We start from the raw sequence: 57671 nt of genomic DNA, 5'->3' as shown, positions 1-57671 counted from the left end.
CCCCCTCTCTAAGGGGGACCGGCACAACGCCGACGGGCAGTTCTGCCGCTTGGGAAGCCGGCCCACGTAGAACGCGCGGCCGTCGGCCACGACGCTTCCCACCTTTGTCGAGCGCGACGCCCAACTCCTTCCAAGCGATGTGAAGCGGATGAGAATCCCACGACGGCACCACTACGCCGTCGCCAGCCTGAGCTTCGGCAAGTAGGTGCAAGGGGCGAAGGAGCGCCTCGTTTGGCTGAACCTTCACCCTTCCTCCGATCCAGCGAGACATCGTGCTGGCACTGCACACAGCCCACTGCGGTCGGGCTCCCTCGATGTCCCGCGCGTTGTCGAACAACTCGTGAAGCCGACGCTCGATTTGAGCCAAAGAACCCCCGAGGGACCGCAGGATATTGCGAACCTCCGTCGCGAACCTTCGATTCGCAGGCTTCAGACCGGCGTCCAGCTCTGCGTAAGACCCCGGTTTGAATTGACCGCCATTCATGAAAATTGTGACTCCTCAGAACATTTGACGCACACACCACCGCCGATCCTCGACTCACGCTCGGCATTCGTCAACGCAAGCGCCTGACCCGATTTTTCGCCCATCCCGTACAAGTTCGACGCCGAACGCTCGAGACGGCGAAAGTCGGGACAGGCGAAAATCGGGACGGGCGACCCCCTTTCAGAAGACGTAAGGTGGGTTGCCGGGTAGCAACTCGCCAGTTGTTACGGCCGACGAGCTGGCCGTGCGCCCGGATACCCGTTGGAGGCAAACGTTATGGCTGTACCGAATTGGAACGATCCCTCGCTCGGCTCGATGAAACGCGTCGGCCTCTGGTTAGTTCAGGAGATCGGTGAGGGCGAACTGTTCAGCAAGCAGGACCTTCGCGACGCCTTCCCCTCAGTGTCCCAAGTCGATAGACGTCTTCGGGATCTTCGCGACTTCGGCTGGCGCATCGATACCAACCGGGAAGACCCGGCTCTCCAAGCCCACGAGCAACGTTTCGTCACCCAGGGGGAACCCGTCTGGGAGCCAGGGAAGGCGACTCGCAAGGCCGGCTCGACGGTTACAGCCGCCGAACGGCACCAGGCGATGTCACGTGACGGGCATATGTGCCGATCTTGTGGTATAGGCCCGGGCGAAACGTATCCCGGGACCTACATCGCGTCGCAGCTCGACGTGGCCCGGCGGCCAGTCAAACTCCCAACAGGCCAAGTTGATACGCAGTTGGTGATCGAGTGCACCCGATGCCGCGTTGGCCGACGTGAGCTGGTAGCTGACCTAGAGGACATCTTGACACGTATCGCGTCGCTCCCACGATACGAACAACAGATGCTGGCTCACTGGGTGAAGCAAGACAGCCGCACCTTCAGCGAGGCCGAGTCGCTGTGGGCTGCATACAGAACGCTGCCGGCCAACTCTCGGGAGAAAGTTCGTGAGGCACTTGGCTAGCACGCCCGCGTGACAGACGGCCACACTGCCGACGGCCGCCAGATCGGCAGGATAGATCACAAATCTCGTGAGGAGACCCATTGTGTTTACTGATTTCGGTACACCTCCCCAAGCATCGAATACCCGCCGTCTTGTCGAACAACGGCTCGGCGATATTCGGCAGACCAACGGTGTGGCAGAGACGCTGACGGTCGAGTGGCGAGGCATGCCGATTCACGTCGAGGTGATCGACATGCCCTTGAACACACTCTGCTACAACCCCAGTACTCACCGCATTCGTGCGCAGCGCAGTCTTGACCCCGGTCGTGATGCCGCTCTCGCCAATAATCCTTGGAAACCGGAGAGCCAGGATTACCTCCGGCACTTGCTGACAATTCGCCCGTCCGAGCCCGATAAGCGAGATCCTGATTACGAAGCCCTGAAAGCTAGTCTCCGCGAACACAAACAAAACGAGCCAGGCCTGATCACACGTGAGGGTGTAATCGTCAATGGCAATACTCGTTGCGCAGCACTTTTCGAGTTGGATCCGAACGCGAATATGCGCGTCGGAGTTCTGCCGGCGTCTTGCACCTGGCAGGATATCAATGACATCGAAATCTCGCTTCAGCTGCGGCCGGATCAACGCCGGGACTACTCTTATATCAACCGACTGCTGGCGATCGAAGAGCAGCGGATAAATCTCAATCGCGAACTTCCGGTGATCGCTGCAACCTTCCATACCGATGTGCGCTCTTGCGAACGCGACCTCTGGGTGCTCGCGCAGCTCCGTGACCTGATCGAGCGAAGTTCAAACACCGACGGTCCCGCGCTCCGACTGATGGATCTCGAGCGATCCCAGGAGAAGCTGGCGGAACTATACCGTGCGTACACCAAGGAAGCCGAGAAAAACAAGGTGAGCGCTGACCTACTCAAGGAAGCCCGGCTTGCTGCCATCGTCCTGGACTTTTCAAAAACTGATGTCAGGTATATCTCCCACGATTTCCAAGATCGATACCTCAAAAAGGAATTATCGGACGAGCTCATGGAGACCGATACACCCACGCCGGCAACAGTCACGATCCCGGGATTGAATCGCAGTGTAGCCGCTCCAGGTGCAGACATTGCCGCCGCGCGGGCAATCACCGACAAACTTGTTCAAGCGAAGGCAATTGAATCGGTGACTACCGCGACCGACATTGAAAAGCAGACAAAAGCATCCAAAGTGATACGAGCATACCGTCAAGCTTTCAACGACGCCATCGAGGCCGCGGGCCGCGATTACCGCCTGAAAAAGAAACGCCTCGCAGCGCCAGATCGGATCGCGGATGCGTGTAAGGACTTGGAGCAATCCGTGACTGATATCGTGACATCGCGTGGAAGCGCCAGCCTCGACGAAGGTGCGTTCGATGATGCGTTGTCCCAACTCCATGATGTGCTGAAAAAAGTTGTGTTCGAGGCCAATCGGAGCATCGAATTGCCCGGCCCAGGCCTTCAGTGGTTGACCGCCGCAGTGGACGCGAAGTAGCCGACCGTATGACAAGCCCCCAGCAGACCGTGTCCCTTCAGTTGAGCTTCGACGTCACCCGTACACGTGTGGAACTACGCACGGCGACCCGGTTTCAAGCCGACTTTGCCAGACTCTCTGGACGACTTTCCGGTGTGGGAAGAAGAGGAGTTCTCTCAGTCGAGATCGGGCTCGATGACTTTTTGGTGAACTTGAGTGAGCTGAGCACCTGGACTCACCCCGGCGTCGAATGGGATGGGGACCTTGCCACTCTCGTCACTGGCGTACTCGACGACTCAGATGCGATCGAGCGCAGCCTGGTCGGCAAATCGGGGCCCGCCACCGAAGCCAACATTGCACCGGAAGAAGTCATCAGTCGGCTTGGTGCCAGCTGGATTGGCGACCTGACGTCGTTTCAAAAGCGCGACGTTGCTCGACTACTATCGCTACGTCACGGCGCAAACTTCAGCGTGCCTGGAGCTGGTAAGACACGCGTTGCGCTAGCGGTGTATGCCGCGGTTCGGGAGCAGGGTGAGGCGAAGCGGCTCCTGGTCGTGTGCCCCAAGTCGGCCTATGATTCTTGGATACAGGAGTCAGGTGCGTGTTTCGATCAGCCCTTGCAGATTGCGCTGACCGGTTCGACCGACGATAGAGGCGCGGAACTTCGTATCGTCAACTACGAGCGGCTCGACCGTGCTTCTGGTGACCTTGCAGACTGGCTCAGGTGCGCGCCGTCCATGATCGTTCTGGACGAGGCACATCGAATGAAGTTGGGCGCCAGCGGCATTTACGGTTCGTCTTGCCTGGCACTCGGGCCGCTGGCCAGTCGACGCCTGATCCTCACCGGAACCCCCGCGCCCAACGGAGCTCGGGATTTGGAAAGCCTCTTCTCATTCGTATGGCCTGGCCATGGAAAGCGGGTGGTGAGCAACGCGGTAGGCGGCGGTGACCTCGCACATGCCAGCGCGGTGCTGCGGCCACTCTTTACTAGGACGACCAAACAAGAGCTCGGCCTCCCTCCTTACGAGCCCAAGATCCGCTATCTCGATATGGCGCCCGACACCAAGGAGATATATGAGGCGCTGAAGGGGAACTTCGCGAACGATGCTGACGGAGCACGCGGCAGTATCGAAGCGCTTGGCCGGTCTATGCTCCGGCTTCTCATGGCAGCGATCACCCCGGCGCTGCTGTTAGAGGGTTCCAGTCGTTACGAGCCGGTCGAGTACCAAATTCCTGCCCTGCGACCGGTACCTGGCGACACCCTGTACGAACGCTTGAAAAACCTTCCATCCGAGGGAGTTCCACCGAAGTACGAGGAAACCGTTCGGATCGTCGCGGAGAACGCCGCGCGGGGTCGGAAGACCCTCGTGTGGACCACATTTGTCCGCAGTCTTACCACTCTGGAGAAGCTGCTCGACCCATATCGCCCTGCCACCGTCTTCGGAGGCACTGTCGATCGCAACGAACAGCTTCGACGTTTCCGCGAAGACCCAGAATGCCACGTACTGATCTCGAACCCGGCGACCCTCGGTGAGGGGATCAGTCTTCATCATGTTTGCCACGATGCGGTCTACGTGGATCGTGACTTCATGGCCGGGAGGTTTCTCCAAAGTCTCGACCGCATTCATCGACTCGGGCTCCGCCCCGACACGGAAACCAGAGTGACAATTTTGGCGACCCGAGGCACTGTCGACGAGATCGTCAACCTTAGGTTGGAAAAGAAGCTGAACTTTATGGGCAGGATCCTCGACGACCCCAGCGTGCAACAGCTTGCGGATCTACAGGAGGAGCCAGCGATCAGCGCCGGCATGGATGCCGCGGATATGCGTGCCCTTCTTCAGCATCTCGGCGGCGTCTCGTAGCTAAGGCGAAACGAAGGCCGTGCGGACTCTGTAGTTTCACCGTCACCACGTTGCGATCGAAACCGCGAGCTTCGCATAGTCGAGCAATCGCCCCTGCCCCGTAACCTCCGCCCACGCATCCTTTTGTTCGATGCTGCCTGCAGCCTCTACGGCATTCGCCATCGCTGAGTACGCCAGATGATATGTGGCGTCGACTTCACCTGTGCCACGAGCAATCGATGCGAGTCTCGTGGGCAGCGGCTCCGCAGTAATCGTCACGAGGTGTGGCAGCCTCCCCCGCCGATGCCGAATCATGTTGCCATTCTCGTGACGGATGTTCTGCACGCGGTCAGACCTGATGGTCCATTTGCATGCGAGCGCGGCATGCAACCAGGGATGCGCCGAAGTCGTCGGTGTATCGAGAAGGCCCACAAGAACATCCGGCTTGATCAAGTAGTCTGTGCCGAGAGTCACACGCAGATTCGGATCGGCGGCGATAGCCAGGTCAACCGCCGCCAAATGCTGATACTGCGCGTAGTTGACTATGCTTCGGCCCTTGCGGACATCCCATCTCCGATGAGGATCCAGCCGTGGCAGCTCGGTAGCCAGGTCGGCAGCGACCTGTGTTTCGAGCAGGCCCCCAGGATTGCTCGGGGGTTCCACAGGGTCGGGCGCACCGTGATTCGGATTCGGGTCTCCAAGGTACTCGAGCACGAGTGCGGCCAGCCGCAGACTTGACGCGTTATCGGTGTCGGCGGTGTTCGGTACCCACTGCCAATTCAGCTTGTTTTTGCTGCTCCGCTTCCACCCGAGCAGATCTGTCCGAAAAGGCATACCCATAGCCGTCAATGTGTCCTCACGGGTGCGTCGTCGATGCAGTCCAGCATCCGATCCCATACTATCGCTCATATGTTCGGATGCCGATCGAGCTCTGTGACCACAGAGGCCACCGCTGTTGAGACCGGCTCATGCTCCCAGATCCGGATCACCGACCACCCAGCCGAAGTGAGCGCGATGTCCGCCTGGCGGTCTCTCTCGACATTTCGCTGCAGTTTGGGCGTCCAGTACCACTCGTTCGTGGTAGGCATCCTGCCGTGGTCCGGGCATGCGTGCCAGAAGCAACCATCTACGAAGACCGCGACTCTGCGCGCGGTGAAGACAACGTCGGGCCTGACCGGCCGACGGCCGGGGACCGCGATCGGGAAATCCTTCCTGAAGCGGTACCCGAGGCGGTGGAGTAGGCTCCTCAGTTCGACCTCAGGCTTGGTACCTGAACGCTTGATGGCCCGCATATTCCGCCCCCTGCCGGGCGACGAAGCTGCCGGCACGGACGCTCGCCTACCCTGTTTCGACGGTAGAGGACTCTCTTGCTCCATCCTGCACCCAGCTTCTGGTGGACAACTGCCTGCTCGGCATGATAGTCCCCTACTCCCGTCCGGCCCCTGGCTGGAGTCACTAGATAGAGAGGCCACCGCGTGACTGAGCTCAGTGTCATCGAAGTTTGCGCAGGAGCGGGCGGTCAGGCGCTCGGCCTCGAACTTGCTGGATTCGAACACAAACTAGCGATCGAGCTGGACCCCACGGCGGCGGCGACAATCAGGCGCAACCGGCCAGAGTGGAAGGTCGAGGTTGGTGATGTCGCAGATCCTGCGGTGTTCGATCCCAAGTCCTTCGCGCCCGATGCTGAAAGCCGCAACGGACAATCAATCGACCTCTTTGCTGGGGGCGTACCCTGCCCGCCGTTTTCCATCGCTGGTAAGCAGCTCGGCGCGAACGATGAGCGTGATCTCTTCGCCTGGGCGGTCGAGCAAGTCGATGTACTTCGCCCTCGCGCACTCCTCCTCGAGAACGTGCGCGGGCTGAGCATGCCCCGCTTTGCCGGCTATCGGCAACATGTGCTCGACCGGCTGAGTAAGTTTGGTTACTCAGCAGAGTGGCGGCTTATTCATGCATCTGACTACGGCGTTCCGCAGCTTCGGCCACGCTTTGTCCTTGTCGCGATGGCACCGCACGACTTTGCATACTTCCAATGGCCTGAACCAGTCGGCAGTGTCAAGTCAGTCGGTGAGACGCTGCTTCCGCTGATGAGCGCACGCGGTTGGTCGGGCGCAAAAGATTGGGCGAAAAAAGCCAGTGGTATCGCTCCGACAATCGTCGGAGGTTCCAAGAAGCATGGTGGCGCCGACCTAGGACCGACTCGCGCGAAACGGGCATGGGCGGAACTGGGCGTGGATGCCTACGGCGTCCACGACACCGCACCCCCCTATGACAAGCGGCCGATGACCGAGTTCGGCCCTAAACTCACAGTCGAGATGGTGGCCCGCATTCAGGGCTGGGTTTGGGCGAGAGACGAAACGCACCGAGATGAGCTCGCGAAGCAGGGCCCAGAGTATCGCGACTATGCGTGGATCTTCACTGGCGGCAAGACCTCTCAGTACCGCCAGATCGGGAACGCATTCCCCCCTCCAGTCGCGAAAGCATTGGGATCTTCTATCGCGGCAGCGCTCCGTCATGAAGGTAGTCCGGAAGCACGGAACGACGATCCATTGGCCGACCCGATCTACAAGGTGCTCCGTGCACAGGCCCACGACAACCCAGACGTTTTCCTCACAGCGGCGCAGATTGCCCAACGTGCAGGCCTTCAGCTCGATGAGCTCGAAGTCCGCCGCCGAATCGAACTGCTCGACAAAGACTTTGAGATCATCTCGGCATCCTCAGGTCCGGCCTTTCGCATCGGCGAATTCAGAGCATTCACGGGTCAGAACGACCATGCCCGGCATGAGTACATCCGCAACCACATGTCACGCGTCAGCTAGGACTGCACGGGTAACGTTCAGCGAGTTCGGCCGTCGATGGGGTACCGAGGTCGGCGTTGGCGCGACGGATACCTTTCCGTCGCGCCTGTCGGTCGGCCGTCTTCCAGAGCACGAGCGTGATCGGGGATGATCGCGTGTGTTGATGGTGAACTCCCGCCCAAAAGTCAGCCCGAACCAGCGGACAACAACTGACACATCGGGTCACATGTAGTTCGGCGTTCGTTTTCGTTGCCATACACAGTTATTCGAGAAATCGGCGCGGCGGGCGACGGTTAGCGGCACGCTCAGGGTCGAGAACCGTGTACATGGGGGCCCCGCATGACCGTCCGAACAGACCGCGAACATAGTGCCGCTACTGAGCTTCCTGCGCTGCAGCGGCTGCCTGTGCGCGAGGCCAGGGATTTGTTCGAGCTGGTGAGGGCGGCGGGGGCGTTCGAGGCGGCGACTATGGACAGGTCGATCGACTCGTTGGTGGGGGCATTGCCTCGGCCCTTGCGGCGGGTGGCGAAAAAGATCATGTTCGGGGCGCGATGACGGATCTGACTACGCGGGCGCAGTTGATTCTGTTGGCGCGGACGTTGCATGTGCATCCGCAGCGGGTGCATCATCTGCGGTATCTGGGGGCGGCGCGGTTGCACGAGTTGCAGGCGCAGGTGTCGGCGGTGTTGTTCGATCAGCACGCGACGACGTTTCGGCGGATCAGTGCGCTGGTGCCGTATATTCCGCTGACGATTTCGATTCCGTTGGTGCAGAAGCTGGTTCCGCCGATGATGACCGGGCGGGCGGCGGGGGCTGTGGGGGTCGAGCATCCGCAGAAGGCTGTGGAGACGTTGGCGATGCTCGATACGAGTTATGCGGCCGATTGCGCACCGTATCTGGATCCTCGGGCGATCGCGCAGCTGGCCGATCAGGCGCCCGCGCGGCCGGTGGTGCGGATCGTCAACGAGTTGTTGCGGCGGCGCGATTATGTGACGGCGGGACCATTCCTGTCCTGTGCGACACCGGAATTGATCGCGGCGGTCGAGGCCGGTGTGGGTGACGATGCGGGGCTGATCTACTCGGCGGCGTACTCGTTCGATGCCGAAGTGCTGAGTGCTGTTGTGCGCCAACTACTCGACGGGCCGCATCACCGGATCCCGCGCATGCTGCAGACGGTGCTCAACGGGCCGCCGGGGTTGCAACATGCGGCGCTGTCGGTGTTTTCGCGTTGCGAGGACGACGTGGTGCGCCGGGTGGGCGACGTGCTGTTCGGTAATGCCCAGCCTGCCGACGTCACCAAACTGGTGCGGAACGCGCTGACCGTCGGTGCCGTACCCGAATTTCTCACGCTGGTAGGGCATCTGACACCGCTGGGGTTGTGGTCGCTGGTCGGCAACCGGGTGTTCGACGAGCCGGGTGTCGGTGCGCGGGTGGTGTCGACGCTGGAACATCGTGACGATGTCGAGAGCTGGCGCGGGTTGTTCACGCTGGCCTCGCGCATGGACGAGCGGGCCAGGAACGAGGTCGGAGACACGCTGGCGTCACTGTCGGACACGGCGGTCGAGGAGCTGCCCGCGCGGGCAACCGAAACCGGTTGCTGGCCCGCACTACTCGATCTCGTCGCCGCGTCGGGACCCGAGGCACAGAATCGTTTCGGAAAGGTGTGGGGCGGGCTGGGACCGGAGCGGCGCGCCCGGCTGCACCGGTGCATCACCGAACATCGGTACGACAGCAGGCTCGCGGAGATCACGGCGATGGTGGAACCGGTGGAAGTGGATCAGTTGTTCTTCGAACGGCGGCGGACGCAGCGGCATCGGGGGTGAGCTCGATGCGTGGCGCGACAGCGCGACGGGTATGAGTCAGAGCGGTGGCAGCCGACTCGAGGAGGACCCTGATGTATCCCGCGCCAGTCCAACGACCGCCCAGCGGGGGGACGGCGATCGTTGCCGGGCTGTCGGCGCTGGTCGGCGGGATCCTCGGGGTCGTGGGGATGATCGCCGCCATGGTGCGGATGGTGACGTCGGACTATCCGATGTTCGCGTGGGGGTACGCGCCCGCGTGGGTTTCCATCGTCTCGGCGGTGCTGCTGGTGGTCGACATCGTCGCGGCGGTGCTGCTGTTCATCGGTGCGATCATGCTGTTCCGGCGCGGGAAGTCCGGGCCGACGATGGTGGCATTGGGCTGTGCGGGGGTCATCGGCGCCTACGTGGCCGGTGTGATCACCTCCGTCGCGCAGTTCGGGCACTTCGATATGGGCAGCCGCCTCTTCCGTGAGGTGGTGTTCGGGCAGTCGGCCGTGAACTCGCTTCTCGGATCGCACATCGATCTGCCGTGGTTCCTGCCGATTCTGCTGCTCGTGTTCCCCGCGGTGACGTTCCTGCTCGCACTGCTGCCTTCGACGCGAAAGTGGTGCGGACGAGGAGATCAGCGGCCGGCTTGGGCACCGGCCGCGCCCCGGATGCCGTATCAGCACCCCGGCACGCCGCAGGCGCCCGGATACGCGGCACCACAGGCACAGTGGGCTCCACCGGGACACCACCCCCCAGTGCCGCGTCCGCAAGACGGGTATCGATAGCGAGCACCCCCGGGTCCACCCCACTGAACATCACGCGACAACGGCGACGAACTAGGCGAGAGTGGGGTCCGAAGATTTCACCCGAGAGGATCTGCCCATGTTCGCTCGTTCTCCGCACCGCACCGCGATCAGGGTCGCCGTGATCGGTGCCCTCGTCGCCACTCCCCTGGTCAGCGTGACCGCCCAGGCTTCGGCTGCCCCCGAGACACCCTCGCAGTCCATCGAATTCGTCGATCGGAACGGTCATCACGACAACGGCCTGCACCTCGGCCACTACCCGCTGCGAAAGCTGCTGCACCACCTGCTGCCGCACGGTGCTTTCGGCAGCGTGGACTGACCCACAGGGATCGGCCGTCGAGGGGCGGCCATCCTGAGCCGTGGGACAGGACCTGCGATCCTTATGCCGTCCCAGCCCGGTCCGAATCTGTCGCGCGGACGAAGCGGGATCCCCAACCACTGACGGCTGCGATGAGTTCCGGCGGTTCGATGATGGTGAACTCTGCCTCCACCCGGCCGAGGAGATAGGTGGGCCAGTCGAGGGAGTCGACGGTCTGCTCGACGCGGGTGCGGTTGCCCGGCAGAGGTGTGATGGCGCACCAGCGGCCCACCCGTGAACGGACGTGCTCGGAAGACGCCTCTATCTCGGCGACCACCCTGTAACCCGTTCGCGCACCGCCTATCCCGTTGCGAACGAAAGTGGCCGCATCGGAAGCGGGCAACTCGCGTGGGCGGAAGTGGATTCCGGTGGCATGGGAGTCGGTGAGGCGGTCCACGCGGAACGAGCGCCAATCGTGGCGGGTGAGGTCGTAGGCGACGAGATACCAGCGGCGGCCGAGGGAGACCAGGCGGTGTGGTTCCACTTCGCGGGTGCTAGTCCGACCGTCGGCGGCGGTGTAGGTGAAGGTGAGGCGTTCCTCGCGGCGACAGGTGAGCGCCAGGTCGGTGAGGACCGAGGGGTCGACGTCGGAGAGCGGGACGGCGTGCCAGCCGGCGGAAACTGTCATGGCGCGCAGGGCATCGACGCGGCGGCGCAGCCGGGCGGGCAAAACGGTGCCGAGCTTGCCGAGAGCGCGCACGGAAGGTTCGGCGAGGCCGTCACCAGCGCCTTCGGAACCGGCCTGTAGACAGACGGTGATCGCGACGGCCTCGTCGTCGTCGAGCACCAGCGGGGGCATGGCCGCGCCCGCGGCCAGCTGATAGCCGCCCTCGATGCCGGGGCGAGCGTCCACGGGGTAGCCCAGGTCGCGCAGGCGGTCGATATCGCGGCGCAGGGTGCGCGGTGACACCTTCAGCCGCGCCGCGAGTTCGGTGCCCGGCCAGTAGCGGTGGGTCTGCAGCAACGACAGCAGCCGCAGGGTGCGTGCACTGGTATCAGCCATATTCCCAGTATCCGTTCATTGCGGACAGAAACTGACCGCAATACCTTCTACCTTGGGATTCATGACCGAAACAGTGCTCGACACCGAACGCGCCGACCTCCTCGAGATGCTGGCCAAGCACCGCTACTTCCTGCGCAACACCACGCGCGACCTCACCGACGAACAGGCCGCGCTGCGCACCACCGTGAGCGAACTGTGCCTGGGCGGGCTCATCAAACACGTGGCCGCGGTGGAAGCGAACTGGGCGAAGTTCATCGTCGAGGGCCCTGCGGCGGGCCCGAGTTTCGACTCGATGACCGAGGAGCAGCTCGCGGAATGGAGCAATGCCTTCCGCATGCTGCCGGGCGAGACGCTCGCCGGACTGCTGGCCGAATACGACCAGGTCGCGGCCCGCACCGACGAACTGGTGCGCACGCTGCCCGACCTGAACGCGACCCAGCCGCTGCCCGAGGCGCCCTGGTTCGAACCCGGCGGCCGGTGGAGCGCGCGACGCACCTTCATGCACATTTTGACCGAGACCGCGCAGCACTCGGGCCACGCCGACATCATCCGGGAGGCCCTCGACGGGGCTAAGTCGATGGGCTGAGTTCGCTCAGCAACTCCTCGGCCGCCGCGCGATGCTGTTGCGCGGCAGCCGGATCGGTGTCGTCGAGGACGTCGGCGATGCCCTGGTTAGCCCTGGCCTGCTCGAACCGGTACCCGAGTCGTGGTGCGAGGTCGAGGGTTTCGTTGTACAGGCGCAGAGCTTCGTCGGACAGCCCTGCCAGTCGGCATGTTTCGGCGTATCCGTTGAGGAAGTGGATCTTCCAGTGCGGTTCGAACAGGTCGTCGAGCAGGGCGAAGGCCTCGCGGTGGCTGTCGAGGGCCTCGTCGTAGCGGCCCATTTCCCGCAGGGCGACACCGCGACAGTTCAGGCACCACGCCTCGTTGTGCTTGTGACCGTCGGCGCGGGCGGCGGCCAGCGCGCTGTCCAGATGCCGCAGGGCCACATCGGGGTCGTCGGGGGCGATCGAGACGCCGAAGGCGATCTGGGCCTGCAGCGACGGCGGCTGGTCCGGGTCGTCGGCGGAGATGTCGAGTGCGCGTCTGGCCAACTCGGCCGCCTCGTCGCGTTTGCCGAGTTGCAGCATCGCCCAGGCCTCGCCGGCGAGCGCGTCGGCGGCGCTCAGCGGACAGCCGCTGCGCGTGTACAGGTCGTGGGCTTGGCGGAACAGTTCGAGCGGTTCGGTGACATCGCCCTCGTCCCAGCGCAATTGGGCGCAGCGCATGGTGAGTTCGGCGCGGGGCAGCGGGTCGCCCGCCTCGGCGACCAGTGAAGCGGCGGCGGCATAGGCGGCGGCCGCCTCGGCCATGCGGCCGGCGTTGTAGCGGGCGAAACCCAGATCGCTGTGGGCCTCGGCCAGCTGACGCGGATCACCGAGTCGCTGGGCGGCGCTGAGGGATTGCTCGAAAAGGGCATTGAGGTGGGTGGTGCCGCAGCGCCGTGCGAAGAAGGTGCGCAGGAAGCGGGGCAGTTCGCAGACGTGCTCGTTGGCGCCGATCTCCACGGCGGCGTAGAACACCGCCATCAGATTGGTGTACTCGCTGACGAACCAGAAGAAGGCGACGTCGCGATTCGGGAAATGCGGCAAAGCTTTCGGTGCGGGACCGGCCGACACGGGACGGGTCGGTGACAGGAACGGCATGGCGGCGTCGGCGGCGGCCGCGGTGTGCACGTAGTAGTCGAGGATGCGGCGCAACGCCCGCTCGCGGTCGGCGTCGGTGTCGTGTTCGGCGCTTGCCTGACGGGCGTGCCTGCGCACCAGGTCGTGCAGCCGGTAGCGCCCTTCGGCGGGTTGCTGCACGAGGTGGGCGTCGAGCAGGTCCTCGAGCATGTCGCGTGCGGCGCGCAGCGGCACATCGGCCACCGCCGCGGCGACGTAGTCGGTGAAGGTGGAGCCGGGCACCAGGCCGAGCAACCGGAACAGGCGACGCTGGTCGCGATTGAGCTGACGCACCGACATCCCGAACGCGGTATCGAATTCCGTCGCGCCCTCGGCCATTCGCTCGACCAGGATGCCCACCGACCAGCCGGGCCGATGCCGCAGCCGGGCCGCCGCGAGCCGCAGGGCCAGGGGCAGATTGCCGCACAGCCGCAACACTTCCGCCGCCTGCTCGGGTTCTCTGGCGAGCCTCCCGTCGGGACCCCGCGAATCGCCGCTGGCGCGGGCGAGCAGCTCGGCGCTCTCCTCGGGGGTGAGCACGTCGAGGGTCACCGGCGGCACCTCGTCGAGTTCGAGCAGGCGGTTGCGGCTGGTGATGATGGCGACCGATTCGCCTGCGCCGGGGAGCAATTGGCTCACCTGAGCGGCGTCGACGGCGTTGTCGAGCACGATCACCGCCCGCAATCCGGCCAGTTCCGAACGCCAGCACGCCGCGCGCAGTTCGACTCCGCCGTCCTGCGGCACCTTTTCCGACGGGACGCGCAGCGCCGAGAGCAGGGCGCGTACGGCGGCGTCGGGGTCGAGGGGCTGACGGCCGTCGGTGAAGCCGTGCAGGTCGAGATACAGCTGGGCGTCGGGGTATTCGGCGGTCAGCTGGTGTGCGGCGTGTACGGCCAGCGACGACTTGCCGACACCGGCCATGCCGTCGATGGCCACCACCCGGTTCGTTCGCACGGCGGCGAGCACCTCGGCCAGTGCCTCTTCGCGACCGGTGAAGTCGGGGACGTCGCGGGGTAGGTCGTTGCGCGGGGGGACGGCTTCGGCGGGCAGGTTGGGCGGGGCCACCTGGCGGCTCGTCTTGGGCGGGGCGGGCAGCGGGTTGTTGGCGCGCTCCCACAGCGGGCGAAGCGGGCGCGGGTCGCGCTTCACCAGACGACACAGTTCCAGCACCGCAGGCCAGGGCGGCACCGTCTGCCCGTTGAGGTAGCGCGACAGCGACGACGAACTCAGCCCCGTGTCGCGCGCCAGCGCCCGCACCCCGCGCCCGGACAGCTCCTGAAGCATGCGCAGCCGCGCCGCCAGCTCGTCCTGCGGGTACGCCCGCTGTTGCACCACCACTGTTCCGCACTCCGTGTCCCGGTATGAAACGACTATTTTCCCGCCGACAAGCCAGAGGTCAGAGCCGTTTTCCACTGTCCCAGAGTGTCCCACAGACCTCGTTTCGGAGCACGCGGCGGGCTGTTATCGAGACACACCGCGAGCAGCGGAGAACAAGCGAAACCGAGGAGAACATCATGCAGTCCCGTATGCAGAACCCGGCGATGATCCTGACCGGCGCGATGGGCCCCATCCAGGAGATCTTCGGCGCCATCAAGACCGGCGGCGTGGAAGGCGAGATCCTGGAGCTGGTGCACCTGCGGGTCAGCCAGATCAACGGATGCAGCTCCTGCGTCGACGCGGGCACCAAGACCGCACGCAAGGCCGGTGTCAGCGAGGAGCGCCTGGCCACCGTCGTCGCCTGGCGGGAAACGCCCTACTTCAGCGACGAGGAACGCGCCGCGCTGGAACTGGCCGAGGCCGCCACCCGGATGGCCGATCGGGCCGATGCCGTCACCGACGAGGTCTGGGACCACGCGGCCAGCTACTTCGACGAGCGCCAGCTCGCCGCCATCGTGCTGATGATCGGCATCACCAACATGTTCAACCGGCTCAACGCCACCACCCGCCAGATCGCCGGAGCCTGGGGCTGAGCCCCTCCCACCACCCGAAAGGACCTTTGCGATGAGCACGAAGCAGCAGACCCACACCGGCTTCTCCCGCTGGATGCAGCACAAGATGAACGCCAGGATGAACCGCAAGATCCGCCGCGGCGACGGCAGCTTCATGGGCATGGACGTGCTCATCCTGCACACCGTCGGCCGCCGCAGCGGTGAGCCGCGCCAGACACCGATCTCCTGGTTCTCCGACGGTGGCCACGGCTGGCTGCTGGTCGCCTCCGGCGGCAAGAACGGCGACCCCGACTGGTTCCGCAACCTGATGGCCCACCCCGAACAGGCCACCATCGAATTGCCCGGCGACCAGCCGGTTCCGGTCACCCCGCACGTGCTCACCGGCGCCGAACGGGCGAGCGCCTGGGCCGCGATCACCACCGCCCAGCCCCGCTACGGCAAGTACCAGGCCAAGGCAGGCCGCGAGTACGCGGTCGTCCGTCTCACCGCATGATGATGCGTGCGGACGCCCGGTGGCCCATCGAGCAGTTCCGAACTGATCGATGGGCCGGGCGTCAGGCGGGCAGAAGTCTGCCGATCACCTCGGTGAGCTGGCGGACATTGCGGCACTCGTGCATGGTGACGATGTCGGTGTAGGTGTCGGCGGCGGAATCACCGGTCGACCATGAGCTCGACGGTTCCGGGTTGAGCCAGTACACCGCTTTCGCACGCTCCGACATCACTTCCAGCGCAGCGAGATTCGGGTCGGTGCGGTTGGTACGGGCGTCACCGAGGATCAGCACGCAGGTGCGGGGGCCTAGGGCGTCGAGATAGTGGTCGACGAAACCCTGGAAGGCCTCGCCGTAGTTGCTCGACCCGAAACGAGCCACCCCGCCCTCACGCACAATGCTCTGCGCGAAGCCGGGCGGTGGGGGTTCACCCGGTGTGAAGAAGTGCGTGATCTCGGCGCACGTGTCGACGAAACCGAAGCTGCGGACCTTGCTGAACTGGTCCTGCAGCGCCTGCACCAATTGCAGGGTAAACTCGGAGAATCCGGTCACCGACCCCGAAACATCGGCCAGCACAACCAGATCGGGACGACCGTGTCTGCGGGCGCGCAGCACCGGGTCGACGGGCACGCCACCGGTGGCCATAGAACGGCGCAGGGTGCGGCGCAGATCGATCTGACCGCGCACCGCCTTCTTACGGCGCACCGCCAAACGGGTCGCGAGTTTGCGCGCCAGCGGGTGCACCAGCCGACGCATCTCGGCGAGGTCCTGCTCACGGGCGCCGAGGAAATCCGTTCGGTCCGCGGAGTTCTCGACACCACGGCGGGCGATGTAATCGGTGCCGCGCAGTTCGGCCGAGCGCAGGCGGGCCTCGTTCTGCACCGCCGTCCGGAACTGGTCGACGCGGCGTCGCGCTTCGATGGTGTGCACGGCGGCATCGAATTGCCCGGTGCCGCCCATGGTTTGGGCGACCTGTTCGGAGATCTCGTCGGGACGAAGGGATTTCATCGTCAGATACGACGACCAGCCCGCACCCGAGGCCTGCGTGACCCGGCCCGCGCTCTCCCCCGCCCCGCCGTAGGCGCCGAAAGTGTCGAGCGCCTCCCTGGCCAGTTCCGCCGTGTCGGCGCCCTGGACGAGGGACGCGATCAGGCGGTCACGCAGGGAGTCCGGGTCGTCACTCGGGCTCGGCACCGGCAGTTGTGTGCCGAGGAAATACAGGTCGAAGAGCTGGTCGAAGACCGAACGCTGACCGTTGCGGCGCAGCAGGCAGGCGGCCAGACCGGAGCGCAGGCGGTCGGTGTCGTCCATGCCGAGGGCGACGATCGCCGACGCGGCATCGATGGTTTCGCTGGGACCGGCGAAGATGCCGTGCTCACGCAGGAGACCGACGAAGTCCACCAGGCGATCGGTGGGCGCGGTCATGGCCGGGGGCTCTCCCCGTCGAGTGCCAGACGTTCGACGGCGACCCGATGGTCGGACTGGTACTTCAGGAGCACGCCGAGGGTCGACCGCACCACCGACGAGGTGATCTCGCGGGTACGCAAGGCCACCAAGGTCTTCGCCCAGTCGACCGTCTCGGCGATCGACGGTGCTTTGCGCAACGGCAGCTGACGCAACGCGGCCACCGTGCGAACCACAGGCTCGGCCAACGTCTCGTCCAATTCCGGGACCTTCAAGCGGACGATCGAACGCTCCAGCTCGGCGGTCGGGTAATCGATATGCAGGTACAGGCAGCGCCGTTTCAGCGCCTCGGACAGGTCGCGGTTGGCGTTCGACGTCAGCACGACGAACGGGCGGCGCACGGCCTTGACCGTGCCCAGTTCGGGGATCGAGATCTGGAAATCACCGAGCACCTCGAGCAGCAGCCCCTCCAGCTCCACATCGGCCTTGTCGAGTTCGTCGATGAGCAGGACGGTGGGGTCCGGATTGCGGATGGCTGCCAGGAGCGGCCGGGCCAGCAGAAACTCCTCGGAGAACACATGATCGCGAGTGCTGTTCCACCCCTCACCCGAGGTGGCGGTGATGCGCAACAACTGCTTGGCGTGATTCCACTCGTACAGCGCGCGGGCCTCGTCGATGCCCTCGTAGCACTGCAGCCGCAGCAGATCCGCGCCCGCCGCGGCGGCGACAGCCTTGGCCAGCTCGGTCTTGCCGACACCGGCGGGACCCTCGATCAGCAGGGGCTTGCCGAGGTGGCCGGCGAGGAAGACCGCCGTCGCGATGTCGAGGGACGGCAGGTACCCGACCGCTGCCAGCCGGTCGGTCACCTGATCCACCGAGGGAAAGAAGTTACTCATCAGTAATGAGTATATCGAGAAGGTTTCCGACGCCTGCGGTAGCGGCCCGGAGTCACGCCGACCTGGCGATGGCGGTGGCGATCCCGTCGAGGATCAGCTCGAGACCGAAGGCGAAATCGTCGTCCGCCGATTCGTCGTCCGGCGGGACATCGGCGAAGGCCCGAGCGGCGAACAGGGCCGCGATCTCCGGGAAACCGGAGAGGTCGACGGCCGTCACATCACGCTGATACGCGGCGAGGTCCTGCGCCTCGGTGCGCTGGTCGGCGCCGCGCCGTTGCGCCATCTGCCGATCGGTGACGAACGCCTGCCGGACATAGCCGCCGACGACGGTGATCGCACCGATCTTGGCGCGCCAGTCCAGGCCGGTGTTGCGTAGCGCGGCAAGGCCCGCGTCCATCCAGGCGAGCGCATTGATGCCGCGCGGGGGGCCGGCGACGGGTATCTGGGTGACCCAAGGATGACGGGCGAACGCGGCACGCTGACCGTTCGCCCAATCCCGCAGGGCCGCACGCCAGTCGGACCCGACGGCAGGCGGTGGGCCGAAGGCGGCGTCGGCCATCAGGTCGGTGAGGCCGTCTCTGGAACCGATATGACGGTAGAGCGACATCGCGGTGACATCGAGTGCAGCGGCGACTTTCGTCAGCGAGGCGCCACGTAGACCGTCGCGATCGGCGAGTGCGATGGCGGTCGCGACGATGCGTTGCGCGTCCAACTCGGCCGGACGGCCGACGCGCGGCCGTGGCTTGCCGGTCACCGTCTCCTCATTCGTCGGGGTATCGCCAACTTAACATAAGCCCTATAGTTTAAGGCTTATACTAATTCGAAGCCGGGGACGCCGGCCCGGCAGTGAGGTCCGATAGCGATGGGTATCAACAGAATTCAACGAATCACCGGGGCGGCCGCGTTCATCGGCGCAAGCTGCACACTGATCGAATTGCCGCTGTACTTCGTGTACCCGGGCGCACCGCCGGACGCGAACGTGCTCACCCGCTGTTTGCTCGGACTGGTCGCAGCGACGCTGTTTGTGGTGTTCATGAGCGGATTCGCCTACCTGGTCCGCCGGCGTGACCCGGAACGCGAATGGTTCGGGTCGCTGGCCGCCGCAGCCGGAACTGCTTGGCTCACAGTGGTTTTCGTATCGACAGGACTCGAGGTGGGCGCGGTGATCGCGGCACCCGAACCGATCGACCCCACCATCACCGTCACCGGAACCTACATCCTGTACGGCACCGTCGCGCGACTGCTCGAGGGACTGTTCCTGGTGGCTTTCGCGACCGCGGCCCCACGGCTACTCCCCCGCTGGTGCATCGTGATCAGCTGGGCGCTGGCAGCGGTGAATTTCGCATTCGTGCCGTCGTTGTTCTTCGGGAACGTTCCGGCCGAGTTCTACGCGGCCAACGGGTGGGGTACCACCGCGACCGTCGGTGGGCTCACCCTGCTGTGGTTGTTCGCGATCGGCAGCGCGCTGTTCTTGTCGAGTCGGGACGCTGCCGACCGGCCTGCGGTGTCAGTACGGGTGGTCGGCGGCCTGCACCCGGCCGGAATCGATCGCGGCGAGTAGGGCGTCGCGGTCTACGACGGTCTGGTCGGCGTAGGCGAGGGCGAACTCGCTCATCGCGCTGTCGAACTTGTCGCTGTCGCCCAGGTAGGAGTTGATCGCCGATCGGTCACCGGAGCGGGCATGGGCGCGGGCGAGTACGCCGCCGCACAGGCCCGCGTATCCGGCCAGTTCGTGGTGGCTGAGGGCGCCGATGTCGACCGAGCCCTTCATGTCCTTGAGCTGACGCCAGTAGAAGTAATTGCCCGCCGGGCCCGTCGCCCAGCCGAGGAAGATGTCGCTGGCAGCCTGCATCAGGCGCTGGCCCGCCACCACGCGGTGCCCCTGATGGTGGTACTTGCTCGGCTTCGTGTGCGCCGCGAGAACCGACACCTCCGCCTGCTTGACCTGCAGGAACAGCGGGGCACCCGATTCGGAGTCCATGAACAGCACGATGAAACAGCGGGTGCCGACGCTGCCGACGCCCACCACCTTCATCGCCATGTCCACGACGGTGTAGCGGTCGAGTAGTGTGCGCAGCTCGTCGGGCAGGCTGCGGCGGTAGTCGTTGAGGACCGCCTTGATGTCCTTCTCCGTCAGGGACTCGATCGGTACCAGCAGCGGCGGCTGGTTCTTGATCCGTGGAACGCCGTCGGCATCGGGTTCGGTGAGTTTCTCCAGCGCGTCGAGGCTGGTACGGGTCCGCGCCGATTCGATCGTCTTCTCCGCGAGCTTGCGCCGCTTCTCCTTCGGGATCGTCGCCGTCACGACGTCGGCGTCGACGCGTTCGTACCAGATGGCGAGCGAATCGAGCTCGGCCATCGCGGCCATCGCCTCCCGGTAACCGCGCGCGGCGGCCTCGGCCGCTCGTCCGGCCCGCTGGTCGGAACAACCGTTGTCGCGGGCGGCGACGGCGACGCTGGCGGCCAGGCGTTTCACGTCCCACTCGAACGGGCCGGGCAGGGTCTCGTCGAAGTCGTTGACGTCGAAGACGAGGTTGCGTTCCGGGGAGGCGTACAGCCCGAAATTCGACAGATGCGCGTCACCGCAGAGCTGCACGGTCAGCCCGGTGTCGGGACCGCTCGCCAGATCGGCCGCCATGATCGCGGGCGCCCCACGCAGAAAGGTGAACGGCGAGATGGCCATTCGCGCATACCGGATGGGCAGCAGGCTCTGGACCCGCGACTCCCCCTGCCGCTCCAGAACCGTCACGGGATCCTCCCGCTTCGGCCCCGCCCGCCACTCCCCCAACCCCGAACGCGAAACCATCTTCCGCGCGGCACGCCCCAACTCCACCGCATCACGATCGAATTCCTCGACGGTTGTCATCGGGCAAGTCTTCCGCTACACGGCCCGAACGGCAAGAACCCGCCCCTCGACGCGGCTGATCGAACCGCCGCAAACAGCATGCAAACCGAAAGGGCCCGTCCGCATTTCGGCGGACGGGCCCTTCGCGAAACGAATTACGCGGTTTCGGTGATGGGGCGGTCGACCCAGCTCATCAGGCCGCGCAGCTTGGCGCCGGTGACCTCGATGGGGTGTTCGGCGTTGGCCTTGCGCAGGCCCTCGAGCTCGGTGTTGCCGTTCTCGACGTTGGCGACCAGGCGCTTGACGAAGGTGCCGTCCTGGATGTCGGACAGGATCGCCTTCATGCGCTCCTTGGTGCCCGCGTCGATGACGCGCGGGCCCGAGAGGTAGCCACCGAACTCGGCGGTGTCGGACACCGAGTAGTTCATGCGCGCGATGCCGCCCTCGTACATGAGGTCGACGATCAGCTTCAGCTCGTGCAGCACCTCGAAGTAGGCCATCTCGGGGGCGTAGCCCGCCTCGACCATGACCTCGAAACCGGTCTTGACCAGTTCCTCGGTGCCACCGCAGAGCACGGCCTGCTCACCGAACAGGTCGGTCTCGGTCTCTTCCTTGAAGGTGGTCTTGATGACGCCGGCGCGGGTGCCGCCGATGCCCTTGGCGTAGGACAGCGCCAGGGCCTGGCCCTCGCCCTTCGGGTCCTGGTCGACGGCGATCAGGGCCGGAACGCCCTTGCCGTCGGCGAACTGACGACGCACCAGGTGGCCGGGGCCCTTCGGGGCGACCATGGCGACGGTGACGCCGGCCGGGGGCTTGATCAGACCGAAGTGGATGTTCAGGCCGTGGCCGAAGAACAGCGCGTCGCCGTCCTTCAGGTTGGGCTCGATGTCGTTGGTGAAGATCGACGCCTGGGCGGTGTCGGGCGCCAGGACCATGATCACGTCGGCCCAGGCCGAAACCTCGGCGGGGGTGCCGACGGTGAGGCCGGCCTCTTCGGCCTTCGGGCGCGACTTCGAACCCTCGGCCAGGCCGACGCGCACGTCGACACCGGAGTCGCGCAGGCTCAGCGAGTGCGCGTGACCCTGGCTGCCGTAGCCGATCACGGCGACCTTGCGGCCCTGGATGATCGACAGGTCAGCGTCGTCGTCGTAGAACATCTCGACTGCCACTTGATTGGTCCCTTCTGATGATGGTTAAGAAAAGTTATCGCGGAGGTCGCTGAGGTCGGCTCAGCGGGTCGCGGTGATGGACTTGGGACCGCGGCCGACGGCCACGACACCGGACTGAACGATCTCGCGAATCCCGTACGGCTCGACCATGCGCAGCAGCGCGTCGAGCTTGGAACGGGTGCCGGTCGCCTCGATGGTGAGCGCGTCGGGCGACACGTCGATCACCTTGGCGCGGAACAACTGCACGGCCTCGATCACCTGCGTGCGCACCGAGGCGTCGGCGCGCACCTTCACCAGGATCAGCTCGCGGGCCACCGACGCGTCGGCGTCCTGCTCCACGATCTTGATGACGTTGACCAGCTTGTTGAGTTGCTTGGTGACCTGCTCGAGCGGCAGATCGTCGACGGTGACGACGATCGTCATGCGCGAGATCTCGGGAATCTCGGTGCCGCCCACGGCCAGAGACTCGATGTTGAAGCCGCGGCGCGAGAACAGGCTCGCGACACGCGCCAGCACGCCCGGCTTGTCCTCGACGAGAACGCTCAGCGTGTGGGTCGTACTCATGCTTCGGTGCCCTTCTCGAATGCGCCCTGCTCACGTTCCATCGCCTCGTGGATGACGGCGGGTTCGGAGACCTGCTCGTCGTCGTCGAACAGCGGGCGGATACCGCGGGCGAACATGATCTCGTCGTTGCTGGTACCCGCGGCGACCATCGGCCACACCTGGGCGTCCTTGCCGACGATGAAGTCGATCACGACCGGCCGGTCGGTGATGGCCTGCGCCTGGCGGATGGCGTCCTCGACCTCGTCTTCCTTTTCCACGCGGATGCCGACGCAACCCAGCGCCTCGGCCAGCTTGACGAAGTCGGGGATGCGCAGGGTGTGCGTGCCGAGATCGGTGTTGGAGTAGCGCTGTTCGTAGAACAGCGTCTGCCACTGGCGGACCATGCCGAGGTTGCCGTTGTTGATGAGCGCGACCTTGATCGGCACACCCTCCACCGCGCAGGTGGCCAGCTCCTGGTTGGTCATCTGGAAGCAGCCGTCACCGTCGACCGCCCAGACCTCCTTCTCCGGAGCACCCATCTTGGCGCCCATGGCGGCGGGCACCGCGTAACCCATGGTGCCAAGGCCACCGGAGTTGAGCCAGGTGCGCGGCTTCTCGTACTTGACGAACTGCGCGGCCCACATCTGGTGCTGGCCGACACCGGCGCAGTACACCGCGTCGGGTCCGGCCAGGCGACCGAGGGTCTCGATGACGTATTCCGGCGACAGCGAACCGTCGCTCGGGGTCTTCCAGCCCAGCGGGTAGTTGTCGCGGATGTCGCTGAGGTAGGCCCACCACTCGGTGAGGTTCAGCAGCGGCGCCGCACCGGACTGCGGGTCGGCCTTGAGGGTCTCGATGAGCTCGATGACGACCTCGCGCGCGTCACCGACGATCGGGACGTCGGCGTGGCGGTTCTTGCCGATCTCGGCCGGGTCGATGTCGGCGTGGATGACCTTCGCGTCGGGCGCGAAGGAGTCCAGCTGACCGGTGACGCGGTCGTCGAAGCGGGCGCCGAGGGTGATCAGCAGGTCCGACTTCTGCAGCGCGGCAACAGCACCGACGGTGCCGTGCATGCCGGGCATGCCCATGTTCAGCGTGTGGCTGTCGGGGAACGCGCCACGCGCCATCAGGGTGGTGACCACCGGGATGCCGGTCAGTTCGGCGAGTTCGAGCAGTTCGGCCGAGGCGTCGGACTTGATGACACCGCCGCCCACATACAGCACGGGCTGCTTGGACTCGAGGATCATCCGGGCCGCTTCGCGCACCTGCTTGCCGTGCGGCTTGGTGACCGGACGGTAGCCGGGCAGACGCATCTCCGGCGGCCACGAGAACGTGGTCTGGGCCTGCAGGGCGTCCTTGGTGATGTCGACGAGCACCGCGCCCGGACGGCCGGAGGAGGCCAGGTAGAACGCCTCGGCCAGGATGCGCGGGATGTCGGCGGGATCCTTCACCAGGAAGTTGTGCTTGGTGATCGGCATGGTGATGCCGGAGATGTCGGCTTCCTGGAAGGCGTCGGTGCCGACCAGGCTCGACGGCACCTGGCCGGTGATCGCCACGATCGGGACCGAGTCCATCTGGGCGTCGGCCAGCGGGGTCACCAGGTTGGTCGCGCCGGGGCCGGATGTGGCCATACACACACCGACCTTGCCGGAGGCCTGCGCGTAACCGGTCGCCGCGTGACCGGCGCCCTGCTCGTGGCGCACCAGCACGTGGCGGACCTTCTTGGAGTCGAAGAGCGGGTCGTAGACGGGAAGGACCGCACCGCCCGGAATGCCGAATACGGTGTCGACGTCGAGCTCTTCGAGGGACCGGACCACCGACTGCGCGCCGGTGACGCGCTCGGGCGCGACCTGGCGACGGGCGGGGGTGGTCGCCGGGTTAGCGGCTCCCGTTGAAGGCGCTGACCTGCGGGCCGATGGCCCGGGTCGTGCGGTAGGTGCACTCACCGTCTTCGTTCCTAACTGTGTTGTTCTGACTCCGGACTGGCGCGGAATTCGCCGGAACACAAAAAAGCCCCCGATCAGCGCATGGCTGTTCGAGGGTGGCGCGTCGCAACGCGAGCTGACGTATTCGACTCAGGCAGTCAGGCTCAACGCTGGACGCGCCGGCCGAGTACGAGCTCGCTTCGATTCACGGCTACGACGTTATTCGTGTGTGAACCGATGAGTCAAACAGGCTACCTTTCGTGTCCCATTATGTGGGACGCGAGTGGTTGCGTGGGTCCGTATACCGAGATGCGAGGATGGTGGGGTGTCATCACCGCATCAGTCCGTGCCACCGGCTAAATCGTCCCACACCGCCGACGAGACGACCGCGACGGGTCGGCCCGCGCGACCCGGTGGCCTGCGCGCCGCCGGTCCCGGCAGGCTCGCGGCCATCGCCGCGGTGGTACTGGCGTACCTGATCTTCGTCGTCGTCGGCACCGCGCAGGACTGGTCGCTCGGGCTGCGGATCGGGCTGATCGTGCCCACCGCGGTCGTCGTGTGGTTGCTGATTCCACGCAGAGAGAGCGGGCCGACGCCGGGCGTGCACGTGATCGGCGTGCCGAGGCTCGCCTACATCGGCGTGCTCGTGCTGGCGTTCTGCGTGTTCTTCGCGTTCGTCGGCTGGCCGATCGCCCTGTGGTGGCTGCTGCTGGCGCCGGTGATCGCGGTGTGGTGGGTGACGCGCACGCACACAACGGTTTCCGACGCGGGGCTCGACCTCTCCACGATGGTCTCCTCGAAGCACCTCGACTGGGCACAGGTCAAGGGCATCAGCATCCCGAAGCGTGGTTACATCCGGGCCCGGCTCGCCGACGACTCCGAGGTGAAGCTGCCCGCCGTCGGTTACGACCGGCTGCGTGAGCTGATCGAGGCATCCGAGGGCCGGTTGCCCGATGTCTTCGCGGCGGCCGAGGCGGCCGAGGCCGAGCGTCTCGCCGCTGAGCGCGCGCAGGCCGACGCGTCGACCGACGCCGATGCCGACGCGCCGGAAGCACCCACCGGCGAGACCGACACGCACTCCGGCGAGAACGGGGAACCCGGCACCACACGGTGACCACCTCGACCCCGGCCCGACGCCCTGACCCGGGCGCCGCGGAATGCCGAGCCACTCGGCACATCAGCGCCGAGGGCTACGCACCGCCGAGCGCACTGTGGGAATCCACACGATGCCGCACAGAGTGGCACCGGTAAGCTGACGGCACCGGGCACCCTCGCGCCGACGGCACCACCGCGGCGACACCCTCCGGAGCGACACTCCCGCCTCGAGCCCGGTTCCCCACCCCTGCACCGACGACCGGCGCGACGCGACCACCGCCCGCCGGAGTAACGTGCAGGGTTGCCGGACGCACCGCGCCCGCGCTCTGTGCCGCGCAGGTCAGCCCCCTGCGCGCCCGCCGCGAGCGCACCCAGCGACATTTGACGAGGACTTCCATGCCACCGCTTCGCTCACGCACCACCACCATCGGCCGCAATGCCGCGGGCGCTCGTTCGCTCTGGCGCGCGACCGGCATGACCGACTCCGATTTCGGCAAGCCGATCATCGCGATCGCGAATTCCTACACCCAGTTCGTGCCCGGCCACGTGCACCTGAAGAACATGGGCGACATCGTGGCCGAGGCGGTCCGCGCCGCCGGTGGTGTGCCGCGCGAATTCCACACCATCGCCGTCGACGACGGTATCGCCATGGGCCACGGCGGCATGCTCTACTCGCTGCCCTCGCGTGAGATCATCGCCGACTCGGTCGAGTACATGGCCAATGCGCACACCGCCGACGCGCTGGTGTGTATCTCCAACTGCGACAAGATCACTCCCGGCATGCTCAACGCCGCGATGCGCCTCAACATCCCCGCCGTGTTCGTCTCCGGTGGACCGATGGAGGCCGGTAAGGCCGTGGTCGTCGACGGCGTGGCGCACGCACCGCTCGACCTGGTGAGCGCGATCTCGGCGAGCGCGAGCCAGGCGGTGTCCGACGAAGGCCTCGACGAGGTCGAGCGGTCCGCTTGCCCCACCTGTGGTTCGTGTTCGGGCATGTTCACCGCGAACTCGATGAACTGCCTCACCGAGGCGCTCGGCCTCGCACTGCCCGGCAACGGTTCCACTCTCGCGACGCACGCGGCGCGCCGGGCGCTGTTCGAGCGGGCGGGCACCGTCATCGTCGATATCGCCAAGCGCTGGTACCAGGACGACGACGCCTCGGTGCTGCCCCGAAACGTCGCCAACGCCAAGGCCTTCCGCAACGCGATGGCCCTGGACGTGGCGATGGGCGGTTCCACCAACACGGTGCTGCACACTCTCGCCGCCGCTCAGGAAGGCGAGATCGACTTCGATCTGCAGACCATCGACGAGATCAGCCGCCGGGTGCCGTGTCTGTCGAAGGTGTCGCCCAACTCCGACTACCACATGGAAGATGTGCACCGCGCCGGCGGCATCCCCGCCATCCTCGGTGAGCTGCGCCGCGGCGGCCTGCTCGAACTCGACGTCACCACCGTGCACACCGCGAGCTACGAGGAATTCCTCGACACTTGGGACATCCGCTCCGGCAAGGCTTCCGAGGAGGCCCTCGAGCTGTTCCACGCCGCCCCCGGCGGGGTGCGCACGGTGGAACCGTTCTCCACCAGCAACCGCTGGTCCTCGCTCGACACCGATGCCGCCGGTGGCTGCATCCGCGACATCGAGCACGCCTACACGGTCGAAGGCGGGCTGTGCGTGCTGCGCGGCAACATCGCTCCCGACGGTGCCATCCTCAAGACCGCGGGCATCGACGAGGAACTGTTCACCTTCGAGGGCCCGGCCGTCGTGGTCGAGTCGCAGGAGGAGGCGGTATCGATGATCCTCGGCAAGAAGATCCAGCCCGGCGACGTGGTCGTGGTGCGCTACGAGGGCCCGGCCGGTGGTCCCGGCATGCAGGAAATGCTGCACCCCACCTCGTTCCTCAAGGGCCTCGGCTTGGGCAAGGTGTGCGCGCTGATCACCGACGGCCGCTTCTCCGGCGGCACCTCGGGCCTGTCGATCGGTCACGTCTCCCCCGAGGCCGCCTCCGGCGGTGTCATCGGCCTGATCGAGAACGGCGACCGCATCCGCATCGACGTCCACACCCGTGCCCTCGAGGTGCTGGTGTCCGACGAGGTGCTCGCCGAACGCCGCGCGAAGATGGAAGCCTCGGAGCGCCCGTGGCAGCCGGTGAACCGCGACCGCCCGGTCACCACCGCCCTGCGCGCGTACGCGGCGTTGGCCACCTCCGCCGACAAGGGCGCCGTCCGCCAGCTGCCGTAGTCGAAACAAGGTCCGGCCCCTCACAAACTCTGTGAGGGGCCGGACTCGTTTCTGCCCTAGGCGAGGGCGGGTTGTTTCGGTTCCGTCGACGACTCCTCGTCACGGCCGGTTCGAGCTGGGATCAGAGCGGTCGCGATCAGACCGAGCAGGACGAAGCCTGCCGCGAGATAGGCACCGATGTTGACACCGGCGGTCATTCCCGCGCGGCCCGCCTCGGCCACCGGTTGCGTATCGGGTTGGGCGGCAAAGCCTTCGATCGCCGCGCCCGCGCTGCCGGAGATGGCGTGGGCGTACTGCTCGGACTGGGCGGCTGGCATGCCCGTGGCGGTGAGGTCGTTGTCGACCTCGGTGGTCAGCGTGGTGAAGAAGACCGTGGTCAGCAGGGCGATGCCGAGGGCGGAACCGAGTTGGCGGAAGGCGCTCTGGATCCCGGAGGCCTGGCCGTTGTCGGCTTCGGGGATGTCGGCCAGCACGACATTGGTCACCTGGGCGGTGGCGAAACCGACGCCCACGCCGTACAGGCACAGCACCAGCGCCATCGACCACCACGAACTGTCGGTGGCGGCGAAGAAGCCGAGTGCGGCCAGGCCGACCACCTCGAGGGCCAGGCCGAGCCGGACCAGGTTCAGCGGGGAGGCCGATCCGGCCATTCCGAAGCTGGCACCGCTGGCGATGAAGCTGCCGATGGCGATCGGCACCAGGGCAAGACCGGCCTGCACCGCGCTGTAACCGAGGGTGAACTGCATCCACAGCGGCAGCACGGCGACGACGCCGAACTCACCGAGGCCGATGATCAGCGTGGCGATATTGCCGTTGCGGAACGAGGCGAGCGAGAACAGGCTCAGGTCCATCAGCGCCTTGTCGGCATTACCGCCGCGGCGCAACAGCACCTGCCTGGCGACGAACGCACCCAGCGCACACACACTCAGCACAAGCGCGACCAGCACGGGCGACGGCCCACTCGCCCAGGTGAATCCGCCGATCCCCATCGGGTGCACGGTGGTGATCCAGCCGTAGGTGCGGCCTTCGACGAGGCCGAAGGCGAGCAATCCGAGCCCGAGCACCGACAGGATCGAGCCGAGCACATCGAGGCGACCGACCACCTTCGGCGATGGTGCGATGCACGTCAGCACGCCGACCACGATCACCACCGCGAGCGGCACATTGATGCCGAAAGCCCAGCGCCACGACACATGTTCGGCCAGCCAGCCACCGAGCAGCGGTCCGAGCGCGGCCGCCGCGCCGATCGTCGAACCCCAGACCGCGAACGCCTGACCACGCGCTTTCCCGGTGAAAGTCGCGTTCAGCAGGGCCAGTGAGGTCGGCAGGATCATCGCTGCGCCCGCACCCTGCAGGAATCGGGCGATCACGAGCAGTCCACCGTCCGGTGCGAGCCCGGCCATGATGCTCGTCGCACCGAACACCACGACACCGGCGACGAACACCCGGCGCGCGCCGACCATGTCGGCGACGCGACCGACCACGAGCAGCAGCGCCGCGAACACGATCGCGTAGGACTCCTGAATCCATTGCGCCTCGGTCGAACCCGTGTCCAGGTCACCGATGATCGACGGGATGATCACGTTCACGATCGTGGTGTCGACCACGATCAGCGCTACGCCGAGGGCAATGGCGATCAAGCCGAGCCATCGGCGAAGAGACGACTCTTGACTCATCGCACACTCCTATTTCCATCATGGAATAATTCCATTGTCAAAGTAGATTGTGGGCAATAGGATGTCAAACCGATGCGAAAGGAACCTATGAGCCAGTCGGACGCTCGGGCGCAGTACGAACGAATCCACGAGGGTATGCGGGCCTACGGCGCGAGTTACCGCGAGCTCGCTCGCCGGTTCGCCACCTGGCTGGGCCTGCACTCGACCGACGCCGAGGCACTCATCGAGATCCTCACCGCCGAGGAACGCGGGACCACGCTGTCACCGGCGCGGCTCAGCGAACGAATCGCCTTGTCCAACAGCGCGACCACCGCACTACTGAACCGCCTGGAACAGACCGGTCATATCGTGCGCAGCCGCGAACACGACGACCGCCGCGTCATCACCCTGCGCAGCACCCCGCGCATCCACGCCCTCGCCAACGACTTCTTCGGCCCACTCGGCACGAAGGTCGAGGAATCGGTCATGGGTAAGTACTCCCCCGAGGAACTCCGCCGATTCGAGGCATTCCTGGCCGACATCCACGCCACGATGACCAACCACCTGTCCGAACCCGCACCCCCGCAACCACTGACTCGGCAAGAACATGGGTAACTCACCGGGTACCGGCTAACTCCCCAGAGCACCTACCCGCCAGCCGCGTCGAAACCAGACACCCACCCGAGTCCGGCCAGAATTCGCGGGGAGGCGGTTCAGAAGGGGCCTATGCCCTTCAGGGGGTTGCCGCCGTGGAGGAACCAGTAGGTGCCGATGGCGGCGGCGATCGCCAGCAGGACCACCACGAAGGAGCCGTAGGCGGGGCGGGTGGCCCAGCCTCGGGTGCGGTCGAGCGACCAGCGGCCCGGGCCGGTGAGGATGATCGCCAGCGCGGCGCCGGCGAGGATGGTGTCGATCTCCACGCCGGACTTGGTCGCCGCGTTGTACTGGAAGCCCGGGATCATGCCCTGCTTCCACATCCAGGCGTTCGAGATGGTCGCGAGGATGGCGCCCGCGGCGAGCGGGGTGGCCAGGCCGAGAACGAGCAGCACGCCGCCACCGAGTTCACCGGCGATCACCAGGGCGGTGGCCAGCGACGGGTGATCCCAGCCGCCACCGGCCATCATGTCCTTGGTTCCGTCGATGCCGGGGCCGTGGAACCAGCCGGTCAGCTTCTGCAGACCGTGGTAGATGAAGGTGCCGCCGACCACCAGGCGCAGCACGAACAGGCCGAAGTCGAGGGTGCCGCGCCGGGCCTCGCGGTTGCGGCGCTGCAGGCGGACCGAGTCCGCCGACGCGGCCGTCGCGGGCGGAATCGTCGCGTAGCCATAGTCGGTGTCGCCGGACTTGGCGCTGCTCGCCGTGGGAACCTCGTCGCCGGGATCCAGGCCGAGGTCCTCGTCGGTGCGCGGCACGTCCTTGGGGTCGGGCTTGCGCATCTGCGTGGTCGGCGAATCGAAGGGGCTGGTCACCGGCTGCCCCGCCGCGGAGGCGGACTCTCCGGCCCGCGCCGTCGCGTCGTCGGGGGAAGTGTCGTTCGACTTGTCGGTCACGGTCTCACCTTAGGACGTGGGATCGCGGTGCGCCGCCCTTCGCCGCATCAGGCGTGTCAGCCCCGCTCGACTGCCGGTAACGTCTGCACCATGAGTTCGGTATTCGCGGGCCGCGTGGCAGTCGGATTGGCGCTCGGCACGATTCTGGTCGCCGGGTGTGCCCGATTCGACGAGTCGGCGTCGAGCCCGTTCACCACCGAGCCGTCGATCGGCGGTGCCAACGCGGAACCGAAGCCGCCGCAGGACTCGCCCTCGCAGGCGCCGCGCCCGACCGGGCCGTGTATCGACCCCGATCCCAATGTCATCGGCACCTGCCTCGATTCGGCCGCCGGGCTGATCGCGGTGGGTGACGGCGCGCTGGTCGCCGAGCGCCGCACCGGTCGCATCCTGTCGGTGACCCCGGTCGACGCGAGCACTCCGCAGCCGCCGCCGGAGGAGGTCGCGGTGCTGCCCGTCGACGGGTCGGGCGACGGTGGCATCTCCGATATCACCTTGTCCCCGACCTTCTCCGAGGACGGGCTGATGTACGCCTACATCACCACCGGCAGCGACAACCGGGTGGTCCGCCTGTCCCGCGACGGCGCGCCGAAGGAGATCCTCACCGGAATCCCCAAGGGCGCCACCGGGAATCGCGGTGCGCTGGAATGGGCGACACCGAACCAGCTGCTGGTACTCACCGGCGACGCGGGCAACCCCGCCGCCGCGGCCGATCCCGGCTCGCTCGGGGGAAAACTGTTGCGGCTGGACTCACCGTCGTCGGGCGCGAACACTCCGCAGGTGGTCGCCTCGGGCATCGGCACCGCCGGTGACCTGTGCCGTGACGGCAAGGACGGCATGTGGGTCACCGACCGCACCGCCGCCGAGGACCGACTGCAGCATCTCGGCACCGACGGCACCCTCACCGTGTCGTGGACCTGGCCCGACCGCCCCGGCGTCGGCGGGTGCGCGGCGACCACCGATGGTGTGGCCGTCGCCCTCACCGAAGGAAAGGCGCTCGCCGCCGTCACCGCCGACATGACCACCTTCGCGGTCACCACGGCGCCCACCCTGATCGCCCAGGACAAGTACGGCAAGCTGCTCGGCGCCACGGGTGGCGCCGACGGCAGCGTGTGGGTGAGCACGGTCAACAAGACCGACGGCGCCCCAGGCGAATTCGACGACCGCGTCGTGCGCATCCCACCGCCCCAGGGCGGCGCGGGCGGCCCCGACTAGAGCTTCGGCGGTCGAAAGCCTGCCCAACCGTTCTCCCCGAACGGGCGAGAACAGTTGGGCTGCTTCGTTTCTCAGCTACAGGCCGCGATGACCAGGTCGCGGACGCGCGCGGCGTCGGCCTGGCCACGGGTGGCCTTCATGACATCACCGACGATCTTGCCCGCCGCCTGAACCTTGCCCGAACGGATCTTGTCGGCGATATCAGGGTTGGCGGCGAGGGCCTTTTCGACCTCGGCCTGCAGGGCGGTGTCGTCGCTGACCATGCCGAGACCCTTGGCCTCGACGATCTGGGCGGGTTCGCCCTCGCCGGCCAGCACGAAGTCGACGACCTGCTTGGCCACCTTGTTGTTCACCGTCTTCGCCTCGACCAGGGCGATGACCGCCGCCACCTGCGCGGGGGTGATCGGCAGGTCGACCAGGGCGACCTCGCGTTCCTTGGCCTTCTCGGTGAGGTAGGCGACCCACCAGGAGCGGGCCTCGTTGGCGGGGGCACCCGCCTCGACGGTGGCGATGATGAGGTCGAGGGCGCCCGCGTTCACCAGGTCGCGCATCACCTCGTCGGACAGGCCCCAATCGGCCTGGATGCGCGCGCGGACCAGCCACGGGTACTCGGGGATGGTGGCGCGCAGTTCCTCGATCCACTCGGCGGCCGGGGCGACGGGCTCGAGGTCGGGTTCGGGGAAGTAGCGGTAGTCCTCGGCCGTCTCCTTGCGGCGACCCGCCGAGGTCGACCCATCGGCCTCGTTGAAGTGACGGGTCTCCTGCACGATCTCCCCGCCCGCGGTGAGCACGGCGGCCTGACGGCGCATCTCGTAGCGCACCGCCACCTCGACGCTCTTGAGCGAGTTCACGTTCTTGGTCTCGGTGCGGGTACCGAATTCCTTCGCGCCGATCGCCATCAGCGACACGTTGGCGTCGCAGCGCAGCGAGCCCTGTTCCATCTTCACGTCGGAGACGTTGAGCGAGCGCAGCACTTCGCGCAGCGCGGTGACATAGGCGCGGGCCACCTCGGGCGCGCGTTCGCCCGCACCGGTGATCGGCTTGGTGACGATCTCGATCAGCGGCACACCCGCCCGGTTGAAGTCGAGCAGCGAGTGGCTCGCGCCGTGGATGCGGCCGGTGGCACCGCCCACGTGCAGCGACTTGCCGGTGTCTTCTTCCATGTGGGCGCGCTCGATGTCGACGCGGAAGGTGCTGCCGTCGTCGAGCACCACGTCGAGGAAGCCGTCGGTGGCGATGGGCTCGTCGTACTGGCTGATCTGGTAGTTCTTCGGCTGGTCCGGGTAGAAGTAGTTCTTGCGCGCGAACCGGCCCCACGGGGTGATCGAACAGTTCAGCGCCAGGCCGATGCGGATGGCCGACTCGACGGCCTTCTCGTTCACGACCGGCAGCGAGCCGGGGAGCCCGAGGCACACCGGGCACACCTGGGTATTGGGTTCGGCGCCGAACTCGGTGGGGCAACCGCAGAACATCTTGGTCGCCGTGGACAACTCGACGTGGACCTCCATGCCGAGCACCGGCTCGTACCGGGAGATGACATCGGCGTAATCCATCAACTCGACCGTGGGTGCGCTCATGCCTAGCAGTCTATGTAAGCCGCTCACGGCGGCGGCCGGTGGTCCTAGCGCGGCGGGACACGGCGGGTGAGCCAGTCGGTGACGTAGGTGAGAACGGCCGGATCGATGGTGATTTCGATGCTCGAGTATTCGCTGGGGTTGCCGGTTTCGGTGGGCTGCATCAGGTGGTTGAGGCCGGGGAAGGTGTGCACCGTCGGGTCGGGCGCGCCCGCCAGCGCCTCGCGCATTGGCCCCTCGCTCTGGGCGGCGGGAACCTGCAGGTCCTTGCCGCCGAAGAAGGCGAGCACCGGCACGCGCAGCGCGCGCAGCGACGGTTGTGGGTCGAAGGTCATGAAGGAGGTCATGTAGGCGGTGTTGAACGAATCGACCGCTTCCTTCGGTGCGCGCTCGTTCTCGGGTAAGGACTCGTTGTGCTGCTGGGAGTACACCCGGGCGCCCTCGAGGTCACCGGCGCGCAGCATCGCGGTCCATTTCGTGAGGTAATCGACCTGCTGATCGATCTTGTCCTGTGGCGCGCCCGAGGCGGCCATGATGACTTTGTTCTGTTCGATCAGCACGTCGGCGCCCGGCACCGACGGGCCGGCCATCAGGATCGCGAACGCGATATCGCTTCCCGGCCTTGCCGCGACCAGCGGTGCGAGGTAGCCGCCCTCGCTGTGGCCGAACAGGCCGACCTTCGCGTCGTCGATCTCGGGCCGCTCGCGCAGGAACGCCACACCGGCCGCGGCGTCACCGGCGAGGGTGTCGTAGGTGGCGTCGTCGAGCTTGCCGCCGGTTCCGCCGACGCCGCGGTCGTCGGTGCGCAACACGGCGTAGCCCGCGCGGGTGAGGGTGTCGGCGAGCACCAGGAACGGGCGGTGCCCGAGCAGTTCCTCGTTGCGGTCCTGCGGGCCGCTGCCGGTGATCATCAGCACCGCCGGGAACGGGCCTGGCCCTTCGGGTTCGGTGAGCGTGCCCGCGATGGTGATGTCGCCGCTGCGATAGGTGACGTCCTCGCTGCGGTACGGGAACGGTGGCTTCGGGTCCTGCGGACGGGCGACGTTCTCGATCTTGCCGCGCCGCAGCGTGAGTGGCGCCGACTGGCCCGATTGCGTCCAGTCACCGGTGATCCGCTCCCCCTCGAGCTTGCCGCGGAACCGAGGGTCACCCGGGGCGTCGGCGAGCGCGAACTCGACCTTGTCCGGCTCGGCGACAACGTCTTTCAGCGGCGCGTCACGCAGACCCTGGATGGGGATGTCGAGGGTGGCCGAACCGTCCTCGGCGAAACTCACCCCGATCGGGATCGGCTGCCCCGGCACCTCGATCGCGCCGTTCCAGTTGCCGTGCACGGTGGTTTCCCCGGAATCCGGTGTGGACCCGGAGCATCCACCGACCAAGGCGGTGAGGACTGCAAGAACCGAAACGAACACTCGACCGGTGCGCATGGAACCACGGTACCGACGCCCACCGACAAGTCCACGCAACGCCTCGCCAGGCAGCCCTCAGCCGAAGAAGGCCTGCGCCTCGCTGAGCCGTTCGGCCGGAACCCGTTTGAGCTGCTTGGTCGCCTCCGACAGCGGGACCAGACCGATGGTCGTGCCGTGCAGGGCGACCATCATCCCGAAATGTCCGGCGTGCACGGCCTCTGCCGCGTGCACGCCGAAGCGGGTGGCCAGGATCCGGTCGTAGGGTGTTGGGCTACCGCCGCGCTGGACGTGGCCGAGCACCGTGGTGCGGACTTCTTTGCCGATCCGGCGCTCGATCTCGGATCCCAACTGCTGGGCGACACCGGTGAACCGCTCGTGTCCGAATTCGTCGATTCCGCCTTCCCGCAGCGTGAACCCGGAATCCGGTGCGGGGTGGGCACCTTCGGCGACGACACAGATGAAGCTCTTCTCGCCGCGCTGGAAGCGGGACTTGATCATCGCGCACACCTGCGCGACGTCGAAGGGTTCCTCGGGCACCAGCGTCAGGTGCGCGCCCGCGGCGATGCCGGAGTTCAGCGCGATCCAGCCCGCGTGCCGTCCCATCACCTCGACGAGCATCACCCGCTGATGCGATTCGGCGGTGGTGTGCAGGCGGTCGATGGCCTCGGTGGCGATCGACAGCGCCGTGTCGTGGCCGAAGGTGACATCGGTGCAGTCGATGTCGTTGTCGATGGTCTTGGGCACGCCGACCACCGGCACACCCTCCTCGGCCAGCCAGCTGGCCGCGGTGAGGGTGCCTTCGCCGCCGATCGGGATCAGGGCCTCGATGCCGTTGTCGTCGAGGGTCTGCTGGATGCGTGGCAGCCCGGCGCGCAGGACGTCGGGATTGGTGCGTGCGGTACCGAGCATGGTGCCGCCCTTGGTGAGCAGCCGGTCGGTGCGGTCGTCGTTGTGGATGCGGATCTTGCGGTCCTCGAGTAGGCCGCGCCAACCGTCCTGGAATCCGACGATCGCGTCGCCGTAGCGGCCGTTCGCGGTTCGGACCACCGCCCGGATCACCGCGTTCAGCCCTGGACAGTCTCCGCCTCCGGTCAAGACTCCGATGCGCATGGCGTTCATCTTGCCCCACCAGCGCGGATCAGGGGCAGTGGCCTCCGGCGAGCTCGTCGAGGTGGCCCGAGAGCAGGGTCGCCATCTTGTCGAGCATGGTCATACCGTCGGCGAAAGCGCCCGAATCGGGTTTGGCCGCAAAGGCAACCGCGATGCGGCCCGAGGGCGAATCGATCAGCCCGAACTGACGGACCAGGTACTTTCCGGACGTATCCGGCCCCCACCCGCCCTTGAACTCGGCGCTGGTGAATGCCCCGAGGCCCCAGCGGTGGCTGACGACGATCTGCTGCATCAAACCGACCACCCGCTCACTCTGCGGCAGGCACGGCAGTTGGGCGGCGAACCGGACCTGATCGGCCAGCGCCCACTCGGCCTGGCCGTAGATGGAGGCGTCCGAGCGGGTACGCACGGTCGGCACGGTGGTCGTGGCGTCGCCGCCCTCGCGCAGGACCCCTTCCACCGCGGCGGCCGCGTCGGCGTTGTCGCCGAAGGTCGACCACAGCGCGTCGGCGGCGGCGTTGTCGGAGGCGGTGATGGCGGCGTTCACCGACGAGTTGTAGGCGCTGCTGCGACGCGAGACCGCGATGGCGAGCGGCACCTTGATCGTCGACCAGGCCGGGCCGGTCGTCCAGTCGCCGAAGGTGACCATCTTGGTCCCGGCGACCGGCATGATCGCCATCCCCACACTGCCACGCAAACCGCGTTGCAGATCGGCGAAGTCGGCGGCCAGGCTGCCGGGCACCGCGACGGAGACCTCGGCTGTCACCGGGCCGCCCGGCAAGGTGGCCGGGCTCTTCGTGGTGACCTGCGGTGCGGCGGGGCTGCTGTCGGAACCACAGCCCGCGGTGACCAATACGGCAACGCCCAGCAGTGCTGACAGCGCCACCCGTATCGGGTGGCGTCGGTTGTTCGTCATGATGTGAAGCATTTTCGTTTGTGAACTCCCCCGGGCTTTCGGTGCTGGGTAGCCGTGTCCGACACCGTACTGGGCTGTATGGCCCAACGCCCACTTCGTCCGTAAACCGTCAGGTCACACGGTTTTCACCCGAGTAGATGTTCATCGATTCGCCACGTACGAATCCCAGTAACGTCGATCCGGACTCCACGGCGAGGTCGACGGCGAGGGCACTCGGCGCCGATACCGCGGCCAGAATCGGGATGCCCGCCATCACGGCCTTCTGGACCAGTTCGAAGGAGGCCCGGCTGCTCACCACGAGCACCAGGTCGTGCGCGGGGATCCGGTTCTCCCGCAACGCCCAGCCGATCACCTTGTCGACGGCGTTGTGCCTGCCGATGTCCTCGCGCAGGGCGAGCAGGGTGCCGTCGGTGGCGAACAGGCCCGCCGCGTGCAGACCGCCGGTGGCGTCGAAGAGTTTCTGCCCTTCGCGCAGCAGGCCGGGCATCCGCGTCAGCACCTCGGTCCCGACGGCCGGGACCGAGGGCGGCAGCGGGAAGCGGGTGTGGGTGCGGACCTCGTCGAGGGCGCTCTTGCCGCACAGGCCGCAGCCGCCGGTGGTGACGAGGTTGCGCGGATGCAGCGGCACGGGATCGCGCAGCCGCACGTCGAGCACGTTGTAGGTGTTGCGGCCCTCGCTGTCGGCGCCCGCGCAGTAGCGGGCGGTGACGATGTCGTCGGCGGTGCCGATGATGTTCTCACCGAGCAGGAAGCCGTGCACCAGGTCGATGTCGTTGCCCGGTGTCCGCATGGTGACCGAGAGCGACTGCCCGTCGACCCTGATCTCGAGTGGTTCCTCGACCGCGAGGGTGTCGGGGCGCTCGACCCGCCCGGCCGGTGACAGCCGGACGGTCTTGCGTCGTGCGGTGACTCTGCTCATCAGGTGTGCCGATCAGTCGGTGACGAGTGGTGCTCGTCGTCGCCGGAACGACGGTAGGCGAACCGGCCGGGTCTAGTCGTCTTCGTCGTCGGCGGCCTTGTTGCGTGCCCGCGCGATCTCGAGCGCCCGCTCGGCCGTCGCCTGGTCCGGGTACGGCCCCATCCGGTCGCCGTACCAGCAGGACTTGCCCTGCTCGGCCTTGTGATGCTTGAGGCAGTAGTACCACTGGTCGTCATCAGCCATACCGACAGTATGCAACGATTCGCATATCTGCGTCCGCAGGTCGGCGCGGCGTGGTGCCAAGCCGGTGGTCAGTACACGTAGACGACCGCGTTCTCGCCGCCGGTGCAGGTGACGAGCTTGCCCTCCGGCGCGCAGGTCATCGTGTAGGTGCGTCCGGTCACCGGGCTGGTCGCCACCACCTCGCGGGCACCGCTCGCGCTGCCGCCACCCGCGTACGCCTCGCGGACCGCCTGCGCGAACGGGCAGCTGGTGACGGTGTTGCCGACCGCCGCCTTGCTGAAACTGCCACTGCCCGAACCGGAATCGCACGGTTGCGCCCCCGCGGGCAGGGTGACCGGGCCGGCCGAGGTGGTCGGTGCGGCGGTGGTCGCCCGTGGTGCGGTGGTGCCGGTCGGTCCGGCGGGCACCAGCGAGGTGGACGGCGCGCCCGCGGTGTCGGTGGAGTCGGTGGCCGCCATCAGCCGCCAGCCGATGGCCCCGCCGATGGCGACGACGATGACGGCGAGCACGCCGACGAGGATCGGCAGCAGCATGGATCGGCGGTTCGAGTCCTGTTGGGACCAGGCGGGTTCCGGGGCGTAGGCCGGTTCGGGACCGTAGGGGCTGTCGTTGTCGCGGTAGGCGTGGTCGCCGTAGGCCTGCTGGTCGTCGTACTGGGAGTAGGCGGCCTGATCGTTGTACGGATTCGCCGGGTCGACAGCATTGTGCGCACCGAACGGCGCTGCGCCACCACGGTATTGGTGGGTGGGCTGGGAACGCTGTGGGTCCGGGTCGTCGAAGCCGTAATGCTCCGTCGGCTGGGAGCGCTGTGGGTCCGGGCTGTCGAACCCGTAGTGCTCGGTCGGAGCGGAGCGGCGCGCCTCCGGGCCACCGGGGTAGTGCTCGGTGGGCGCGGAGCGTGGGGCGTCCGGGTAGTGCCGGGTCTGCGCGGACCGCTGGTCGCCGATGTCCGCGGGGTCGAATTGTTCGGTGGGCGGGCTGAATTGATCGTTCTGCCCGTAGTGCTCGGTCGGCGCCGACCGCCGATGCTCCGGACCGAACACCTCGGTGGGCGGGGCGAAGTGGTTGCCGCTGCCCGGCTGGGCCGGGTCTCGACGGTTATCGGGCCGATCTTTTCGCTGGTCGTCGGCGGACCGTGCGTCGTACTGCTCGGTCGGCGGACCGAAGGCATCGGGACGCCGCGAAGCCGAGTCCTCGTCGGCCGGGAACCGGTCACCACCGTCCGGACCGAACCGATCACCACCGTGCGCCGAACTCGCCTCCGCCGCATACGGACCGAACGGATTGGCTGCGCCAGCGGACCGGGAATCCGGTGCGTGACCAGGCCCCGGGAATCGCTCGTCGTCGAATTGCCCGGCAGCAGGGCCGAATCGATCCGCGTCGAACTTCTGAGTCGCGGGCGCGGGCGTGTTCGCGCCCGGTCGCGGCCCGAACGGCTGACCCGGACGTGGTTCCGGACCGTTCTCGGCACCGAAAGGTTCTGCGGGAGAGCCGAATCCGAGGCTGCGCGCGGGCAGGTCGGTGCCGGGCAGCGGGTTCGGTCCGGTGCCACCGGGGACCGGCGGGGAGACCAGCCGGGCGGGTGGAGCCGGACGGTCACCCGGGTTCTGACGGGAACCGAAATCAGCGGGCGGCTGCCCACCCGGCGCCGGGTACTCTCCGGAGTAGCGCTGGGTCGGGGCACTGCGTGGCGGCACCAGCGGGCCACGCTGGGCGTCGGCGGGACCACCGAATTGCGGCACGGGCGAGGAGGTTTCGCCGGGACGACCGCCGCCGTATGCCGGACCGCCGGGGTGCGAGCCGCCGGGTTGCGGGACAGGCGAGGAAGTTTCGCCTGGCAGACCACCGCCATACGCGGGACCACCGGGATGAGAGCCCCTCGCGGCGCCGGGTTGCGGGACAGGCGAGGAAGTCTCGCCCGGCCGACCGACGCCGTACGCGAGGCCGCCGGGGTGCGGGGCGCTGGGTTGCGGGACTGGCGAGGAGGTTTCGCCTGCTTGGTTGTCGCCGTAGAGGTGGGCGTCGGGGAACGGGCGCATCCGTGGGAGGCCCTGGTCGGGGGTGTAGGTGGGAGGTGGTGCGGGGACGACCGGTTCGGGGGTGGCGTCGTCGGCCGGGAGAGGCGCGAAATAGGTGTCGGCTGGGTGGATTTCGGTGGGGCCGGTGGGCTGGATGACGGCGGGGATGGACACCTCGCCGCTGCCCTCGACCGGAACGCGGTGGAAGCCCGCGGTGTCGGTGCGTGCCTCGGGCGGGCGGATGATGAGCGTCGGCTGGGCGCCGGTCGCGGAGGTCTGGCTGCGGGAGGTCTCGATGCCGCCGGTCGCGGTCACCGCGCCGACCACCCGGAACTCCCCCGTCGGCGTCGGCTTGGGCTGCTCCTGCGCCTCGTCGTCCCGCTCGCGCGGCACGTTCGAGCCACGGCCCGTGCCTGGTCTTGCGGCGGCATCGGTGCCCCGCGCCCCGGTTCCGTGCGCGGCCGCAGCCGCACCACCGATGATTCCGCCTGCGGCATTACCGAATCCGGCCGCCGCGGGCACCCCGTGACCGGGTGCATTGACCGGCCCACGGCCGACGATCGGGGCCGATCCGGGTGCGCTGGCCAAGGCATGCCTGGCGGCCAGCGCCAGCGCACCGGCGCTCGGGTACCGCTCGGCGGGATCCTTCGCCATGCCGACTGCGATCACGTCGTCGAATGCGGCGGGCAATCCGGCGATCACGGTGCTCGGCCGCGGCGGTTCCTCGGTCAGGTGGGAGCGGATGAGCACGCTCATGCTGGCACTGGGGAAAGGGGATGCACCGGTGAGGCATTCGTGCAGCACACAGGCCAGCGAGTAGATGTCGGCGCGGTGCGAGATGGGGGCGGCGTCGAACCGTTCGGGCGCCATGTAGATGTAGGAGCCCATGGCCATGCCGGCCTGGGTGAGCGCGCTGTCGCCTTCGGTGTGGGCGATGCCGAAGTCGGCGAGGTAAGCGAAGTCGGCGGGGGTGACGAGGATGTTGGCCGGTTTCACGTCGCGGTGCACGAGCCCGCCCGCGTGCGCGGCGTCGAGGGCGGCGGCGATCTGTTCGACGACGGCGACCGCGCGTTCCGGGTGCAGCGGCCCCCCGGCGCGCAGCACGCTCCGCAGGTCGGTGCCGGGCACCAGCCGCATGTCGATGAACAGCACCCCGTCGATGACGCCCCAGTCGTGGATCGGGATGACGTGCGGTTCGGCCAGTTTCGCGGCGGCCTGGGATTCGCGCCGGAACCGGACCTGGTAGGCGGGGTCCTGGGCGAGTTCGGCGGCCAGCAACTTCAGGGCGACTACCCGGTCCTTGCCGGTGTCGTAGGCCTCGTAGACCTCCCCCATGCCGCCTTTGCCCAGCATCGACCGCAACTCGTACGGGCCGAATCTGCTCCCCGTCCGTGACCCAGGTGCCTGCACCGGTGTCCGCCTCCCACGTCTTGCGGGCCGTGGGACCCGCGTCTCAGAACGACGATTCTCCCGGTGTCACTATGCCGTGGTCAAACGCGAACACGATGGCGGCGGCGCGATCGCGCAGGTCGAGCTTGCCGAATATGTGTCCGACATGGCTTTTCACAGTTACTTCCGAGATGCCCAGTTCGGTGGCGATCTCGCCGTTGACCCGGCCGCGTCCGATCAGTTCGAGCACCTCGTACTCGCGGGCGGTGAGGTCGCCCAGGCGGCGGTCGGTGCGGGTACCGGTGTGTTTCACGGTTCGGTAGGCGGTGAGCACCCGCCCGGTTACCGACGGATCGAGCCAGGCGCCGCCCGCCGCGACGGTACGGACGGCGCGGATGAGGTCCTCGGCTGGCGAATCCTTGAGGAGGAAACCCGCCGCGCCCGCGCGCAGGGCGCCCGACAGCAGTTGGTCGTCGTCGAAGGTGGTGAGGACGAGGACCGGTGGCGCGTCGGATCGCGCGCGCAGCAAACGGGTCGCATCGATGCCGCCGACCCGTTTCATGCGCAGATCCATCAGCACCACGTCGGGCCGTTCGGCGGCGACGGCGGCCGCCACCTCGTCACCGTCGGCGCATTCGCTGACGACGAACCCGTCGCGACGGCGCAGGATACGGCGCAGTCCGCCGCGCACAAGTTCCTGGTCGTCGACGACGAGCACGGAGACGGGGTTGTCGATCGGCGCGGCGGCCGTCACTGGTCCTCCTGGGTTTTCGGCCGGAGCAAGCCGGGCAGCATGGTGGACAGTGTTCCGCAGGAGCCCGATTTCAGCGGAAACTGGGCATGCACGGTCCAGCCGTCGTCGTCGATTCCGGCCCTGATGGTTCCGCCGAGCAGTTCGGTGCGTTTGCGCATGCCGCGCAAGCCCATTCCGGTGCCGAGGCGTGGTGGCGGTCCGAGAGGCAGAGCGTTGCGCACCTCGAGGGCGGCGAGTTCCGGTGTCACGTCGAGCCGCACCGTCGCCGCGGCACCCGGTGCGTGTTTGGCGACATTGGCCAGCGATTCCTGTCCGATGCGGTACAGCGCGTGGCCGACCGCGCCGGTGACGACCGACAGTTCGCCGGTGCGCTGGTAATCGACGGTGAGTCCCGCGCGCCGGAAGTCACCGACCAGTTCGTCGATATCGGCGGCGCCGGGTTCCGGCTTCGGCTGGGCGGGGCTGGTGTCGAGCATGCCGACGGTGCGACGGATGTCGGCCATGGCCTGGCGGCCGAGGCGTTCCGCGTCGACGAGCGCCTCCACCGCCTCGGTGACGTCCTCGTCGGTTTGCAGTGCGCGGCGCGCGGCGGTGAGGTGCAGCAGGGTGATCGAGAGCGAGTGCGCGATCACGTCGTGTACTTCGCGCGCGATTCGGCGTCGTTCCTCGTCGGCGGCCTGACCGGCTCGGATGGCCTGGTTCTCGCGTTCCTGATACAGGAACCGGCGCTGGTACTGCAGCATCATCCCGACGAAGGTGCCGAGCACGATGCCGAGCACGTACATCGGCAGACCTTCCAGCCGTTCGCCACCCCACTCCAGATGTCCGGCCAGGTCGAAGGCGATCAGTTCGGCGATCGCGAGCAGGGTGAAACCAAGCGTCATGCCCCGGGTCGTCACCGCGGCCACCTCGCCCGCGACGACGACGAGGACGAAGGGGGCGAAGTCGGCGGGGACGGGTTGCAGCAGGAACAGCGCACAGGCCAGCAGCCCGCTGGCCTTCAGCAGGACGGGATAGGGCTTGATGTCGAACAGCGCGTACAGCGGCACCGGCAGGAATGCCGCGAACATGGCGAGCAGCGGCAGCACGGTCGGGAAGTACTCGTGGCGCTGGATGATCGCGGCGCCGGTGACCGCGAGCAATGCCACGTCGGCCGACACGATCAGGGCGGGCGGATAGTCATAGGGCAGCGAGGCGAGCCGCGTCCGCACGGACTCGGTGAACCGGTGCGCCACCGCGCGCAACCGGGCCGTCGGCCTCGGCCGCCGTGCCGCAACGGTGTCGATCACCTCCATCCTGTCAGGCTAGCCGCCTGGGCAGCCCGCGACATCGTCCCGGGAACGGTCCGCGTCTCCTACCTGGGTAGGAGAAGAAGTCGCGTCTGCGGCACGACGAATCGCCGCGTCACGCTCCGTAGCGTTGGCTGCACCCGCTCACGGAAGGTGAAGTTCATGACCTGGACCGAGCTGCATCAACGCACCGACATCGTGCACACCGTTCTCGCCAGGGCGCAGGTCGACCCGAACGACCCGGGTCTCTTCGCCGGTCTGCCGGATCTGGACCGTCTCTTCGGCGGCGTCGACGGCCTGCTCCGGGCGCTGGCCAACCGCTGGGACAACCATCTGCGCGTCAAAGTCGAGCAGGCCGAATTCGACGGCAAAACCCTGGTCGAGGCCTATCTCGAGCTCGCGGCCGAACAGCCCGCGCTGCGTGCCCTTCTCGACGCGCACACCGCGATCGGGCAGACTACCCGCGACCGCGCCCTGGCGCGCTGAGACCCGCCACCCGAATACTCTTGGGGGACAACACATGACCGATAACGGCACACCGCAACCTCCGATGCTGGAATTGACCGGCGTCGTCAAGCGGTATCGCGTAGGCGACCAGCAGGTACGCGCACTCGACGACGTGAGCTTGCGCATCGAGACCGGGCAGTTCACCTCGATCATCGGTCCGTCCGGTTCGGGCAAGTCCACCCTGCTGCATCTGCTCGGCGCACTCGACCGGCCCGACGAGGGTTCGATTCGCTTCCGCGGCACCGAGATCGGCGATCTCGACGAAGACCGGCAGGCCGCGTTCCGGCTCGAGCAGGTCGGTTTCGTCTTCCAGTTCTTCAACCTGCTGCCCACACTGTCGGCCTGGGAGAACGTGGCCGTGCCGAAACTGCTGGACGGCACCGGATTACGCAAGGCCAAGCCGCGCGCGCTGGAACTGCTCGACCTCGTCGGGCTCGGTGACCGCGCGCAGCACCGACCCGCCGAGCTCTCGGGCGGCCAGATGCAGCGGGTGGCGGTGGCGCGCGCACTCATCATGGACCCCCCACTGATCCTGGCCGACGAACCGACGGGCAACCTGGACTCCAAGACCGGTGAGTCGATCCTGGGCCTGCTCGGTGACATCACCGCGCAGGGCAATTCGGTGGTGATGGTCACCCACGACATGGGTGCCGTTGCCTACTGCGATCGCGTGATCACGTTGCGCGACGGGCAGATCGGGGCCGACGACCAGGTGCCCGCGCGGGTGCGCGCATGATCGCGGCACTGGACCGATTGCGGCTGTTCAATCTCGGTGACCTCGTCCGGCACCCGGGCCGCACCATCATGTCGACCGCGGTGATGGCGGTGTCGGCCGCGCTGCTGGTCGCGGTGCTGAGCATCTCCGGTTCGGTGACCGGGTCGGTCGACCGGCTCACCAAGGGGCTGGCGGGTAACGCGGTCCTCGAAATCACCGGGATCACCGACGCGGGATTCGAACAGGCGCTGCTGCCTGCCATTTCGGCCACGCCCGGTGTGGCGACGGCGGCTCCCATGCTGCGCAGCACGCTCGGCGCGGGCCCCGACCGGGCTCTGCTGATCGGCGCCGACCAGAACATCAGCGCGCTCGGCAGCGATCTGACCGGACCCATGTCGCAGTACACGGCCAAGCTGGTCAGCACGCCGCGCGGCGTGCTGGTGGGTGCGGCGACGGGTTACCGCGAGGGTGACTCGATCCCGATCGGCGGCGGCACCGCGACGGTCGCCGCTGTGCTCGACGAGGCGGCCACCGATCGTCTCAACGGCGGCCACATCGTCGCCGCGCCGTTGCCACTGGCCCAGTTCCTCACCGACCGGGTGGGCAGGCTCGATTCGGTGCAGATCATGGCGAAGCCCGGCACCGATGTCGACGAACTGCGCGCGGCCCTCACCGCGGCGGTCGACGGGCGGGCGGTGGTCGCCGAACCCAGTCTGCGGACCGCGCAGGCCGGTGGCGCCATCCAGATCATGCGGTACTCGACGTTGATGTCCTCGGCGGCGGCGCTGATCGTGGCGGCGTTCCTGATCTACAACGCCATGAGTATGGCTGTCGCACAACGCAGACCGATGTTGTCGCTGCTGCGGGCGATCGGTGGCCAGCGTGGGCCGATGGTGCGCGACCTGCTCGTGGAGGCGGCCCTGCTCGGGCTCGTCGGCGGCGCGATCGGGTCCGCGATCGGTGCGGTGATGGGGCGGTTCTCGATCGGGCAACTTCCCGCCGCGATGGTGCAGTCGGTAGAGGCGCGGACCGAGTTCATGGTCCCGAATTACGCGGTGCCCGTCGCGATCACCGCGTGCGTGGTGGCCACCGTCCTGGCGGCGGCCATCGCGGCGCGGCAGGTGTACCGGGTCGCGCCGGTCGAGGCGCTCGCCCCCGTCGAGGCGGGCGATGTCGCCGCCGCGGGGCGCGGGCTGCGGTGGGTCGCGCTGATCGGCGGTCTCGCCCTCGTCGGCGCGGCCATCGCGCTGGCCTACATCGATCTCGGCCGGCTCTCGCTGGCGGCTATCACTGTGTCGTTCACCGCGACGGTGGTGTTGTGCTTCGCCGCGACCGGGCCGATCGTGCGGGCGGCCGGGTCGATCGCCCGCTGGTTCGGTGCGCCGGGTGCGCTCGGGGCAACCACGTTGGAACGCGCGCCGCGGCGCGTGTGGGCCACGGCGATGACGGTGACGATCGGGGTGGCGGCAGTGGTCGCACTGGGTGGCGCGTCACGGAACATGGTCGATTCGGCGACCGCCTCGTTCCAGAGTCTCGGCGAGGCCGACCTGTATGTGAGTCCGAGCCCGGCGGAGGAGTTCCCCACCGGACCCGTCCTCCCCGCGGATCTGTCGGACAAGGTCACCGCCGTGCCGGGGGTCGAGTATGTGAGCCCGGGCCAGATGGCGTTCGCGACCGTCGGCAGTGGGCGGGTGATGTTGCAGGGGTACCCGCCCAGGGTCGAGGACAGCAGGCTCGGCGCTGTCGACCCGGCCGTGATCGACCGGATGGCCCGTGGGGAAGGTGTGGTCGTCACCCGTGACGTGGCCCGTTCGCTCGATCTCGAGGTCGGCGATCGGATCACCATGCCCACCCCGTCGGGTGAACACACAGCCACTGTGCTGCAGGTGATTCCGTACTTCACCGCTGTCTCGGGTGTGGTGATGATGAGCCTGGATCAGATGCGGGAGTGGTATCAGCGGCCTGGCGAGACCGTGCTGGCGGTGCACTTCGAACCGGGTGCGGACTCGGCGGCGGTGCAGGCAGCGGTACGGGCGGTGGTGCCCGAGCAGATCCATGTCGACACCGGTGCCGCCCAGGTCGCGGCGGTCTCGTCCAGTGTGGAGCAGGGTGCGGCGATGAGCACCATGATCCTGTGGATCGTGGTGCTGGTGGCCACGGTGGCGCTGTTGAACACGCTGATGCTGTCGGTGCTAGAGCGGCGCCGCGAACTCGGCGTGCTGCGCGCCATGGGAACCAATCGCAAGTTCCTGCTGCGCTCGGTCCTCGCCGAGGCGGCGGGGATCGGGATCGTCGGTGCGGCGATCGGCATGGTCACCGGTGCGGCGGTCCAGTACCTGGGCACCGTCGCGATCGGGCACGCCATGACCATCGACATCGCCTACGCGCCGAGCCCGCTGCTCGTCGTCTACGGCATCGTCGCGCTGGGGCTGGCGCTACTCGGCTCCATCCCGCCCGCGGTGCGCGCGTCACGCATGCCGATCGTCGCGGCGCTGGCCGTCGACTGAGGTCACAGCGGCACCTCCGCCCACCAGGCGATCACCTCGTCCTGGGCGGAGGGCCGCGGTGCGCCGCCGGTCCCGCTGCTGCCCCGGCGGCTCACCACGACGAGATAGTTGTCGCGGTCCGGGTCGCCGGGGAAGCCGATCACCTGGTGCGCGGTCTGGACGCGACTGGTGGCCGGATCGGGCACCACCCAGCGCCGCACCGTCACCGGCACACCGTCCTTCTCCGCCCCGAAGCGGACGGCGGCGGGGAATGCGTCCATGGCGGAGCGGGCCTGCGCGGAGTTCGCGTATTCGAGGACGAGATAGCTCACCGCACCGAGCCCGTTGTCCACCCGCTCACACTGCCATCCCGCGGTGATCGGGTTCCACTGCAGCGCAGGCTCTTTCCACTCCAATTCGCTCACCTGCCGAACCCCGACACAATTCGCCCCGCGATACCCCTGCCCCTCGATCCCGGTGCCCTGCGGAACCAGCGTCGGGAACACCCGCCTGCTCGCCAGGAACGAATCGGTCGCCTCGGCCACGGCACTCGACGGCCCCGTCACCACCCCTCCGATGGCTCCCTCGTCGTCGTCCCCATCCGGCAGAACCACCACGACCAGCGCCAGAACCATCGTCACCAACACGACAACCAGCGCCGCGAGCACCACCCACCCGAGCCGCTGCAACCCCGACACCGGCCGAGACACCGCCGACTGCCGACGATAGGGAACCGGCCAAGGATGCCGTCCTTGCGGAGGCCGCCCAGGACCACCCATTCCCGGCCCTCCCCCCGGCGGTTGCATCGGCGTCCCCGCGGACGCGACCGGTGTCGCCGCGACCTGCGAAGGCACCGCCCCGACATCGGGCCCGCGCTCACCGCCACCCGAACCATCCCGGTGCGCACCGAAATCCGGGACGTCGGAGCCTTTTCCGCCCTGCGCCGCCTCCCCAGCAGCCGGGGGCGACGCCACGTTCTCACCACCGTCCGACCCCGGCACGCTGCCGAGCGCAAACGGCCGGTCCACCGCCGCGGCACCTGTTACGGGGTCGCCGGCAGGGGAAACACCGTGATCCGACTGATCTTTCAGATCCGGCGCAACGGAATCGCTCCGAACGGGCAGTTCTTCAGCGCCGCCATCGGTGTCCGATTCGGCATCGGCGTTGTGTTCCCCTTCACCCGAAACCGCTGAACCGTCAGGCATATCGACGTGCGTGCGTGCGTTCCCGACTTCCGCGCTGCCGACTGCTGGGATTCCACTTCCGGTCGACGTCGGCCGCGCGCTCGCCGCCGCTCCATCTCCCCAGGCGGTCTCTGCGCGCGGGGCCGCCGGCTCGGCAGCTTCCACCGCTGAACTGGCGGCACTTTCTCCGTCAGCGTCGGTGACCGGCGAGTCCGCTTCCGCACCGCTGGTCGTCGTGTGCGTCGCACCACCGGCTGCTCCCGGTGCGCTGTCCTGCCTACTCGCTGCCATGCCAGGCACAGCGGTGACTTCCGTTCGTGCCGAGGAATTTCGGACGTCCGAGCGGTCTCTGTTCGGCATACCGAGGACATCGGTCGCAGCTGTGCTCGACACGTCCCCCCCGACGGTGTCGGCGGGCACGACTGTCCTGCCGACCGACGACGAAACATCTGCCGCAACGGCTTTTGCTCCGCCCACCGAACCACCCGGTGCCGCCGCCCGCTGGTGCGCGGACCGGTCTGGTAGCTGTTCGGCCGGCGGCTGCTGCGCGGCCGACTGAGCCGGTGGCCGCGGAGCCGGCGGTGGGGCCGCAGGCCGGTACGACGGAGGCTGCGCGAGCGGTTGAGCCGGCGGCTGGGACGCGAGCGGCTGTGCGGGTGGTTGAGCATCCCCAAGTTGTTGCGGGAGCGGCTGCGGGCCCGGACCCTGCGGCACCGGCGGTTGAACCACCGGCTGCTGAACCGGCGGGCCGACATAGGGCTGGCCGACCGGCGGGCCGGCCGGGGCCACCGGAGGTGATGCCGGGTGCCAATTGAGTTGGGGCCCAGCGGATAACGGCGGCGCGAACCCCGGGGCGGACACAGCTGTGGGCTGTCCCTGGACGGATTGCGGCGGGTACGAGGCGGGAAGGACGGGTGGCTTGGTCGACGTGAGAGCCCGGCGGGCCGCCTTGGCGAAAGCGGTGCACGACTCGTAGCGGGCCGCGGGATGCTTGGCCATGGCGGCGGCGAGGACCGCATCCATGGCGGGCGGTAGGCCCGTGCGGCGCAGGGCGAGCGGGGGTGGCGGTGCGTAGAGCGTGCCCCGGATGATCTCGTTGGGGTCGGGTGAATCGAACGGGGCCAGGCCGGTGAACAGCCAGTACAGGGTGCAGGCCAGGGAGTACTGGTCGGAGCGGTGGTCGAGTTCGGCGCCGGTCATCTGTTCGGGCGAGGCGTAGGCCAGGGTGGCGGTGAACATGCCCTGCTGGGTGAGGTGGGTGGAGTCGGCGCGCAGACGGGCGATCCCGAAGTCGGTGAGGAACACCCGCTCCCCCTGCCCGCCGCCGGATCGCGCCAGCAAGATGTTGGCCGGTTTCACATCCCGGTGCAGCACGCCGTGCCCGTGCGCGTAATCCAGTGCGTCGGCGACACCTTCGATGATCTGCACCGCGCGCTGCGGTGGCAGGGTACGCGGATCGACGGTGGCCGCGTCGATCCCGTCGACGTACTGCATGCTGATCCACAGCTGTTCGTCCTCGGCGCCCCGATCGAACACGGTGACGATGCCGGGATGATCCAGCGCCGCGGCCAGATCCGCTTCCCGCTCGAACCTGGCCCGAATCCGCGCGTCCGCGAACAGATCCCGGTTGAGCAGCTTCAACGCGGTCAACCGGTCCAGGCGCGGGTGCCGGGCCAGATACACCGTCCCCATACCGCCCTGGCCGAGCATCCGTTCGATGGTGAACCCGGCGAACACATCACCGATCTCGTGCACCACGACCCCCTTTCAGCGCCCGTCGCCGGACAGCGCGACCGTCCCGGCATATGCGAAACTTACTGGCATACGCCCGAGATCGTCCGGGCGCGCTAGACGAGTAGTTTGCACCGCCGGAACACAGCGCCTCCGCGCAACCGGTGGTGGGGAGGGTTTTCAGGTGGCTGGCTCTACTGTGAAGGCTGCCTGTCGCGGTCTCGTGTCCGGTGTGCTGTTGATGTCGGCAGCGCTGACCGGCTCGTGCGCGGTGCCCGGCAACCCGACCGCCGCGACGGCGCCGACGGTCCAGCGCGACGAGGGCGAGGCCTGGCGTCCCGGCCAGTCGGTGATCCTGCCCGACTCGCTGGCCGCCGAATTCACCCAGCTGCAGGCGACCCTGCCCGGCCAGGTGGGGATGGCGTTGATGCCGGTCGGCGGCGGACGGATGACGATCTACGGCGACTGGACCACCGGCATCGCCTGGTCCACCATCAAGGTTCCGCTCGCCGTCGCCGCCCTGCGCCACGACCACGACCAGTCCATCTTCGAGATGGTGCAGGCCGCGATCACGGTGTCGGACAACGACGCCGCCTACGGCCTGTGGCAGTCCCTCGGCGACGGCACGGCGGCGGCCGAGGCGGTGCAGCAGGTGCTCGACGAGGCCGGTGAGGTGAACACCGACAAGCCGGAGATGCGCACCGAACTCGACTACACGGCCTTCGGTGTCACCGAATGGTCGCTGGCCAACCAGGTGCGCTTCGCCTCCAAGCTGCCGTGCCTGCCCGACACCGAGGTCGTGATGCGGTTGATGGGTGAGATCACCCCCGAGCAGGGCTGGGGCCTCGGCCTGCTCGACCACGCGGAGTTCAAGGGCGGCTGGGGTCCCGACGACGACACCGGCATGTACACGGTCCGCCAGTTCGGGCTGATCCCCGTCGGCAGCGGCCAATTGGCGATCGCCCTTGCCGCACAGGCGGATTCGGGCAGCTTCGAGGACACCACCGCCCTGCTCGACCGGCTGGCGCTGCTGCTGGCACGTCATCTGCCCGACCTGCGGGGCGGAGTGTGCCCGCGCTGAGCGGGCCCGCTCAGCCGGGAACGACCAGACCGGATTCATAGGCGAGGACGACCGCTTGGGCCCGGTCGCGCAGGCCGAGCTTGGAAAAGACTTTGGACACATGCGTTTTCACGGTCTGCTCGGCCACGAACAGTTCGCTCGCGATCTCGGTGTTGGACAGGCCCTTGGCCACCAGCTCGAGTACTTCGCGTTCGCGCGGTGTCAGCGTCGACAGGGCGGGCGAGGGTGCGGTGCGCACGGTGTTGCGCCGCCGGGTCACATCCGCGATCAAGCGGCGGGTGATCGTCGGTGCGAGCAGGGCCTGCCCGTCGGCGACGACCCGCACCGCGCGCACCAGTTCCTCGGCGGGTGCGTCCTTGAGCAGGAATCCGCTGGCGCCGAGGCTCAGTGCCTCGTACACGTAGTCGTCGATGTCGAAGGTCGTGAGCATGAGTACCCGCACGGGTGGGTCGAAACCGGCGGCGAGGATGGCGCGGGCGGCGTCGAGCCCGTTCATCTCGGGCATGCGCACATCCATCAGCACGACGTCGGGGCGAAGCCGTTTGGCTTCGGCGACCGCCACTTTGCCGTCGGGGGCGTCGCCGACGACGCTGATGTCGGGTTGGGCACCGAGCAGAGCGCCGAAGCCCTGCCGGACCATCGCCTGGTCGTCGGCGATCAAGACGGTAATAGCCACGCGACCACCTTACGGGGTCGGCAGCGTCACCGAGACCTCGAATCCGCCGGTCGCAGTGGGTCCGGCGAGCAGTTGTCCGCCGACCGCCGCCACCCGGGTGCGCATGCCGTCGATGCCATGGCCGCCGCCCGTGCTCTTGCTCGGCACACCGGTGGCGGGGTCGTTGTGGACCGTCACCGTCACCAGCCCGGGCCGCACACCGACCGCGACGCGCACAGGGGCGCCGGGTGCGTGCCGCGCGCAGTTGGCCATCGATTCCTGGACGACGCGGTACACGACCAGCCCGGTGGTCTCGGGCACGGCCGACAGGTCACCGTCGACGGTCCACTCGACGGGCAGACCGGCACGCGCGGCCGACTCGCACAGCGCGGGCACGTCGGCGGCGCGCGGTTGCGGTGCGTGTTCGGGCAGTTGGCCGTCGCTGCGCAGCACGCCGAGCATGCCGCGGATCTCGTTGAGCGCGGTGCGCGCGGTGGCACCGATGGATTCGAATTCCGCCGCCGCGGCCGGGTGCAGATCGGTGATCCGGTAGGGCGCGGTCTGGGCCTGCACCACCACCATCGACATGTGGTGGGCGACCACATCGTGCAGGTCGCGGGCGATGCGCGCCTTCTCCTCGAGGATGGCGCGGCGCGCGCGTTCCACCTCGGTCACCTCGGCCTGTTCCTCGAGTTTGGCCCGCGAGGCGCCGAGGGTCTGCAGCAGGTAGCCGAGCAGCGCGAGCGCACCGAACCCGACCGGCCACCCCCACAGCGGACCGTCGGCCGAACCGGGCATGGTCGTGGCGAACAGCATCGATTGCCCCGCCCACGCGACGACCACCACGGGCAGCGGCGCGCGCAACGCCACCGCGAACAGCAGCACGAACAGCACGATGACGTGCACCACCTGGAACGGCAGGTCGCTGTCGGCGGTCGGCGAGATCACCAGCGAGATGAGCAGCGCCGACCCTGCGGAGACGGCCCAGCCGAGGGCGGGATTGAGCCGGACGAGCAGGAGCGGGAACACCGCGAGCCCCGAGATCAGCGGTGCGACAGCGGCGGGCACCTGGTGGGTGACGAACAGCGTGGGCCACGCGATGCTGTACAGAATGAGCGCTACCAGCACGGTTCCCAGGTCGAACCAGGTGGTCGCGTCGATCCGGCGCACGGAGGTACGCAGTTGTCCGGTCATGGTCCTGAGCCTAGGAAACCGGTCACCGACCCACCTCATACCCACGAACCAACTGCGACCCCCTACCCTGGTGTGACCCCGGCGCCGGGACTCCACCCGCGCGCCTCGCGAAACCGGTCCACAGCGGGATGCCCGCCGTACGACCCGCTCCTTACTGTCGGAGGCCATGAAAACCCCGCTTCGCCCGGCACCCGCCGCTCGCCGTGCCCGTGCCACAGGTTCCGCGTCGCCCGCCGACACCGCCACTCCCAATCGCCGCCGCAGCGGCATCGCGCTGTGCACCGCCGGGCTCGCGATGGCCTCCGCGGTCGTGATGTCGGCACCGGGCGCGATGGGCACCACCCCGGGCAGCGGGGTCGAGAACGCGGCCGCCACCGCCGCGGTGCGCTCCCTCACCGACGACGACCCGGACGCGCCCGCGCTGATCCCCCGCGATTTCGGTTTCAAGTTCGGGTACGACCCCGCCGAGCAGGACGGCATGCTGGTGAACCCGAACGGCGGCTGCTCCTCCCCGGTGACGTTGCCGGGCGAGTTCGAGGCCGCCTGCAAGGCCCACGACCTGGGCTACGACATGCTGCGCTACGCCGAGCGGGTCGACGAGCCGCTCGGCCCGTGGGCACGGCGCTCGGTGGACGCGGCTCTGAACCGGCGCATCCACGCCGCCTGTGAGCTGCGCGACGACGAGTTCTCCCGCGCGCGCTGCGGTGTGATGGCCGATATCGCCTTCACCGCCGTCGACGTGAACTCGCGCAGGCAGGACTACGCCGCACCGGTGGTGGAGAACGTCTTCGCCGAGACCGACCCCGCCGACCGGCCCAACCTGTGGCCCTTGGCGCGCACGGTGCTGGGGTTGTTCGCGGTGACGGCCGCCTGCGCGGTGATCATCGACGCGCTGCGCAAACGTCGCCGCGTGATCTGACCACATTGCCGATTTATAGAACTTGTTCTAGCTTTCACGCATGACTCTGGTGATCGACGAGACGGTCGAGATCGATGCCCCCGCCGCGAAAGTGTGGCAGGTGCTCACCGATTTCGCACACTACGGCGAGTGGAATACCTTCTGCTACGAGGCCGCGAGCACCCTGGTGCCCGGCGAGCCGATCGACATGATGGTGAATCTCGGCGGCAACAAGCGCGCCCAGCGCGAGTGGATCCGCACCCACACGCCCGGCGTCGAGTTCAGCTACGCGATGAAGCCGGTGCCGCTGGGCGCGCTGCACAGCCTGCGCTCGCACACCGTGGTCCCGCTCGGCGAGGACCGCTGCCGCTACGAATCGCGCTTCACCCTGGCCGGCTGGCTCAGCCCCGTGGTCACCTTGGCGCTCGGCAAGCACCTGCGTGCCGGGTTCAACGCCATGACGGCCGGGGTCGCCGCTCGCGCCGTCTCGTAACGTCGCCCGCGCGCTGGACTCGGTGCGACGACCGCCCGGCTGCGAACCGACCTCGCTGTCCGCGCCTACGAAAAGCGGGGCCCGCCAAGGATTCTCATCCTCGACGAGCCCCGCTCGGTACGAACTCTCAGACCGCGCCCGGGGTGGGCAGCGGGCCACGGGCCGCCTCGTAGGCCGCACCGACCCGGTACAGGCGGTCGTCGGCCAGCGCGGGCGCCATGATCTGCAGACCCACCGGCAGGTTGTCGTCGGCTGACAGCCCCGACGGCACCGACATGCCGGGGTGCCCGGCGAGGTTGGTCGGCAGGGTGCACAGGTCCGACAGGTACATGGCGAGCGGGTCGCCGACCTTCTCGCCCAGCTTCCACGGGGTGAACGGGCTGGTCGGCGAGACGAGCACGTCGACCTGTTCGTAGGCCGCGTCGAAGTCACGCGCGATCATCGTGCGCACCTTCAGAGCCTGGCCGTAGTAGGCGTCGTAGTAGCCGGCCGACAGCGCGTAGGTGCCGATGATGATGCGGCGCTTGACCTCCGGGCCGAAACCGGCCTCACGGGTCAGCGACATCACCTGGTCGGCGCTGTGGCTGCCGTCGTCACCGACGCGCAGGCCGTAGCGCATGGCATCGAAGCGCGCCAGGTTCGACGACACCTCCGACGGCATCACCAGGTAGTACGAGGACAGCGCGTACTCGAAGCTCGGGCACGATACCTCGATCACCTCGGCGCCCAGTTCCTTCAGCACCGCGACGGCGGCGTCGAAGGAGGCGATCACGCCGGGTTGGTAACTGTCGGAATGCAATTCGCGCACCACACCCACGCGCACACCGGTCAGGTCACCGTTGGCGCCCTGTCGCGCGGCCTCGACCACCGGGGCGACCGGCACCTTGCGCGAGGTGGAGTCGCGCGGGTCGTGCCCGGCGATCACCTCGTGCAGCAGCGCGGTGTCGAGCACGGTGCGACCACACGGCCCACCCTGGTCGAGCGACGACGCGCACGCGACGAGACCGTAGCGGGACACGGTGCCGTAGGTCGGTTTGACGCCGACGGTCGCGGTGACCGCGGCGGGCTGACGGATCGACCCACCGGTGTCGGTGCCGATGGCCAGCGGCGCCTGGAACGAGGCCAGCGCGGCCGCCGAACCACCGCCGGAACCGCCCGGGATGCGGGTGGTGTCCCACGGGTTGCGGGTGGGACCGTACGCGGAGTTCTCGGTGGATGAACCCATGGCGAACTCGTCCATGTTGGTCTTGCCGAGAATCGGGATGCCTGCCGCGCGCAACCGGGTGGTGACGGTGGCGTCATAGGGCGACATCCACCCCTCGAGCACCTTCGACGCACACGTGGTCGGCATGTCGGTGGTGGTGAAAACATCCTTGAGCGCCAACGGAACTCCCGCCAGCGGCGAGGCGGGCTGCTCCCCCGCGGCGATCGCGGCGTCGACCACGGCGGCCGCGGCCAGCGCCTGCTCGCTCGCGACGTGCAGGAAGGCGTTGAGCTCGCCGTCGACCTTGCCGATGCGGTCCAGGTGCGCCTGGGTGACCTCGGTGGAGGACACCTCGCCGCCGTGGATCTTGCTCGCCAGCTCGGCCGCCGACAGCGTGGTCAACTCGCTCATTCGCCCTCTCCCAGAATCTGCGGGACCAGGAAACGCTGTTCTTCCACGGCGGGCGCCTGGTCCAGCGCCTGCTCGGGGGTGAGGCCGGGCACGACCACGTCGGGCCTGGTCACATTGGTCGTCGGGTTCGGCGATGCGGTGGCGGGGACGTCGGCGGCGACCTCGGAGATGGTCCTGACATGGCTGAGGATCGAATCCAGCTGACCGGCGAACTGGTCGAGTTCGGCGTCGGTCAACGCCAGCCGGGACAGCCGGGCGAGGTGAGCGACCTCGTCGCGGGAGATTGCGGGCACCGCGGGACCCCTTTCGGCTTCGGGTGGGAAGAACTTCCGGTACAGCCTAACGAGGTGGGCGAACAGCCCCGGACGCACCCGCCTCGCACGAAAGTTCGCCCTCCTCGCCGCGATGGGGTCATACTCGAGTCGAGATCCCCCGGTTGGGGGTGTAAGTATTGCTTCACCGGGTATTCGTCTCGAACAGCCTCGGCCGTCAAGGAAAGGAACGCACGTGTCATACCTGCTCCGCGTGCAACTTCCGGATCGACCGGGAAGCCTCGGTTCCCTCGCATTGGCACTCGGCGGAGTGGGCGCGGACATCCTCTCGCTCGACGTCGTCGAGCGCGGCGCGGGATTCGCCATCGACGATCTGGTCGTCGAAGTGCCAACCGGCGCACTGCCCGACACCCTCATCACCGCCGCCGAATCCGTGCGCGATGTGAGTGTCGACTCCATCCGCCCGTACTCCGGCGTCCTCGACACCCATCGCGAACTCGAGCTGATCGATCAGGTCGCCGGCGCGCGCGACGACCGCATGCAGGTCCTCGTCGACGGGGTGCCACGGGTGTTACGGGCGGGCTGGTCGACCATCATCGCGCTCGGCCCCTCGGGCGCCTACCGGGTGGTCGGCAGCCCGAGTGCCCCTGAGACACAAGCGGGTTCGGCTCCGTGGATGCCCATCGAGAAGCCGATGTGGCTCGACGGCGAAGCCGAATGGGTGCCGCAGATCTGGCGCGACATGGACACCAAGCTGGCGGCCGCACCGCTCGGCGGGTCCGGTAAGGCGCTGCTGCTCGGCCGCCCGGGCGGTCCCGATTTCCGCCCGTCCGAGGTCGCGCGGCTCGGCTACCTCGCCGGCATCGTGGCGACCGTGCTCAACTGAGCGCCAACCGCATCACGAACAGCGGCAGCCCGTCGTCGGTGCTCCAATTGCGTTCGGGCACAGCGACGAAGCCGAGACGCTCGTAGATGCGATGCGCGTCGACCATGGTGGACATGGTCGTCAGCGCCACCGCCTCGTAGCCGCCCGCCTTCG

At 67.7% G+C, this 57671-nt stretch carries 50 protein-coding genes and 1 pseudogene (2 of these 51 cut by a window edge); 22 read left to right on the top strand and 29 right to left on the bottom strand.

Annotation, left to right across the window (positions count from 1 at the left end; all coding sequences use genetic code 11):
- Window positions 1-247 carry the beginning of a hypothetical protein gene (locus tag NI2_RS33950; RefSeq protein WP_133733799.1) on the bottom strand. The gene continues 335 nt to the left of window position 1, outside the view, so the window shows 247 of its 582 coding nt (coding positions 1-247); the start codon lies at window positions 245-247; its stop codon lies off the left edge, out of view.
- A gap of 513 nt (window positions 248-760) precedes the next feature.
- Here NI2_RS33950 and NI2_RS21325 point away from each other — a divergent pair.
- The 3 genes from NI2_RS21325 to NI2_RS21315 all read left to right on the top strand — a co-directional run bounded on the left by NI2_RS21325 (window position 761) and on the right by NI2_RS21315 (window position 4780).
- Complete coding sequence (locus tag NI2_RS21325; RefSeq protein ID WP_174552225.1) at window positions 761-1435, top strand: KpnI family restriction enzyme N-terminal domain-containing protein; 675 nt, start codon at window positions 761-763, stop codon at window positions 1433-1435.
- An 82-nt stretch (window positions 1436-1517) separates the two neighbouring features.
- Window positions 1518-2939: a ParB N-terminal domain-containing protein gene (locus NI2_RS21320; RefSeq protein WP_067493300.1), complete on the top strand. Its 1422-nt coding sequence runs from the start codon at window positions 1518-1520 to the stop codon at window positions 2937-2939.
- A gap of 8 nt (window positions 2940-2947) precedes the next feature.
- Window positions 2948-4780 (top strand): DEAD/DEAH box helicase, encoded by a 1833-nt coding sequence (locus NI2_RS21315; RefSeq protein ID WP_067493298.1) that lies wholly within the window; start codon window positions 2948-2950, stop codon window positions 4778-4780.
- A gap of 42 nt (window positions 4781-4822) precedes the next feature.
- Here NI2_RS21315 and NI2_RS21310 read toward each other — a convergent pair whose 3' ends face one another.
- Window positions 4823-5599, bottom strand: coding sequence for an NgoMIV family type II restriction endonuclease (locus tag NI2_RS21310; protein WP_067493296.1), 777 nt, complete (start codon window positions 5597-5599; stop codon window positions 4823-4825).
- A gap of 65 nt (window positions 5600-5664) precedes the next feature.
- Window positions 5665-6135: a very short patch repair endonuclease gene (locus NI2_RS21305; RefSeq protein WP_084476580.1), complete on the bottom strand. Its 471-nt coding sequence runs from the start codon at window positions 6133-6135 to the stop codon at window positions 5665-5667.
- Between the two features lie 99 nt (window positions 6136-6234).
- Between NI2_RS21305 and NI2_RS21300 the strand changes: the two genes are divergently transcribed.
- From NI2_RS21300 to NI2_RS21280, 4 genes are all read left to right on the top strand, one after another.
- The gene (locus NI2_RS21300) at window positions 6235-7575 is read left to right on the top strand and encodes a DNA cytosine methyltransferase (RefSeq protein WP_067493291.1); all 1341 of its coding nucleotides are present in this window, start codon (window positions 6235-6237) and stop codon (window positions 7573-7575) included.
- A gap of 530 nt (window positions 7576-8105) precedes the next feature.
- Entirely contained in the window at window positions 8106-9377 is a 1272-nt protein-coding gene (locus NI2_RS21290; RefSeq protein ID WP_067493287.1) for a hypothetical protein, read from the top strand.
- Window positions 9378-9448: 71 nt separating this feature from the next.
- Window positions 9449-10129: a hypothetical protein gene (locus NI2_RS21285; protein ID WP_133733800.1), complete on the top strand. Its 681-nt coding sequence runs from the start codon at window positions 9449-9451 to the stop codon at window positions 10127-10129.
- Between the two features lie 97 nt (window positions 10130-10226).
- Window positions 10227-10466, top strand: coding sequence for a hypothetical protein (locus tag NI2_RS21280; RefSeq protein WP_067493283.1), 240 nt, complete (start codon window positions 10227-10229; stop codon window positions 10464-10466).
- Window positions 10467-10527: 61 nt separating this feature from the next.
- Here the strand turns inward: NI2_RS21280 and NI2_RS21275 are convergent, their stop codons facing one another.
- Complete coding sequence (locus NI2_RS21275; RefSeq protein ID WP_067493281.1) at window positions 10528-11508, bottom strand: helix-turn-helix transcriptional regulator; 981 nt, start codon at window positions 11506-11508, stop codon at window positions 10528-10530.
- A gap of 61 nt (window positions 11509-11569) precedes the next feature.
- Here NI2_RS21275 and NI2_RS21270 point away from each other — a divergent pair, with 61 nt between their 5' ends.
- Window positions 11570-12094 carry a DinB family protein gene (locus NI2_RS21270; RefSeq protein ID WP_067493279.1) on the top strand — a complete coding sequence of 175 codons (525 nt, stop codon included), beginning with the start codon at window positions 11570-11572 and terminating at the stop codon, window positions 12092-12094.
- Here NI2_RS21270 and NI2_RS21265 read toward each other — a convergent pair.
- Window positions 12078-14549 (bottom strand): XRE family transcriptional regulator, encoded by a 2472-nt coding sequence (locus NI2_RS21265; protein ID WP_243749709.1) that lies wholly within the window; start codon window positions 14547-14549, stop codon window positions 12078-12080. The two genes, NI2_RS21270 and NI2_RS21265, sit on opposite strands and share 17 nt — an antisense overlap.
- Window positions 14550-14725: 176 nt before the next feature.
- On the opposite strand from NI2_RS21265, the gene NI2_RS21260 reads away from it, so the two are divergent.
- Both NI2_RS21260 and NI2_RS21255 read left to right on the top strand, forming a co-directional pair.
- Window positions 14726-15181, top strand: coding sequence for a carboxymuconolactone decarboxylase family protein (locus NI2_RS21260; protein WP_067493277.1), 456 nt, complete (start codon window positions 14726-14728; stop codon window positions 15179-15181).
- Window positions 15182-15212: 31 nt separating this feature from the next.
- A complete protein-coding gene (locus tag NI2_RS21255; protein WP_067493275.1) occupies window positions 15213-15653 on the top strand; it encodes a nitroreductase family deazaflavin-dependent oxidoreductase in 441 nt (146 codons plus the stop codon).
- 61 nt (window positions 15654-15714) lie between these two features.
- On the opposite strand, the gene NI2_RS21250 is transcribed toward NI2_RS21255, so the two are convergent.
- The 3 genes from NI2_RS21250 to NI2_RS21240 are packed head-to-tail and all read right to left on the bottom strand — an operon-like array spanning window position 15715 to window position 18702.
- The gene (locus tag NI2_RS21250) at window positions 15715-17073 is read right to left on the bottom strand and encodes a vWA domain-containing protein (RefSeq protein WP_067493274.1); all 1359 of its coding nucleotides are present in this window, start codon (window positions 17071-17073) and stop codon (window positions 15715-15717) included.
- Window positions 17070-17948, bottom strand: a complete 879-nt coding sequence (locus NI2_RS21245) for an AAA family ATPase (protein ID WP_067493272.1) — start codon at window positions 17946-17948, stop codon at window positions 17070-17072. Before NI2_RS21245 ends, NI2_RS21250 begins: the two co-directional genes overlap by 4 nt.
- Window positions 17949-18000: 52 nt before the next feature.
- Window positions 18001-18702, bottom strand: a complete 702-nt coding sequence (locus tag NI2_RS21240; RefSeq protein WP_067493271.1) for a TetR/AcrR family transcriptional regulator C-terminal domain-containing protein — start codon at window positions 18700-18702, stop codon at window positions 18001-18003.
- Between the two features lie 108 nt (window positions 18703-18810).
- On the opposite strand from NI2_RS21240, the gene NI2_RS21235 reads away from it, so the two are divergent.
- Window positions 18811-19509, top strand: a complete 699-nt coding sequence (locus NI2_RS21235) for a hypothetical protein (protein ID WP_067493269.1) — start codon at window positions 18811-18813, stop codon at window positions 19507-19509.
- On the opposite strand, the gene NI2_RS21230 is transcribed toward NI2_RS21235, so the two are convergent.
- The 4 genes from NI2_RS21230 to NI2_RS21215 all read right to left on the bottom strand — a co-directional run bounded on the left by NI2_RS21230 (window position 19456) and on the right by NI2_RS21215 (window position 24451).
- Complete coding sequence (locus tag NI2_RS21230; RefSeq protein WP_067493266.1) at window positions 19456-20814, bottom strand: DUF2252 domain-containing protein; 1359 nt, start codon at window positions 20812-20814, stop codon at window positions 19456-19458. The two genes, NI2_RS21235 and NI2_RS21230, sit on opposite strands and share 54 nt — an antisense overlap.
- A gap of 134 nt (window positions 20815-20948) precedes the next feature.
- Window positions 20949-21950, bottom strand: a complete 1002-nt coding sequence (gene ilvC / locus NI2_RS21225) for a ketol-acid reductoisomerase (protein WP_174552226.1) — start codon at window positions 21948-21950, stop codon at window positions 20949-20951.
- 72 nt (window positions 21951-22022) lie between these two features.
- Entirely contained in the window at window positions 22023-22526 is a 504-nt protein-coding gene (ilvN, locus tag NI2_RS21220; RefSeq protein ID WP_067493262.1) for an acetolactate synthase small subunit, read from the bottom strand.
- On the bottom strand, window positions 22523-24451 hold the full coding sequence (locus tag NI2_RS21215; RefSeq protein WP_067493260.1) for an acetolactate synthase large subunit: 1929 nt from the start codon (window positions 24449-24451) through the stop codon (window positions 22523-22525). The genes ilvN and NI2_RS21215 overlap by 4 nt, the downstream gene beginning before the upstream one ends.
- Window positions 24452-24755: 304 nt before the next feature.
- Between NI2_RS21215 and NI2_RS21210 the strand changes: the two genes are divergently transcribed.
- Both NI2_RS21210 and ilvD read left to right on the top strand, forming a co-directional pair.
- Window positions 24756-25544, top strand: a complete 789-nt coding sequence (locus NI2_RS21210) for a PH domain-containing protein (protein ID WP_243749710.1) — start codon at window positions 24756-24758, stop codon at window positions 25542-25544.
- 377 nt (window positions 25545-25921) lie between these two features.
- Window positions 25922-27763: a dihydroxy-acid dehydratase gene (gene ilvD / locus NI2_RS21205; protein WP_067493257.1), complete on the top strand. Its 1842-nt coding sequence runs from the start codon at window positions 25922-25924 to the stop codon at window positions 27761-27763.
- A 56-nt stretch (window positions 27764-27819) separates the two neighbouring features.
- Here ilvD and NI2_RS21200 read toward each other — a convergent pair whose 3' ends face one another.
- Window positions 27820-29439: a DHA2 family efflux MFS transporter permease subunit gene (locus NI2_RS21200; RefSeq protein ID WP_067493255.1), complete on the bottom strand. Its 1620-nt coding sequence runs from the start codon at window positions 29437-29439 to the stop codon at window positions 27820-27822.
- An 87-nt stretch (window positions 29440-29526) separates the two neighbouring features.
- On the opposite strand from NI2_RS21200, the gene NI2_RS21195 reads away from it, so the two are divergent.
- On the top strand, window positions 29527-30033 hold the full coding sequence (locus tag NI2_RS21195) for a MarR family winged helix-turn-helix transcriptional regulator (RefSeq protein WP_067493253.1): 507 nt from the start codon (window positions 29527-29529) through the stop codon (window positions 30031-30033).
- A gap of 98 nt (window positions 30034-30131) precedes the next feature.
- Here NI2_RS21195 and NI2_RS21190 read toward each other — a convergent pair whose 3' ends face one another.
- On the bottom strand, window positions 30132-30968 hold the full coding sequence (locus tag NI2_RS21190; protein ID WP_067493251.1) for a DoxX family protein: 837 nt from the start codon (window positions 30966-30968) through the stop codon (window positions 30132-30134).
- A gap of 90 nt (window positions 30969-31058) precedes the next feature.
- Here NI2_RS21190 and NI2_RS21185 point away from each other — a divergent pair, with 90 nt between their 5' ends.
- Window positions 31059-32180 (top strand): PQQ-dependent sugar dehydrogenase, encoded by a 1122-nt coding sequence (locus NI2_RS21185; protein ID WP_067493249.1) that lies wholly within the window; start codon window positions 31059-31061, stop codon window positions 32178-32180.
- A 71-nt stretch (window positions 32181-32251) separates the two neighbouring features.
- On the opposite strand, the gene gatB is transcribed toward NI2_RS21185, so the two are convergent.
- The 9 genes and pseudogenes from gatB to NI2_RS21145 all read right to left on the bottom strand — a co-directional run bounded on the left by gatB (window position 32252) and on the right by NI2_RS21145 (window position 43807).
- A complete protein-coding gene (gatB, locus tag NI2_RS21180; protein WP_067493247.1) occupies window positions 32252-33757 on the bottom strand; it encodes an Asp-tRNA(Asn)/Glu-tRNA(Gln) amidotransferase subunit GatB in 1506 nt (501 codons plus the stop codon).
- 44 nt (window positions 33758-33801) lie between these two features.
- On the bottom strand, window positions 33802-35181 hold the full coding sequence (locus NI2_RS21175; protein ID WP_067493245.1) for an alpha/beta hydrolase family protein: 1380 nt from the start codon (window positions 35179-35181) through the stop codon (window positions 33802-33804).
- Between the two features lie 57 nt (window positions 35182-35238).
- Complete coding sequence (locus NI2_RS21170; RefSeq protein WP_067493464.1) at window positions 35239-36273, bottom strand: ATP-dependent 6-phosphofructokinase; 1035 nt, start codon at window positions 36271-36273, stop codon at window positions 35239-35241.
- Between the two features lie 28 nt (window positions 36274-36301).
- The gene (locus tag NI2_RS21165; protein ID WP_067493462.1) at window positions 36302-37189 is read right to left on the bottom strand and encodes an LPS-assembly lipoprotein LptE; all 888 of its coding nucleotides are present in this window, start codon (window positions 37187-37189) and stop codon (window positions 36302-36304) included.
- Window positions 37190-37298: 109 nt separating this feature from the next.
- Window positions 37299-38108, bottom strand: a complete 810-nt coding sequence (gene fdhD / locus NI2_RS21160; protein WP_067493243.1) for a formate dehydrogenase accessory sulfurtransferase FdhD — start codon at window positions 38106-38108, stop codon at window positions 37299-37301.
- A gap of 72 nt (window positions 38109-38180) precedes the next feature.
- The gene (locus NI2_RS34505) at window positions 38181-38351 is read right to left on the bottom strand and encodes a hypothetical protein (protein WP_166655716.1); all 171 of its coding nucleotides are present in this window, start codon (window positions 38349-38351) and stop codon (window positions 38181-38183) included.
- Between the two features lie 2597 nt (window positions 38352-40948).
- Window positions 40949-41779, bottom strand: a pseudogene (locus NI2_RS35850) (serine/threonine-protein kinase); the annotation flags it as partial.
- A gap of 43 nt (window positions 41780-41822) precedes the next feature.
- Entirely contained in the window at window positions 41823-42512 is a 690-nt protein-coding gene (locus NI2_RS21150; RefSeq protein WP_174550293.1) for a response regulator, read from the bottom strand.
- Window positions 42509-43807: a sensor histidine kinase gene (locus NI2_RS21145; RefSeq protein WP_084476578.1), complete on the bottom strand. Its 1299-nt coding sequence runs from the start codon at window positions 43805-43807 to the stop codon at window positions 42509-42511. Before NI2_RS21145 ends, NI2_RS21150 begins: the two co-directional genes overlap by 4 nt.
- A 156-nt stretch (window positions 43808-43963) precedes the next feature.
- Between NI2_RS21145 and NI2_RS21140 the strand changes: the two genes are divergently transcribed.
- The 3 genes from NI2_RS21140 to NI2_RS21130 are packed head-to-tail and all read left to right on the top strand — an operon-like array spanning window position 43964 to window position 47530.
- On the top strand, window positions 43964-44287 hold the full coding sequence (locus NI2_RS21140) for a hypothetical protein (RefSeq protein ID WP_067493456.1): 324 nt from the start codon (window positions 43964-43966) through the stop codon (window positions 44285-44287).
- A 34-nt stretch (window positions 44288-44321) separates the two neighbouring features.
- Window positions 44322-45044, top strand: a complete 723-nt coding sequence (locus tag NI2_RS21135; protein ID WP_225279117.1) for an ABC transporter ATP-binding protein — start codon at window positions 44322-44324, stop codon at window positions 45042-45044.
- On the top strand, window positions 45041-47530 hold the full coding sequence (locus NI2_RS21130) for an FtsX-like permease family protein (protein ID WP_067493237.1): 2490 nt from the start codon (window positions 45041-45043) through the stop codon (window positions 47528-47530). Before NI2_RS21135 ends, NI2_RS21130 begins: the two co-directional genes overlap by 4 nt.
- Before the next feature lie 2 nt (window positions 47531-47532).
- Here NI2_RS21130 and NI2_RS35605 read toward each other — a convergent pair whose 3' ends face one another.
- Complete coding sequence (locus NI2_RS35605; protein WP_133733801.1) at window positions 47533-50448, bottom strand: serine/threonine-protein kinase; 2916 nt, start codon at window positions 50446-50448, stop codon at window positions 47533-47535.
- 160 nt (window positions 50449-50608) lie between these two features.
- Here NI2_RS35605 and NI2_RS21120 point away from each other — a divergent pair, with 160 nt between their 5' ends.
- A complete protein-coding gene (locus NI2_RS21120; RefSeq protein WP_243749711.1) occupies window positions 50609-51505 on the top strand; it encodes a serine hydrolase in 897 nt (298 codons plus the stop codon).
- Between the two features lie 10 nt (window positions 51506-51515).
- On the opposite strand, the gene NI2_RS21115 is transcribed toward NI2_RS21120, so the two are convergent.
- Both NI2_RS21115 and NI2_RS21110 read right to left on the bottom strand, forming a co-directional pair.
- On the bottom strand, window positions 51516-52181 hold the full coding sequence (locus NI2_RS21115; RefSeq protein WP_067493235.1) for a response regulator: 666 nt from the start codon (window positions 52179-52181) through the stop codon (window positions 51516-51518).
- Window positions 52182-52190: 9 nt separating this feature from the next.
- On the bottom strand, window positions 52191-53354 hold the full coding sequence (locus NI2_RS21110) for a sensor histidine kinase (protein ID WP_133733802.1): 1164 nt from the start codon (window positions 53352-53354) through the stop codon (window positions 52191-52193).
- Between the two features lie 166 nt (window positions 53355-53520).
- Here NI2_RS21110 and NI2_RS21105 point away from each other — a divergent pair, with 166 nt between their 5' ends.
- Window positions 53521-54273: a hypothetical protein gene (locus NI2_RS21105; protein WP_067493230.1), complete on the top strand. Its 753-nt coding sequence runs from the start codon at window positions 53521-53523 to the stop codon at window positions 54271-54273.
- A 40-nt stretch (window positions 54274-54313) separates the two neighbouring features.
- Window positions 54314-54745 (top strand): SRPBCC domain-containing protein, encoded by a 432-nt coding sequence (locus NI2_RS21100; RefSeq protein WP_067493228.1) that lies wholly within the window; start codon window positions 54314-54316, stop codon window positions 54743-54745.
- A 127-nt stretch (window positions 54746-54872) separates the two neighbouring features.
- Here the strand turns inward: NI2_RS21100 and gatA are convergent, their stop codons facing one another.
- Together gatA and gatC are read right to left on the bottom strand one after the other, a co-directional pair.
- Window positions 54873-56360, bottom strand: coding sequence for an Asp-tRNA(Asn)/Glu-tRNA(Gln) amidotransferase subunit GatA (gene gatA / locus NI2_RS21095; RefSeq protein WP_067493227.1), 1488 nt, complete (start codon window positions 56358-56360; stop codon window positions 54873-54875).
- Window positions 56357-56653, bottom strand: a complete 297-nt coding sequence (gene gatC / locus NI2_RS21090) for an Asp-tRNA(Asn)/Glu-tRNA(Gln) amidotransferase subunit GatC (RefSeq protein WP_067493225.1) — start codon at window positions 56651-56653, stop codon at window positions 56357-56359. Before gatC ends, gatA begins: the two co-directional genes overlap by 4 nt.
- 214 nt (window positions 56654-56867) lie before the next feature.
- On the opposite strand from gatC, the gene NI2_RS21085 reads away from it, so the two are divergent.
- On the top strand, window positions 56868-57518 hold the full coding sequence (locus NI2_RS21085; RefSeq protein WP_067493223.1) for an ACT domain-containing protein: 651 nt from the start codon (window positions 56868-56870) through the stop codon (window positions 57516-57518).
- Here the strand turns inward: NI2_RS21085 and NI2_RS21080 are convergent.
- Window positions 57511-57671, bottom strand: the final stretch of a protein-coding gene (locus NI2_RS21080) for a GNAT family N-acetyltransferase (protein ID WP_067493221.1). It continues 358 nt past the right edge of the window; only the last 161 of its 519 coding nucleotides appear in the window; the start codon falls outside the window, past its right edge; its stop codon occupies window positions 57511-57513. The two genes, NI2_RS21085 and NI2_RS21080, sit on opposite strands and share 8 nt — an antisense overlap.

The sequence above is a fragment of the Nocardia ignorata NBRC 108230 genome (assembly GCF_001612905.1).
GTDB lineage: Bacteria > Actinomycetota > Actinomycetes > Mycobacteriales > Mycobacteriaceae > Nocardia > Nocardia ignorata.
This window is presented reverse-complemented; position numbering and strand designations above follow the sequence as displayed.

What these genes read in the sequence shown, in the direction of transcription:
- NI2_RS21325 (WP_174552225.1), top strand. Translation starts at nt 761, where the DNA reads ATGGCTGTACCGAATTGGAACGATCCCTCGCTCGGCTCGATGAAACGC.
- NI2_RS21315 (WP_067493298.1), top strand. Translation starts at nt 2,948, where the DNA reads ATGACAAGCCCCCAGCAGACCGTGTCCCTTCAGTTGAGCTTCGACGTC.
- NI2_RS21310 (WP_067493296.1), bottom strand. Translation starts at nt 5,599, where the DNA reads ATGGGTATGCCTTTTCGGACAGATCTGCTCGGGTGGAAGCGGAGCAGC.
- NI2_RS21305 (WP_084476580.1), bottom strand. Translation starts at nt 6,135, where the DNA reads ATGGAGCAAGAGAGTCCTCTACCGTCGAAACAGGGTAGGCGAGCGTCC.
- NI2_RS21290 (WP_067493287.1), top strand. Translation starts at nt 8,106, where the DNA reads ATGACGGATCTGACTACGCGGGCGCAGTTGATTCTGTTGGCGCGGACG.
- NI2_RS21285 (WP_133733800.1), top strand. Translation starts at nt 9,449, where the DNA reads ATGTATCCCGCGCCAGTCCAACGACCGCCCAGCGGGGGGACGGCGATC.
- NI2_RS21280 (WP_067493283.1), top strand. Translation starts at nt 10,227, where the DNA reads ATGTTCGCTCGTTCTCCGCACCGCACCGCGATCAGGGTCGCCGTGATC.
- NI2_RS21275 (WP_067493281.1), bottom strand. Translation starts at nt 11,508, where the DNA reads ATGGCTGATACCAGTGCACGCACCCTGCGGCTGCTGTCGTTGCTGCAG.
- NI2_RS21270 (WP_067493279.1), top strand. Translation starts at nt 11,570, where the DNA reads ATGACCGAAACAGTGCTCGACACCGAACGCGCCGACCTCCTCGAGATG.
- NI2_RS21260 (WP_067493277.1), top strand. Translation starts at nt 14,726, where the DNA reads ATGCAGTCCCGTATGCAGAACCCGGCGATGATCCTGACCGGCGCGATG.
- NI2_RS21255 (WP_067493275.1), top strand. Translation starts at nt 15,213, where the DNA reads ATGAGCACGAAGCAGCAGACCCACACCGGCTTCTCCCGCTGGATGCAG.
- NI2_RS21250 (WP_067493274.1), bottom strand. Translation starts at nt 17,073, where the DNA reads ATGACCGCGCCCACCGATCGCCTGGTGGACTTCGTCGGTCTCCTGCGT.
- NI2_RS21245 (WP_067493272.1), bottom strand. Translation starts at nt 17,948, where the DNA reads ATGAGTAACTTCTTTCCCTCGGTGGATCAGGTGACCGACCGGCTGGCA.
- NI2_RS21235 (WP_067493269.1), top strand. Translation starts at nt 18,811, where the DNA reads ATGGGTATCAACAGAATTCAACGAATCACCGGGGCGGCCGCGTTCATC.
- NI2_RS21230 (WP_067493266.1), bottom strand. Translation starts at nt 20,814, where the DNA reads ATGACAACCGTCGAGGAATTCGATCGTGATGCGGTGGAGTTGGGGCGT.
- ilvC (WP_174552226.1), bottom strand. Translation starts at nt 21,950, where the DNA reads ATGTTCTACGACGACGACGCTGACCTGTCGATCATCCAGGGCCGCAAG.
- ilvN (WP_067493262.1), bottom strand. Translation starts at nt 22,526, where the DNA reads ATGAGTACGACCCACACGCTGAGCGTTCTCGTCGAGGACAAGCCGGGC.
- ilvD (WP_067493257.1), top strand. Translation starts at nt 25,922, where the DNA reads ATGCCACCGCTTCGCTCACGCACCACCACCATCGGCCGCAATGCCGCG.
- NI2_RS21200 (WP_067493255.1), bottom strand. Translation starts at nt 29,439, where the DNA reads ATGAGTCAAGAGTCGTCTCTTCGCCGATGGCTCGGCTTGATCGCCATT.
- NI2_RS21195 (WP_067493253.1), top strand. Translation starts at nt 29,527, where the DNA reads ATGAGCCAGTCGGACGCTCGGGCGCAGTACGAACGAATCCACGAGGGT.
- NI2_RS21185 (WP_067493249.1), top strand. Translation starts at nt 31,059, where the DNA reads ATGAGTTCGGTATTCGCGGGCCGCGTGGCAGTCGGATTGGCGCTCGGC.
- gatB (WP_067493247.1), bottom strand. Translation starts at nt 33,757, where the DNA reads ATGAGCGCACCCACGGTCGAGTTGATGGATTACGCCGATGTCATCTCC.
- NI2_RS21175 (WP_067493245.1), bottom strand. Translation starts at nt 35,181, where the DNA reads ATGCGCACCGGTCGAGTGTTCGTTTCGGTTCTTGCAGTCCTCACCGCC.
- NI2_RS21170 (WP_067493464.1), bottom strand. Translation starts at nt 36,273, where the DNA reads ATGCGCATCGGAGTCTTGACCGGAGGCGGAGACTGTCCAGGGCTGAAC.
- NI2_RS21165 (WP_067493462.1), bottom strand. Translation starts at nt 37,189, where the DNA reads ATGACGAACAACCGACGCCACCCGATACGGGTGGCGCTGTCAGCACTG.
- fdhD (WP_067493243.1), bottom strand. Translation starts at nt 38,108, where the DNA reads ATGAGCAGAGTCACCGCACGACGCAAGACCGTCCGGCTGTCACCGGCC.
- NI2_RS34505 (WP_166655716.1), bottom strand. Translation starts at nt 38,351, where the DNA reads ATGGCTGATGACGACCAGTGGTACTACTGCCTCAAGCATCACAAGGCC.
- NI2_RS21145 (WP_084476578.1), bottom strand. Translation starts at nt 43,807, where the DNA reads ATGGAGGTGATCGACACCGTTGCGGCACGGCGGCCGAGGCCGACGGCC.
- NI2_RS21140 (WP_067493456.1), top strand. Translation starts at nt 43,964, where the DNA reads ATGACCTGGACCGAGCTGCATCAACGCACCGACATCGTGCACACCGTT.
- NI2_RS21135 (WP_225279117.1), top strand. Translation starts at nt 44,322, where the DNA reads ATGACCGATAACGGCACACCGCAACCTCCGATGCTGGAATTGACCGGC.
- NI2_RS21130 (WP_067493237.1), top strand. Translation starts at nt 45,041, where the DNA reads ATGATCGCGGCACTGGACCGATTGCGGCTGTTCAATCTCGGTGACCTC.
- NI2_RS21110 (WP_133733802.1), bottom strand. Translation starts at nt 53,354, where the DNA reads ATGACCGGACAACTGCGTACCTCCGTGCGCCGGATCGACGCGACCACC.
- NI2_RS21105 (WP_067493230.1), top strand. Translation starts at nt 53,521, where the DNA reads ATGAAAACCCCGCTTCGCCCGGCACCCGCCGCTCGCCGTGCCCGTGCC.
- NI2_RS21100 (WP_067493228.1), top strand. Translation starts at nt 54,314, where the DNA reads ATGACTCTGGTGATCGACGAGACGGTCGAGATCGATGCCCCCGCCGCG.
- gatA (WP_067493227.1), bottom strand. Translation starts at nt 56,360, where the DNA reads ATGAGCGAGTTGACCACGCTGTCGGCGGCCGAGCTGGCGAGCAAGATC.